This window comes from Sphaerisporangium dianthi (genome assembly GCF_042654065.1).
GTDB classification, from domain to species: domain Bacteria; phylum Actinomycetota; class Actinomycetes; order Streptosporangiales; family Streptosporangiaceae; genus Sphaerisporangium; species Sphaerisporangium dianthi.
The window spans coordinates 1-55,624 of sequence record NZ_JBHSFP010000037.1 but is presented as its reverse complement, the minus strand read 5'-3'; the positions used below and the strand labels follow the sequence as shown (position 1 = coordinate 55,624).

Genomic DNA, 55,624 nt, shown 5'->3' with positions numbered 1-55,624 from the left:
TGGCCCGACGATCAGCCATCCGACGCCGAGGGTCACGGCCACGAGCGCCGCGATGGGGGCCAGGAGCAGGCGGAGCGTCCACGCGGCGGTCTCCGACCACCGGGTGCCGCGGTTCGCCGTCACTCTAGTGTCGGTGACCATGCGCACTTCCCTTCGTTGAGATGTCTTGCATCGCCTCCGGCTCCACGCCTTCCCGGTGGGGTACCGCCGGACGGCGCCCGATGTCCCGGCGCCAGGCCTCGAACGCGGCGGCGGTCGCCGCGACGACGGCGACGCCGAGCACGAGGCCCGCCGCCACGTCGCTGACCCAGTGGACGCCGAGGGCGACTCGCGTGCAGGCGACGCCGAGCACGATGACCGCGCCTGCGATCCAGGCCGTCACCCGCTGCCGGTGCGTGAGGAGCGGCATCACCAGGAGCAGGACGATGCCGACGCCGAGCGTCGCGTTGAGGGTGTGACCGGAGGGGAACGAGGCGCCGGGGGCCAGGTCCACCGGGTTGGGCAGGTGCGGCCGGGCGCGGGCGACGACCACTTTGAGCGCCAGCCCGAGCAGCCCGCCGACCGTGATCGTGGTGACCGCCCAGGCGGCCAGGCGCGGAGCGCGCTTGTACACCAGCCAGACGGCGGCGGCGCCGACGACGATGCGCCAGGTGCCCGGCCCGAAGACGTCGGTCCACAGCCGCAGGAAGCTCACCCAGCCGGGATGCTCCAGCGCGTAGGAGTGCAGCGTGGCGGCCGTGTCCTCGTCCAGCCGGTGGAGCGGGCCGTAGGAGGTCTCCACCAGGACCAGCAGAAGCGCGAACGGGACCAGGACGAGGAACAGCGCGCCGGAGGCGAGCGTCAGGCGCAGCCCGAGTCTCGCGTCCCTCTCCCTCCGCCTGCGGGCCGAGCCGCCTCCCGCGAACCACCTGCGGGCTCGCGTCTCGCGCCCGCTCGTGAAGATGCTCATGAGGTCGGTTCTCCCCCCTGGTCACCTGCCGTACGTCGTCTCGTCCCCGAGGGACCGGGGTCGGGGACGACCGGGTCGCCGACCCCTCCGCGGCACGCTTCGAGCTGGGCCGCGAAGGACAGCCCGAGGAACAGCGCGATGGAGCTGAGCAGTGACCACAACAGCAGCGCCATCACGGCGGTCAGCGGGCCGTAGGTCTCGCCGAACGAGCCGTTGTTCTCGATGTAGAAGGTGAGCCCCCAGGTGAACACCAGCCACAGGGCCAGCGCGACGACGCCTCCGGCGGCGAGCCACGAGTGGCCGGGCTGCTTGCGGCGCGGCGCGGCTTCGAACAGCACCGACGCCGACAGCAGGGCGAGCAGGAAGCCGACCGGCCAGCGCAGCAGCGTCCAGGCCGTGAGGGCCGTGTCGCTCCAGTGGTACACCTCGGCCAGCGCTCGTCCGATGGCCTTGCCGCCCACCATGGTCGCGAACCCGAGGGTCATGGCGGAGCCGGCGGTGACCGCCATCAGCACCGCTTTGGTGTACTTGCGGCGGAACGGGCTGTCGCGCTCGACGCCGTAGATGCGGTTGGCGCCCCGCTCGACCTGCGCCATGGCGGTGGTCAGGCCGACCAGCGCCGTCACCAGGCCGAACCAGAGCGCGATGGCGCCGCCGTCGCCGGCGTGCTTGCGGCTGACCGCGAGCGCGTCCTTGACCACCTCGGCGCCCGAGCCGGGGATGAACTCGTGGATGGTGAGCTGCACGACCCGCCCGAGCCGCTCCTGGTGCAGCACGCTGCTGAGCCCGACGACGGCGATGGCGCCCGGGATCACCGCCAGGCAGATCTGGAAGGCCAGTGCCCGCGAGTTGCTGAAGCCGTCCCCATATCGGAAACGGATGAAGGAGTCGCGCACCAGGTGCCATCTGCCGTAGTGGCGTAACGTCGCCCAGGCGTCGTCCGCGCTGAGCTCGTCGCCGCTCATGGACCTGGTCTGCGGTACGGCGGTCGCCGTTCCCATCGTCAGTCCTCCGTTCCGTGCGGCGTGCGCAGCAGCAGTGCTCCGGCGCGGGTCTCGATGGACATGGTGGTGCCGTAGCCGAGAGGATCGCCGTCGCATTCGTGCAGGACGGGCGGATCCACCGTGATGACGGCGCGGGCGGCCGTGTGCCGCTCGGCGCGCCGGTCGCGGCGCCGGGAGCGGGTCAGGACGCGGGAGGCCACGCGGATCCAGTCCATCGGGGTGCGCGGAGCTAAGACGAGGATGTCGAGCAGCCCGTCGTCCGGCCGGGCGCCGGGCAGCAGCTCGAGCCCGCCCTGCAGCCGGCCGACGTTGCCGACGAGGACCATGATCGCACGCCTGCGCAGCGGCGGCCGGTCGTCGAGGCTGAGCGTGACGTGGAAGGGCCGGTCGGCGAGGTGCTTGACCGCGCCACCGACGTAGGCGAGCCAGCCGATGCGGTTCTTGGCGACCTCGCTCGTGCTGTCTGCCATGGTGGCGTCCAGGCCGATGCCGGCCATGACGACGAAAGGACGGCCGTCGAGGACGCCGAGGTCGATGGCCCGGGTGTCGCCGCCGACTCCCACGTCGACGGCCTCGGGAATCGTGTCCGGCAGGCCGAGGTTGCGGACCAGGAGGTTGCCGGTGCCCCCGGGCAGGACGGCCAGCGGCACGCCCGTGCCCATGAGGCCCTCGGCGCATCCGCGGACGGTTCCGTCGCCGCCGGAGGCGAAGACGAGGTCGACGCCCTCGCCCAGGGCCTTGCCGGTCACGCCGGCGCCCGCGTCCTCGGCGGTGGTCTCGTACCACAACGGCTCGTCCCAGCCGTGCCGCGCCAGTTCGGCGGTCACTTCGGCACGATGGCGGTCCGGGTCGGCGACCCGGAGTGGATTCATGATCACTGCAGCTCGTGGCACGGCACTGCGTGCTACCCCGATCGCGGCGATTTGAACGGATACCTGGCGTCGCCCGCCGCGTCAGGCCCGATCCCAGTGCCTCGGCGCCGTCTCAGGCCTTCACCGCGACGCGTCCGTCCGATCGATGCGCGTCCGGCTCAGGCGCCGGCGCCGACCTCGCAGACGACGCAGCTGATGTTGTCGGGGCCGCCGCCGTCCTTGGCCAGGACGATCAGCCGGTTGGCCGCCTCGCCGAGATCGTCGAACGAGGTCAGCGTCTCGTGCAGCGCCTGCGGGCCCACGACGCCGCTGAGCCCGTCGGAGCAGATCAGGTAGCGGTCGCCCGGGCGCGCCTCGCGCAGGGACAGGTCGGGCTCGACCGAGCCGCTGCCGCCGAGCGCCCGCATGAGCAGCGACCTGCGCGGATGCGCGGCGGCCTGCTCGGCGGTCATCTGGCCGTCGTCCACGAGCGACTGCACGAGGGTGTGGTCGCGGGTGATCTGGTACAGGCACCCTTCGCGCAGCATGTACGCGCGGGAGTCGCCGATGTGGGCGAGGGCGAAGCGCCCGCCGTCCCACAGCATGGCGGTCAGCGTGGTTCCCATGCCGGTGAGCTTGGGGTCGCGCTCGGCCATGTCCTTCAGCCGCCGGACGGCCTCGGTGATGGCGGCCTCCATGCCCCCGAGCAGATCGCCGCTCGGCGGCTCGCCGTCCAGGACGGACAGTGCGGCGATGACGGTCGCGCTGGCGACCTCGCCATGGCTGTGCCCACCCATGCCGTCGGCGACGGCGAGCAGGCGCGGGCCCGCGTACACCGAGTCCTCGTTCTGCTGCCGGCGCAGACCGACGTCGGTGCGAGCCGCGTAACGCAACGTGAACGACGCGTTGTTTGACATGCCCTCAGTAAATCATTGGTTGAAACACTTCACAAGCACATATTCTGTGGATTGGAGCGGCACGGTGGACTAATCTGGCCCTGGGCCGCCAAGGTACCGGTAGGCGAGCAGGGAGAGGCGACGCTCATGAAACACGACGCCACGTTGAACGCGGGCGACATCGCCCGGCTCGCCGACGTCGGACGGGCGGCGGTGAGCAACTGGCGGCGTCGCTACGACGACTTCCCCCAGCCGGTGGGCGGGACGGCCGCGAGCCCCCTGTTCTCCCTTCCCGAAGTCGAAGATTGGCTGCGCCGTAACGGCAGATCGTACGAGATGTCGCTGGGAGACCGCGCCTGGCAGGGATTACGAGCCTCCGGCGACGACCTGCGCCTGGGCGACCTGGTGGCCTGCGCGGGCGCCTTCCTGCTGTACCTGCGGCGCGACCCCGGCAGCTGGAAGACCGTCACCCGCAGCCACGAGCCCGCCAAGCGGCTGCATCAGGCCGCCGCCGCGGCGACGGCCGACCTGCCCGTGCCCGTCGACTGGAGCCTGATCGACATCCGGCTGTACCGCCTGCTCGCCGACCTCGCGGACGAGCAGGGGCCGCCGGAGGCCTTCGAGCTGCTCTGCGAGCGCTACATCGAGGCCCACTCCCGCCGCCTTTCCGTCACGCGGGCCGACTACGCCGAGCTGATGGCGCGGCTCGCCGTCCCCTCCCCCGGCGATGACGGCGCCGCCGCGTCCGCCGGCGATGACGGCGCGCCGGCGGCCGCGGGCCTGGCCGCCGGCGCTCCCACGAGCGTGTTCGACCCGGCATGCGGCGTCGGCGCGCTGCTGCTCCCGTTCGGCGGGGCCCGCGTGCTCGGCCAAGAGAGCGGCGAGAGCGCGGCGCTGCTCGCGGCCGTGCGGCTCCTGCTGCGCGGCGCCCGCGCGCACCTGGTCGCCGGCGACTCGCTGCGGCACGACGGCTTCTCCGGCCTGCGGGCCGACGTCGTGGTCTGCGACCCGCCGTTCAACGAGCGCGCGTGGGGCTATGAGGAGCTCACCGGCGACCCGCGCTGGGAGTACGGCCTGCCGCCGCGCGGCGAGCCCGAGCTGGCCTGGGTGCAGCACTGCCTGGCGCGGGTGCGCCACGGCGGCCTGGTCGCCATCCTCATGCCGGCCGCGGCGGCGAGCCGGCGTCCCGGCAAGCGCATCCGGGGCAACCTGCTGCGCGGCGGGGCGCTGCGCGCGGTGCTGACGCTCGCCGCCGGCGGCCCCGACCTGTGGCTGCTGCGCCGCCCCGAGCCCGGCGAGCGGCCTCCTTCGCAGGTGCTCATGCTGGACGCCGCCGACGGCCTGGCGGGCGCCGAGGACGCCTGGCGCGCCTTCACCGCCGACCCCGAGGGCGTGCCGCCCGCCCCCGGCCTCGCCGTGCGCATCATCGACCTGCTGGACGACGAGGTGGACCTCAGCCCGGCGCGTCACCGCCCGCTTCCGGGCGAGCAGGACGCCGCCGCGGAGTTCGGCCGGGTGCGCGAGCGCCTCACGGCCGCCGCGGCCGGGCTGGCCGGAACGCTCCCGGACGTCGCGCCGCTCGCCGAGACCCGCGAGATGCCGACGACGACGATCGGCGAGCTGGTCAGGGCGGGCATCGTCACGATCCACCAGGGGCCGCCGAAGATGGCGGTCGACGCGGGCGACCTGCCGGTGCTCACCGTCGCCGACCTGGTCGCCGGCGGGCCGCCCACCGGGCGCACCCCGGCGGGCGCCGGGCACGTCACCCTCGAGCCCGGAGATGTCGTCGCGACGGTCGTGACCGGTGACGGCGCCGCCCGCGTGGTCACGGCGCCGGGAGCCGTGCTGGGGCCCCAGCTCCACCTCTACCGCATCGACCACGAGCGGCTCGATCCCGACTTCCTGGCCGGTTACCTGCGCTACGCCGGCGCCTCGGGAGCCACGCGCTCGTATTCCGGCGCGAGCCGGGTCGACGCGCGCCGGGTGCGCGTCCCGCGGCTGTCCCTCGCCGAGCAGCGCGAGTACGGCAAGGCGTTCCGCGAGCTGCTGGCCCTTTCCGACCATCTGCGCGCGACGGCCGCCCTTGGCGACAGGCTCGTCCGGCTAGGCTTTGACGGTCTGATCGGCGGTCATCTGCGACCTGGCCGCTGAAGGTGTATTTTTCCCCGATAGATCATCAGGAGGGGCGAATGGTCATCGGCGACCGGTACGTGCTCGACGACCTGCCTCTCGGCCAGGGCGGCATGGGCGCCGTCTACGGCGGCCACGACAGGCGCCTCGACCGCAAGGTCGCCGTGAAGTTCCTGCGCTTCCCCGGCGGGCACGACGAAGAGCTGGAGCAGCGCTTCATGCGCGAGGCGCGCATCTTGGCCCGGCTGGAGCACGCGGGCGCGCCGATCCTGTACGACTTCGGCGCCTACGAGCGCCGCCTGTTCCAGGTCATGCAGTTCATCGACGGCGTCACCGTCGCCGACCTGGTGAGCGAGCACGGGCCGCTGCCGGTCCCCTGGGCCGCCGCCATCGCCGCCCAGGCGTGCGCCGTGCTGTCGGCCGCCCACGCCCTGTCCATCTGCCATCGCGATCTCAAGCCGACCAACCTGATGCTGTGCCCTGACGGCAGCGTGAAGGTGCTGGACTTCGGCCTGGCGATGCTGCGCGAGGCCGACGTCGCGCAGTTCACCCGCATCGGCCAGCTCCTCGGCACCCCGGCGTACATGTCGCCCGAGCAGATCCAGAGCGGGGTGGCGAGCCCGCGCAGCGACCTGTACTCCCTCGGCTGCGTCCTGCACGAGATGCTCACCGGCCGTCAGCTGTTCGCCGGCCCGACCGAGTACGCCGTGTTCGAGAAGCAGGTGAACGAGCGGCCGCCCGGCGTCCCCGGCGTGCCGGGCGAACTGGACCGGCTGATCGCCGAGCTGCTGGAGAAGCGGCCCGAGGACCGCCCGGCCGACGCCAACGCGCTGTACGACCGCCTGCAGCCCTTCGCGGTGGACCTTCCCATGCTGCCGGGTTTCCTGACCCCGCCGTCGGTCCCGAGCCCGGGGCGCATGTACGCCCGCGTCGTCGGCCGCGTGCTCCCCTGAACGGGCGGCCGGCAGCCCCTCGCCTGGGGCCGGGCAGGACGAGCCGACGCCGGCGGGCCGGATTCCGTCGCCCGGGCAGGACGGGCGGGGATGGGGATGGGGACGGGGACGGGGGCAGGCCGGAGGTCAGATGCCGTCGGTCGCGTTCAGGTTGGTCAGAACGGCCCCGAAGATGTCGTGCAGCTGGCGCGTCTGCTCGGGGGTGAGCAGGTCGAAGAGCACGCGCCGCACCTGCTCGACGTGACCGGGGGCGGCCTCGGCGATGGCGGCGAACCCCTCGTCGGTCAGCGTGGCGATGGTCGTGCGCGCGTCGCCCGGGCGCTTGCGGCGGAACACCCAGCCCTGCGCCTCAAGCTTGGCGACGGCGTGCGAGAGCCGGCTGGCCGACGAGCGCACCAGCCGGGCCAGCTCGGTCATGGTCAGCGAGCGGCCGGGCGCCTCGGAGAGCATGGCGAGGATCACGTAGTAGGCGTGCGGCATGCCGGCCTCGCGCTGCAACTGCCGGTCGAGCGACTCGTTCAGCAGCCGGGAGGCCCAGATGTAGGTGCGCCACGCCTTCTGCTCGTCGTCGTCGAGCCACCGCGTATCGCTCACGCCGCCAGTCTATTTTCCTTGAAACCTCAAATAGATGCGGCGGCCCGCTCACCACGGCACCGCCACCACGGCCCTGCCGCCGGCGACTCCATGGACGGCGTGCTCAGGAGTACACCAGGGTGGGCGCCCCCGGGGTGTACTCGGTGTGGATGTGGTGCGCGGGCACCCCGGTGTGCAGCAGGCGCGCGGCCGTCACCCGCACCATGTCGGGCGAGCCGCAGACGAACACGTCGCCGTCCAGCGAGACGCGGTGGTTGAGCAGGGCGTCCACGGCGTTCTCCCGCCGCCACCCGTCGATCTCGTCGGACACCGCCTGCACCACGCGCAGGCGCCGGTGATGGGTGCGCAGGTCACGAAGGTCTCGCACGTCGTAGGCGTCGCCGTGGTGGCGGACGCCGTGGAACAGGTCGATGCTCGGCCGCTCGGGCAGCCACATCGACTCCTCGATGAGCGCCTTGAGCGGCGCCAGGCCCGTGCCTCCCGCGATGAAGATCAGGTGCGGGGTGCCGGCCCGTTCGAGGAGCAGCGAGCCGCGCGGCGGGCCGAGCAGCAGCGTGTCGCCGACGCGGGTGTGGTGGGCGAGCGCGGTGCTGACCCAGCCGCCCGGCACCACCCGCACGTGGAAGGTCAGCCGGTTGTCCCTGCGCGGGGCGTTGGCGACGGAGTACGGACGCCAGACCTTGGGCCAGTGGGACGTCTGCACGGTGGCGTACTGGCCGGCCTTGAACGCGTACGGCTGCGTGGGCTCGACCGTGATCACGGCGATCTCGCGCGTGCGCATCTCGTGCCCGACGACGACGCCGTTCCACAGCGGCGGGACGTAGGCGGACTCCTGCTCGGCGGCCCTGATCATCACGTCCGCGATGAACTGGTAGGCGTCGATCCACGCCGCGTCGTACTCAGCCCGCCAGGCGCCGCCCGCGTTGGCCCGCATGGCGATGACCAGGCAGCGGCCGACGGCCGGGTAGTGCTCGGGCAGCACCCCGTACTTGCGGTGGTCGCGGGCGAGCTGCCCGAGGTAGTCCACCACCCCGTCGGCGTCCTCCAGGCTCAGCACGACGCGGGTGAGCGCCTGGAGCAGCCGGTCGCGCTGAACGTCCATGGCGGGCGGGAACATCTCGCGGATGTGGGGGTGGTCGGCGAACAGCTTGGCGTAGAAGTGCACGGTGACCCTGTCGGCCACCGGTTCGACCAGAGCCCAGCTCTTGCGGATCAGTCCGATGTCGATGCTCATGGTGTCACTCAGCCGACCGGCCTGCTCCTTCTCGCTCCGTCCCCAGGGACCGCATGCGGGCGACGCCGAAGTAGTCGTCGCCGGCGGGCCTGCGGGACTCGCCGTCGCCCGCCCCGCGGTCGTGCCGGGCGAGCAGGGGGATGTGCTTGGAGCAGTGGATGTAGGCCTCCTCGACGTCGACCACGACCCATCGGTCGGCGCGGCGGCCGGGCGCGGTCTGGTCTTCGCCGACCAGCCCGTGGCGGCGGGCCGCGTCGTAGGCCGTCGTGATGGTGGCCGAGCCGTTGACGTGCAACCCCACCCGGTCTTCGAAGAAGTCGATGAAGAGCATGCTGATGTGGGGGTTCTCCATGATGTTGCCCATGCTCGCGAGCACGCCGTTGCCGCGGAACTCCGGGTAGATCAGCCGCGTCGGCTCGAGCACGCGGACGAACCCGGGCGGCCCGGCGCGGAAGGAGGTGTCGCAGTTGCCTCGCGCGTCGGAGGTGCCGATGAAGGCCATCTCCTGACGGGCCACGAACTCGCGCATGTCAGGGGTCAGATGGTCGACCACCTGCCGGTTGTAGAAGCGGAGCGCTCGCCGGCGGGTGGAGAACAGGCCCTGCAGAACGTGCTCGCCTCTCGACCCGGGGAGATGCTCGTCCCCCAGGCCGTCATACGGCCCGTGTTCGCCCATCAACGCTCCCATCCACCGCCCCGACTACCGACACCTCGCGCTTGCCCTTGACTGAGTCACAGAAACCTCGTGGACAACTCTTGTCACATTAGCGGCCATAACCAGCCATGGCGACGAGCGCCCGAAATATTCTTGACTTTTCCTGTCATATGAGCCGGGCTCGCACCTCGCGTCGCAACCGCCCCTGCCGTGCCCCGTTTGGCCGCCGATCCACGGGTAGGGCTGGATGTGACCTTCGAGAAGACGCGGGGAGGCGATGATGACCACTTTCGGATACTTCCTGTCCAGCGAGGAGCACGGCCCAAGAGACCTCGTGCGCCAGGCCGAGCTGGCCGAACGGGCCGGGTTCGAGAATCTGTGGATCTCCGACCACTACCATCCGTGGCTGGACGAGCAGGGGCAGAGCCCGTTCGTGTGGTCGGTGATCGGTGCCATCGCCCAGGCCACCTCGCTGCCCGTCACCACCGCCGTGACCTGCCCGCTCGTCCGCATCCACCCGGCGGTCATCGCCCAGGCGGCCGCCACCAGCGCGGTGATCGGCCAGGGGCGGTTCCGGCTCGGCGTCGGCACCGGCGAGGCGCTCAACGAGCACATCATCGACACCCGCTGGCCCCCGGCGGCCGAGCGGCTGGAGATGCTCGAAGAGGCGGTCGAGGTGATGCGCAAGCTGTGGACCGGCGAGCTGGTCACCCACCAGGGCAAGCACTACAAGGTCGACACGGCCCGTCTGTACACCCTGCCGGAGCGGCCGCCGCCGGTCTACATCTCCGGATTCGGCGACAAGTCGGTCGAGCTGGCCGGGCGCATCGGCGACGGCTACATCTGCACCGGGCCGAACGCCGAGTTCGTCCAGAAGTTCCACGCCGCCGGCGGCGAGGGCAAGCCCGTCCAGGGCGGCCTGAAGGTCTGCTACGCCGAGGACGCCGCGCAGGCCCGCAAGACCGTGCATCGCCTGTGGCCGACGCAGGGCATCAAGGGCGAGGCGTCCCAGCTCCTGCCGCTGCCCCGCCATTTCGAGCAGCTCGCCGAGATGGTGACCGAGCAGGACGCGACCGCCGCGACCCCTTGCGGCCCCGATCCCGAGGCGCACGTGGAGGCGATCAAGCAGTACGTCGACGCGGGCTTCGACGAGATCTACATCAGCCAGATCGGCCACGACCAGGAGGCGTTCTTCGACTTCTACGCCAAGGAGGTCCTCCCCCGGCTCCGCTGACCGCCTCGCGGCCCGGCCGGCGACCGCCCTCCCGGCGGCCGCCGGCCTCGGCGCATCCGCTCCATCGCGACGAACCCCTGGAAACGCGGGACTTGCGTTTAAACGCCGACAGAGGGGAAGACCGCACCTCACGCACAGGTCAGCGTGAGATGCCCGGGTCCGCCCGGCGAGGAAGGTGACGACGATGACACAGCGCGAGCCGGCCGCCCACGAGGGCGACAACAGCGTCCACGACGACGGCATGACCGCCCTGTGGTCCCGCATCGGCTGGGAGTGACCGGCGGGCGAGCGGGATAGCCGCCCGATCTCGGTGCGCGGCGCTCACCATTGCGTCATCGGTTAACCAGGTTTACTATCTGGACAACCGAGTTGACGTTTTGGCGTCGCCGGGCGCGGACTCTCCGTGCCTTCGGCCGCTCGCGCAGAGAGAAGGCCACCGTTGTCTCCCCAGCTCTTCCCCGACCTCACCCCTGAGACCGCGCCATCCGCGGCCCGCGCCACCATCGAGGGCGTGCACGACAAGTTCGGCCACGTCCCGACCCCCGTCGCGCGCATGGCCGCCTCGCCGGAACTGCTCCAGGGCTTCCTGACCGCGAACACGGTCTTCGAGCGGACCACCCTCCCCCCGCTCGACCGTGAGGTCGTCGTCATGACGATCGCCACCCGGATCGGCTGCCGCGTCACCGTCGCCATGCACACCGCCGTACTGACGCGGCTGGGGGCGTCGCCGGAGCTCGTCCAGGCCCTGCGCGCGCGGGCGACGGTCCTGCCCGACCCGCGCCTCTCGGCCCTGCGGCGCTACACCCTCGCGGTCATGGATCACCGCGGCGCCGTTCCCGAGGACGACACGCGGGCGTTCCTCGACGCCGGCCACACCCCGCGCAACGCCCTGGAGGTCGTCCTCGGCGTCGGCGTCTACACCATCTCGACCTACGCCAACCGGCTGACCGGCGCGCCGGTCGACCCGCCGTTCCAGGCCCACGCCTGGGAAGACGGCGCCGCCTGAGCCGCCGCGCCGCCGCGCCGTAAATGCCACACTTTCGCAGCTGCGACTATTTCCTGATTATGGGTAATATGGCGCGCGGTGGGGGCTTCAACCGGCGGCGATAGCGATGCCGCCACGCATTCCGGACGAGCCGGCCAGAGCCACTTCTGGGAGATCGGCGTACAAGTGCGGGTAATCAGCACTTGCACACTCTGCCAAAGATCGACGATATCCAGCGGTGCGGAGAACGCGGGGCGGAGCAGGCCGTATGCCCGCCCCGCCCGCCGCGGCACGCACCGCGATCGGCATCGCCGCCATGCCCCGGCCCAGGTGGGAGCGGGGCGCGGGGCATCGCGGGCGGCCGCCCTGCGCCCCCCGCCCGGCCTGCGGCGAACGCCGGACCCCACCGCCGGCCGCCTCGGGTAATCCGCGGGCGGCGGCCCCCCCGTGCAACTGAATACGGCGTTCGTTGACGATCGATATGGCTGATGTGCACCATCACGAACACTCACAGATTCGCCCCGATCTGGAGATCCCTGGGGGGGTCGCACATGCCACGTGTCATCGAATACCTCGATCCGGTAGAAGGCTGTCCCGGCTATTTGGTATATGACCGGGAAGATTGTCGTCTGGCCGCCGGCGGGTTCCGCGTCCAGCCGGGACTGAAGGTCCAGACCCTCATCGACCTGGCCGAGCGCATGACGCTCAAGCAGCGCGTGCTCGGCATCAACGTCGACGGCGCCAAGTCCGGTCTCGCCTTCGACCCCATGGCCGCCGGCAGCGAAGAGGTGATCTCCCGCTTCCTGTCGTTCGTGTCCGGCGAGCTGAACACCCGTTACAGCATGGGCTGCGACATGGGCACCCGCTTCGAGGACCTCGAGCGCCTCGCCGCCGGTGTCGGGCTGCGGTCGGTGAAGTACGCGGTCAAGAACGCCCAGGGTTTCTCCGACGAGGAGTACTTCGCCCGGATGCGCCTGCTGGACGCCTCCGTCGGCCGGCGCACCGTGGGGCAGCGGCGCGCGGGGCACGTGGTGGCCCACTCGGCCCTCGCCGCCGCCGACAGCGCCGGCTACCTCGCGACCGGCCTGCACGTCGCCATCCAGGGCTTCGGCAACCTCGGCCGGGCCGCCGCCGAGTCCCTCGTCGCCGAGGGCGCCTCGATCGTCGCGGTCGCCGACGCGTACGGCTGCGCGGTGCACCCTCGCGGCCTGGACATCACCTCCATGCTGGACCACGACCAGTCGCGGCCGGTGTCGGAGCAGACCTCCCGGCTGGCGTGGCTGCCCGGCAAGACGCTGTTCGACCTGCCGGTGGACGTGCTGATCCTCGCCGCCGTCGAGGACGCCATCACCGTCGAACAGGCCGAGGCGCTGCAGGCGCCGGTCGTGGTCGTCGGCGCCAACTGCGGGCTCAGCGAGGCGGCGGAGCAGGTCCTCGACGCGCGCGGCGTGCTCGTGGTGCCCGACTTCATCGGCGGCATCGGCGGGTCGGCCTCCATGGAGACGCTGTTCGGCCCCGCGACGCTCCCCGAGCCGCACGAGGTCCTGGAGAACGTCGCATTCCTCACACGCGAACTGGTGATCGACGTCATCGCCGGCTCACGCACACGCGGCAAGTCCCCGCGTCAGGTCGCGCTCGACATCGCGGCGAACGCCCCCGTCCACCCCGACCAGCCCCCGTACGGACACAGCCCCTACGCCCGCGCGAGCCGGCGTCCGAAGGGCAACCGGGTCGCGACCTCTGCGTCCCACCGCAGCGGCCTCATCGCCTCAGGAGAGAACCTATGAGCACCGAGCAACCGTGTCGCCACGAGCGCAGCCACATCGTCGACTCCGCCTTCTACGGCCACCGCTACAGCACCGCCGCCAGCCGCCGCATCTTCTGCGACCGCTGCCGCTTCCAGCGCTGGCTGGACGTGGAGGCCGCGCTCGCGCTGGAGCAGGCCGCCCTCGGCATCATCCCGGCCGACGCCGCCCGGAAGATCGCGGAGGCGGCGAAGGTCGAGCGGCTCGACCTCGGCGCCGTGCGCGCCGAGATCCGGCGCACCAGCCACTCGCTGGTCGGCCTGCTGCGGGTCTTCCAGGCCTCGGTCCCCGACGGCGCCGGCGAGTTCGTCCACTACGGCGCGACCACCCAGGACATCCAGGACACCGCCCAGTCGCTGGAGATGCGCGACGTCGTGGACGCGATGGAGCACGAGTTGCTCGCGATCGTCACCCGGCTGGCCGACCTGGCCGAGACGCACGCCGAGACGGTGGCGCTCGGCCGCACGCACGCCCAGCCGGCCCTGCCCATCGGCTTCGGCCTGAAGATCGCCGGCTGGATGGACGAGATCCTGCGCAGCGGCGACCGGCTGCGCGCCCTGCGCCCGCGTGTTCTGACCGCCGAGCTGTTCGGCGGGGTCGGCACGATGGCCGGCTTCGGCGACCAGGCGATCGACCTGCTGCGCGGCTTCTCCACCCGCCTCGGGCTCAGCGCCGCGCCACTCGCCTGGCACGTCGCCCGCGACCGCATCGCCGAGTTCGTGTCCACCCTGGCGATCGTCGCCGGGACGATGGGCCGCATCGCCGACGAGGTCCGCCTCCTTGCGCGCCCGGAGTTCGGCGAGGTGGAGGAGGAGTGGCGGCTCGGCCGTGTCGGCAGCAGCACGATGCCGCACAAGCGCAACCCCGAGGCCTGCGAGCAGACCGTGATGCTGGCCCGCCTGTCCGCCGGCACGGTCGGCGTGGCGCTGGCCGCGATGAGCGGCGACCACGAGCGCGACTCCCGGTCGCTGCGCCTCGAGTGGGCGTGCGTGCCGGAGGTGTCGCACTACACGCTCGCGGCCTGTGACATCACCCGTCTCATCGTCGATGGCCTGAAGGTCCACCCCGACCGGCTGCTGGAGAACACCAAGGTCGTCGCCGGGCAGATCGTCACCGAGCGGCTCATGCTCGCGCTCGGCAAGCACATCGGCAAGCAGACCGCCCACGAGCACGTGTACGAGCTCAGCCAGGAGTCGCGCAGCAGCGGCACGCCGCTGGAGGACCTGATCCGCCAGAACGGCGTGGCTCAGCACCTCAGCGAGGAGGAGCTGACCGGCATCTTCGACGTGTCCTCCTACCTCGGCCACTCCGCCGAGCTCACCATGTACACCGTCGCACAGGCTCGCGCGTGGGCGGCGGAGACCAGGCGCCTTTTGGGCAAACCGGTGAAGGAGACCGCTCTTGCCCACCACTGAGGTCCGGGCCACGCTGGCCGACGTCCGCGAGATCACGCTGCCGCGCCCGCTGTTCGCCGGCATCGCCGGGCACGTCGTCCGCAAGCTCACCGGGCACTACATCGACGGAGAGGTGGCCGAGCGCAAGGCGTTCGGCCTCCTGCTCGGCCGCCAGGCGGGGACCACCCTGCACGTGGCGGCCGTGCTGCCGCTCCTGGCCAACATGCGCCGTGACCCCGACATCGCCGACGACATGGACGAACTGGTCGACCAGTACGCCATCCCCTCGGAGACGCCGAACGACCAGCGGGGATGGATCGCCCACCCCCGTGAGCTGATGGACGCCGAGGACTTCTGCGACGAGCACGGTCTCGCGGTGGTCGGCAACTACCACACCCACCGCGTCCCGTGGCCGCAGGACCCCCGCCGCGACACCTGCACCCGCCTGGACCGGCTGCTCGCCGAGGAGTCCGGCCAGTGGGTGTTCATCGTCTCGGCCACCGACCTGCACCAGATCACGGTGCGCGCCTTCTACGAGGGACAGAACGACCGCGAGGCGGACGTCCGGCTGCTGCCGGCCGCCCCCCACGCCATCGCCATCGACAGGAAGAGCCATCGATGACATATATAGAGGACTACGCGCAGGTCACCGCCTTCCACGGCCACAAGTGCCCGGGGTCGGCAGTCGGCCTGCGCATCGCGCACGTGGCCATCTCCCACCTCGGCCGGCACGGCGCCGACAACGAGATAGTCACGGTCGGCGAGACCGACGCGTGCGCCGTCGACTCCGTCCAGGTGCTCACCGGATGCACCGTCGGCAACCGCCACATGATCCTGCAGGACAACGGCAAGGTCGCCTTCACCTTCTGGCGCGTCTCCGACGGCGCGGGGCTGCGGGTCACCGCCAAGCCCGGCAGCGAGGCGTTCCGCGGCGACGAGGCCTGGACGCTGGCCCACAAGGTCGAGGGCGGCACGGCGACCGACGAAGAGCGCGCCCGCTTCGCCCAGGGGCAGGCCGGGCGCGTCCAGAGGATCCTCGCCGCCCCGGTGGACGAGATCCTGCTGATCGAGCCGGTCGCCGACGACGCGCCGACGGCCAAGAAGTCGCAGCCGCACGCTCCGTGCGACGGCTGCGACGAGCCGACCAGCACCGCCCTGCTGCACGACCACAGGGGCCGGATGCTGTGCCCGCCCTGCCACCTCGCCGCGCACGGCGGGGTGCTGCCGCCCGACCACGCGGGCCACGGACACGGGCACGGGCATGGGCACGGCCACGGGCCGAGCCACCAGGACCAGCACGCGCAGAACCACCACGGCCATGGCCACCTCCAGCACAACTGACCCTCGCCGGCGGCCCGCCCCGGCCCGCGGCCCGCGCCGGGCCGCGGGCCCCGCCCGCGTTTTGAGAAAGGGAGTTTCATGTCCGATGACTTCGCCGCCGTCTTCGAGGCGCCCGTAGACCAGGCACCGGACCTCGACGAGCTGGTCGTGGCGACGATGACGTGGCACTTCTCGCCCTCGACCGGCAGCCGGTTCTGGATCGAGCAGGCCGCCTCGTTCGGCTTCGACCCCCTGTCGGACGTCAAGACCTACGACGACCTCCAGCGGCTCTTCGCCGACGTGAAGATCGACTGGAGCACGATCCCCGCGCACACCCTCGTCCCGCGCGGCAGCCTCGGCCGGCCGGGTCGCTTCGGCGTGTACGAGTCGGGCGGCACCACGGGCGCGCCGAAGCGCATCGTCGACGCCACCTCCCGCAGGCGCAACATCGAGTACCAGAGCCTGTTCCTCGACGAGCAGGGCTTCCCGACCGGCGGGCAGCAGGCGGGATGGCTGCACATCGGGCCGACCGGCCCGCACGTCATGGCCAAGAACATCGGCAACCTGACCGAGGTGCGGGGCTTTCTGGCCTACTTCGTCGACCTGGACCCGCGCTGGGTCAAGCGGTGCATCGCCACCGGCCGCGAGGACGAGTCGAACCGCTACATCGACCACATCCTCGACCAGGTCAGGGACGTGCTGCTGTCGCAGGACATCCAGGCCGTCTCCAGCACCCCGCGCATCCTGGAGAGGATCGTCGCCCGGCCCGACGTGTACGAGCCGCTGCGCGAGAAGGTGCGCGGCATCATCTGGGGCGGCACCAGCATCGACGCGGAGACGCTGAGCCTGCTGGAGAACGAGGCGTTCCCCGGGGCGAGGCTCGCCGGCGCGTACGGCAACACCATGATGGGCATGGCCCCGCAGCGCACCCGCGTCGAGGGCGACCCGTCGCCGTGCGTCTTCCGCCCCTTCTACCCGTACACGATCGTGGACGTCGTCGACCCCGTCGACCTCACCACCCGGGTGCCGGTCGACGAGCGCGGCGTCGTCAAGATCACCGCGCTGACCCGCGACCTGTTCATGCCGCCCACCGTCGAGCGCGACATGGTCACGCTGCGCGCGCCGCTGGACGGTCACCTCGGCGTCGAGGTCTCCGACGTGCGTCCGAACGAGACCGCCAAGGAGACCATCATCGAGGGGGTCTACTGATGTCCGTGGCCACGGCGTACAAGGTCCCGCTCATCCGGGCGGGCGTCACGGCCAAGTCGGCCGAGACGGTGCTGCTGCGCGGCGTCGACGGCACGCCCCTGGCCGACGTGGACATGGCGCCGCCGCTGGCCGCCACGCTGACGGTCGCGGAGCTTCGGCGCCGCCCGCTCGGCGAGGCGCCCCCGGCCGAGACCTTCAAGCGCATGGGCGAGCTGTTCGGCACGGCCACGCTCAACGGGCTGACGCCCGCCGACTACTGCGAGATGCAGTCCCGCAGCGCGGGCGTGCCGATCTCCGTGGCGCGGCGTTCGATCGTGGACATGGCCGAGACCTGCGCGAACGCGCCGCTGCGCGTGGCCGCCGAGCGTCCGGCCGGCGCCGCGGTGCACGTCGGGCCCGGGGAGATCAAGGCCGTCTGGCTGCGGCGCGGCGACAACCTGTCGGTGATCGCGCCGAGCAACAACCCCGGCACCCACACCCAGTGGGTGCACGCGCTCGCCTACGGCTACCAGCTGCTCGTGCGCCCCGGCACCAGGGACCCGTTCACCCCGTCGCGGCTGATCGCCGCGGCGCTGGAGGCCGGCATGGAGCCCTCGCGCCTGTCGCTGCTGCCCGGCGGGCACGCCACGGCGGACGCGCTGGTCAAGGCCGCCGACCTCAGCCTGGTGTTCGGCGGCGACGCCGCCATCCGGCGCTACGCCGACAACCCCGGCCTGGTGCCGCGCGGCCCGGGCAGGTCCAAGGTGCTGCACACCGGCGCGATCACCGACGAGGCGCTGGACGTCATCTGCGACTCGGTGGCCTACGACGCCGGGTTGCGGTGCACGAACACCAGCGCGGTGTTCACCGACGCCGACCCGGCGGAGCTCGGCCGGGCGCTGGCCCAGCGGCTCGGCGCGCTGGTCGCGGCCCCGCCGCAGACGGACGAGGCGCAGCTGCCGGTCATGCCGATCGAGCAGGCGCGGGCGATGCGCGCGCACCTGGCGTCCCGGCTGGCCGGCGCGGTGGAGGCCACCGCGCCGCTCTACCAGGACGGCGGGGTCGCCGACCTCGGTGACGGCTCGGCGGCGCTGCGCCCCGCCGTGCTGGTGTGCGACCGGCCCGACCACCCGGGCGGCGGCATCGAGCTGCCGTTCGCGTGCGTGTGGGTGCTTCCGTGGAACCGGCGCGACCCCATCACGCCGCTGAAGGACACGCTGGCCCTGTCCATCGTGAGCGACGACGAGGAGCTCGCCACCCTCGCCCTGCGGGAGCCGTCGATCCGCAAGGTGGTCTTCGGCGGCCTGCCGACCCACGCGGCCGGCCCGACCAGCCCGCACGACGGCTACCTCAGCGGCGACCTCATGGAAGTCCGCGCCTACGGAATCGCCGCCCGCCCCTGACAGCGCGCACCGCCCGGCGAACGACAAGGGCCCGCGGCCTCCACGGCCGCGGGCCCGCGACGCCGGCGGGGCGTCGGCGATACTGTGGGCGTGGAGTACGTGTCCAGAGTGCCGCGACCGCCGCTGGACGGGCTGATCGACGACCTTTACTACCTGGAGGGTGCGCCGCCGTACGCCCGGCTGACGCTGCCGCCGATGCCGGCGGCGTTGCTCATCGTCAACCTCGGGGCGCCGTTCCGCATCCGCGCCGGCACCGACATCGAGACGGCGCAGTACGCCGACGGCTGCGTGGTCACCATGCCCACCCGCGCCTTCGAGTTCGGCTATCCGCCGGGGACCCGGTCGGTCGGCGTGCACTTCAAGCCGTGGGGGCCGGCGCCGTTCCTGCCGATGCCCGCTGCCGAGCTGTGTGACCGGCCGGTGACGGTGGAGCAGGTTTGGGGCCGGCCCGCCGTCGCCGAGCTGCGGGACCGGCTGGCCACGGCGGACGGGCCGCACGAGATGCTGACGCTGCTCGAGGAGGAGCTGATGCGACGGCTGTGCGAGACCGCCGGCCTGGGGCTGGTGCGCCATACGAGCGGCGTCATCGCGGCGGCCGGCGGGGCGGTGGCGATCGGCGGTCTGAGCGTGGCAGCCGGTGTCAGCAGCACTCATCTGGCACAGCGGTTCAAGGAGCTCATCGGCGTCACGCCGAAGCGGCTGGCCCGCACCTATCGCTTCGCCGCCACCGTGTTCGCGATCGACCCCGCCGGACCGATCGACTGGGGCGACCTCGCCGGTGGCGCAGGCTACTTCGACCAGGCCCACTTCGGCCACGAGTTCCGGGCGTTCACCGGCCTCACGCCGACCCGGTACGTCGAGGTCCGGCGGCGGTTCCTGCGCGAGCATCCCGGCCACGTTATGGACGGCTGGCCGCTGCCGGCCGATTGATTTCGTACAAGAGCGACAGCTCACGACACGCTAATTTGGGGCACCCCGAAGCAGAGGAGGGCCCCGTGGGCAAGGTGGTCATGTACAGCTCGGTGTCGGTGGACGGCTTCGTCGCGGACGAGAATGACCGGCCCGGACCGCTGTTCGACTGGTTGTCCAGCGGTGACGTCCCGTTGGACGACAGCGGCGAGCTGAAGGTGTCGCAGACGTCCTACGACTACACCCGGCCGTACTGGGACCAGATCGGAGTCACGATCGTCGGCCGCCACGTCTTCGACCTGACGGACGGCTGGGACGGGAAGCCGCCGGGCGGCATCGACCACGTGGTCGTCGTGACGCACCGGCCGGAACCCGAGGGCTGGGCCCCCGAGGCGCCGTTTCACTTCGTCGACGGCGTCGAGGCGGCCGTGGCCAAGGCGCAGGAGCTTGCGGGTGACCGCATGGTCGAGGTCGCCGCCGGCGACGTCGGCGGCCAGGTGCTCGCCGCGGGCCTGATCGACGAGGTGCGCATGGACGTGGTACCCGTCGTGTTCGGGTCCGGCAAGCGCTACTTCGGGTCGGTCCACGCGCAGCACCTGTTGGAGGATCCCGACGTGGTGATTCAGGGAAAGCGGGTGCTTCACCTGCGCTATCGGGTGCGCCGTTGAAGGCCGGACCGCCCCGGCCGAGCGTCTCGCCATGCGCCTCTCCTCACCGCCGCCCGCCGAACCCCCAGTCGTGGACCTCGACGTCGGCGTACCGGTCCACGGTCAGGACGGCGCGCGCCGCGTCGGGGTCCGGCGCCCTGAGAAGTACCGCCGTGCCCAGCCATGTGGCGCCGTCGTCCGCCAGCAGCGGCCCGTACGCGATCAGTTCGTCCTGGTCCCGCGGCGGGTCAAGGTCGGCGGCCTGCCCGGAGCCGAGGCCCAGCACCAGATAGCGGTCGCCGCCGTCTCGGCCGCCGGGGAAGTCCCACATGGTGCGCCCCAGCACGTTGCGCCATCGGCGCAGCATCACGTCCCGGTACACACCCGCCTGGTAGTTCGGCTCGTCGAAGACGAACGCCCGCGCGGTGGAGGGATCGGGCAGATCGACGATATGCACGCTGCCGGTGGCGGCGTCGCTGTCGCGGTCGAAGGTCGGGCCACGGGCGATCATCTCTGCCGCGTACCGGTCCATGTAGGACCAGTGCTCTTCCAGCAGCTCGTCGCGTAGCGCCGCGGAATCAGGCCGATCACGGTGATAACAGAAGAACTCCATGCCGAGAGTACCTACCACGCACCGCCGCGACAGGTCACCGCCACCGGCCACGGACGACCAACCCCACCCCAGCCGACCCCGGAGCCGAAGCCGTCGCCGGCGGTGCCATCAACAGCGGAGAGCCCCTGGAGTGGCGAGGGCCCTCGAAGCCGGCGGATCGCCCCGGGCGGACGGATTCAGCCGCCGAAGCCGCCGTTCTTGACGCCACCGATAAACGCGGTCCATTCGCCGGGGCTGAAGATGAGCGCCGGTCCATTCGACTTCCTGCTGTCTCTGACCGCGATCACGCGACTCGCAGCTTCACGAGGCGGTCCGCCGGATTCACCGCACCGGTGAAGGACGTGGTCAGGCGCGGAGGTCGGGAGGGGTGTCGGTGCCGCGGACCCAGGGTTTGATGTCGAGGACCGGGGTGCCGTCGACGAGGTCGACGCCGTTGAAGTGGACGACGTTGCCCTCGACGCTCAGCACGCGGACGAGGCTCATCCCGAGGCGGCTCGGCCGGTTCGGGGAGCGGGTGGAGAACACCCCCCGGTGCGTCCCGCCTCTGGCGCCGCCGCGCGGGACGCACTTCAGCGTCCCGGCCTCGTCGTCGTCCTGCGAGTGCAGCCAGGTGAGCAGCCAGACGTGCGTCCACCGCTCCAGGCCGGCCAGGCCGTCGGCGTACTCGTCGTGGACGACCACCCGGCCGGGCTCGCGGTAGTTCTCGGTGGCCTGCGCCGGGGCGTCCTGCGGACGGGCGTAGCCGGTCACCACGTAACCGATCGGGCTGATCTGGACCGGCTGCCGGACGCCGGGATCGGCGGTCTGCTCGGACACCTCATCGACCTCGATTCACTGAGAAGCGCATCCGCGTGGATGCTGGTCGGGTACTCGGGGCGCGAATACTACACAGTCGTCCTCCAGCGACCTGGAGAACGCATTGCGATATGCGGCAGTAAATCCTTTTTGGGAGGTTTTTCGGGTGCCCCTAATGGCGGCGGCGCGCTTGCTCCGGCGCGCGGGACGCCACGACAATGCAGGCTCAGCCATATCCAGGGGCATGGGGGGATTCCTACCGGTGGCCGGCATTCGATCGCGCCCCCCACGCATTTCGCGGCGCCCGTTTTCCTGTGACCGAGGAGGATTCGCGTGACAGAGCGCACAGATGTTCTGGTCGTCGGCGCCGGCGTCATCGGCCTGACCACGGCCGTGCACCTGGCCGAGCAGGGCCTGACGGTACGGCTGCGCGGCGACCAGCCGCCACGCGAGACGACCTCCGCGGTCGCCTTGGCCGTGCTCAGCGGCCCCCTGCTCTCCGACCCGGCCGACACCGCGGGCTGGGAGCCGTACGAGACCACCTCGGCATGGCACCGCGCCGGCCTGGACACCTTCGCCGCGCTGGCCGGGCAGCCCGGCACGGGCGTGCGGGTCACCCCCGGCAGGTGGGCGAGCCGGACCGAGATCGCCGACGCCTCCTGGGTCCGCGGGATGCCGGGCTACCGGCCCTGCACGCCCGACGAGCACCCCGGGTTCGCGATGGCATTCTGGATGTCCGTGCCGATCGTCGACATGCCGGTCTACTTCGACCATCTGACGAGCCGTCTCGCCGCGGCCGGCGGAAGCCTCGAGATCGGCCCGGTGGCCTCCCTCGAGGAGGCCGCCGCCGAGGCGCCCGTCGTCGTCAACTGCACCGGCGCCTACGCCCGGCGCCTGACCGCCGACCCCGAGATCCGCCCGATGCGCGGCCAGCACGTGATCGTCGAGAACCCCGGGATCACCGACTACTTCTACGAGTTCAGCAAGGGCCCCAAGCTGACCGCGTTCATGCCGCACGGCGACCGGCTCGTCTGCGGCGGGACCGCGACCCGCGACGACTGGAGCCGCGAGCCCGACCCCGCGCAGACCGAGGAGATCATCGCCCGCTGCGCCGCCGTCGAGCCGCGCATCGCCGGCGCGCGCGTCCTCGGCGTCGAGGCCGGCCTGCGCGCGGGCCGGCCCCGCGTCCGCCTCGCCGAGGAGTCCGCCGGCGGCGCCCGCGTCATCCACAACTACGGGCACGGGGGCGCCGGGGTCGGCATGTCCTGGGGATGCGCCCACGAGGTCGGCAAGCTGCTCCAGCACACCGGGCGGGCCGTCTAGCGGGTCGTGAGCGCGCCGCCGTTGACGTTCAGCACCTGGCCGGTGATGTGCCGGGCGGCGGGCGAGGCGAGGAAGACGACGGCCCCGGCGATGTCCTCGGGGTAGCCGGCGCGCCCGTTCATCGTCTCGGCCACCCGCGCGTCGTGGAACTGCTGCCCGTTGCGGTCGCGGAAGAACTCGGTGTCGGCGATGTAGCCGGGCGACACCACGTTGGAGGTGATGTCGCGGGCGCCGAGCTGCCGCGCCAGGAAGAGGTTCCAGGAGTTCAGCCCCGCCTTGGCGGCGCCGTAGGAGCCCGCGCCCCGGTCGGCGGCGAAGGAGCCGACGTGGACGACCGCGCCGCCCGGGGCGAGCTGCTTGTCCAGGGCGGCCGTCATCAGCACCGCGCTGACCAGGTTGCCCTCCAGGTTCGCCCGCCAGCCCGCGGCGAGGGCGTGCAGGTTGTCCGGCGTGCGCGGGCCCTGCCCGCTCAGCCCGACGGCGCCGAGCTGCGGCCCGCCGGGGCCGGGGCCGCCGGGGCCGCCGTCCAGGTCGCGGTTGCCGCCCGCGTTGTTGACCAGCACGTCCACCGTCGTCGGCAGCTGGTCGCGCAGCGCCTCGATCTGGTCGGGGTCGGTGGCGTCGCACACGACGGTGCTCACGCCGTCGCCGAGCCGCGAGCGCGCCTCGCTCAGGACGGACTCGCGCCGCCCGGTGATGAAGACGTGGGCGCCCTGGGCGGCGAAGGCCGACGCCACGGCGTAGCCGATGCCGGTTCCGCCTCCGGTGACAACAACCGTCCGTGTCATGTCGGGTATCTCCATTCGTTCGTCTGTCTGGTCGAGCTCGGTGGGGGCGCGCGGACGGCGCCGGCGGGTCAGGCGGGGACGGTGGCGGCGGCGGTGGCGCGGGTGAACCGGGCCCGGGCGAGCGCCCCGACGATCGTGACGGGCAGGGTCACCAGCGCCGCGATGCCGAAGAGCAGGCGGAAGTGGCCGCCGGCCGCGAGCCCGCCGACTGCGGCCGTGCTGAGGGCGGCGCCGGTGAACACCGCGGAGGCGACCACGGCGGCGGCCGTGCCGCGCACGTCGGGCGGCGACGCCTCGATCATCCAGGTCTGGATGGTCGACTGCGCGATGGCGAGGGCCATCCCGGCGAGCAGGCCTGCCACCAGGATCGACGGGATCGTCTGGCTGAACGCCGCGGACAGGAAGCCCGCGAACAGCAGTGTGCAGCCGCCGCCGAACAACCCGGCCGCGGTCACCCGCGAGTCGATCGACCGCACGATCACCCCGCCGATCACGGCGCCGAGACCGTAGGAGCCGGTGACGATGCCGGCGATCGCCGCGTTCCTGCCGTGCACCTGCAGCGAGGAGCTGAAGAAGTTGTAGAACCCCACCATCGACGCGCCCTCGAAGAAGGCGAAGATCGTGAGGAAGCGGAACCATCCGCCGCGGAAGACCTGGCCGAGCCGCTTGAGCGCCTCCCGGTGGCCGGTCTTGGTGACCAGCGTCTCCGGCAGCCTGCCGTACAGCACCGCGAGCACCGCCGCCCCCGCCGCGACGAGCAGCATGGCGGCCCGCCAGTTGATCAGGTCGTTGAGCACGCCGGCGCTGATGGTGCCGGTGGCGGTGCCGATCGCCGCGACCGACATCAGGCCGGCCATCACCCGCTGGCGCCGCTCGGGCGGCACCCGGTCGCCGATGTAGGCGACGGTCACCGGGGCGAGCGCGGCGGCGAACGCTCCTGCCAGGGCGCGGCCCACGATCAGCAGGGTCACGTTGGGCGCGAGCGCCGCGAGCAGGTTGCCCAGGGACACTCCCGCGAGGCCGATGCGCATCACCCGCACCCGCCCGGCGGAGTCGGACAGGAGCCCGTAGAAGGGCTGCATGACGCCGAACAGCAACAGGTAGGCGGTAAGCGCCAGCGTCACCGTGGCGAGGCCGACGTGGAAGTGCGCGGCCACCGGCACCAGCAGCGGGGTGATCATGATCACGTTGGCCTGGACGAGGAACCATCCGGCGTACGGGATCGCCATGCCGGTCTTCTCGTGCGTTCGCTGAGCCATCGCATTCCTCACTCGGGCCGGAGCCCGATCAGGCTTCGACGTGCCATGAACCGGGTCGCCACCACGCGGCGCGTGCCTGTCGTGAGATCGTCGCCTCGAATTCCCGTCACGCGGCCCGGTGCATCGCGGCGAACAATAGTCGGGACGGTTACCAGAGAAAGTCTGGGTATCCGGCGCACCGAGGGCAAGCCACTCGGCGTTAATGGTCGCGAATTCTGGGGTGACCCGCAATGCCCGGCACCCCGGTTACCCGATGCCCGGCCGCCGCGCAACCCCAGAATTCTCTGATTTCCCCCGGTATCGGATCGACCGGCGCACCCGGACGCCCAGCCCGCACGGAACCGGCCGCGACCTGGCACGCGACAGGACAGCAACCGGGAAGATGCGGCGTTCGTCCCGGCGCACGACGATAGGGCTCGATTACCGTTCGCCGATTTCACGCATCCGGTATGCCGCGGATCACCCGCCTATCGCCAGGCGTACGCATGAACACGTGGGAGCCGATGAAACACGGGGAGAGGTGTCTTGATGCCGGCAGCAGACATCACGACGGCACGTGAGGCGAACACGCTCGCCGATTGCCATGCCGCACCGCGGAGGATGCTTCTGTCGCCGGTGCCGAATGACGCCGACGACTACGAGATAATGGCGATCAGCGCATTGTCGCCCGGCGACTCGCCACGCCTTTCCGGCGAGGACGCCGAGCACACCCGCCTGCTCGCGGAGTCCTGCGACGACCTGCCTCCCATCCTGGTGCACCGCGGCACCCTGCGCGTCATCGACGGGATGCACCGGCTGCGCGCCGCCCTTCTGCGCGGCGAAGAGAAGATCAGGGTGCGGCTCTTCGACGGGGACGAGGAGACGGCGTTCGTCATGGCCGTCGAGGCGAACACCGCCCACGGCCTGCCCCTCTCGCTCGCCGACCGCGAGGCGGCCGCCGCCCGCATCGTCGTCTCCTACCCGCAGTGGTCGGACCGGGCGATCGCCTCGGTCACCGGCCTGTCGGCCAAGACCGTCGACGGCATCCGCCGGGCGGCGACGCCGGGCGTGCCCCAGCCGCTCAGCCGCATCGGACGGGACGGCCGCGTCCGGCCGCTCACCAGCGCGGAGGGCAGGCGCCGGGCCTGCGAGCTGTTCACCCTGCGCCCGGACGCGTCGCTGCGCAAGGTGGCCCAGGAGGCCGGCATCTCACTCGGCACCGCCCGCGACGTGCGCAACCGCATGATGCGCGGCGAGGACCCCATCCCGCCGCAGCAGCGCGCGCGGGACGAGCGCCGCGAGCCCGTGGCGGCCGAGCTCCGGCTGCGGCGGGTCGCCGCGGCGGGGCGGGCGGACCGGCCAAAGGACCCGGCGACGATCTTGCACCAGCTCCAGCGTGACCCGTCCGTGCGGTTCACCGACTCCGGGCGCACGCTGCTCCGCTGGCTGAACGACCACACGGCGGGCGTGGGCGAGTGGGAGGATCTCAGCGGCGCCATGCCCTCCCACTGCGCGTACATGATCGCCGACTTGGCGTGCGCGGTCGCCGAGGAGTGGCTGGAGTTCGCCGAGCAGGTCCGCCGGCGCGCCGAGACCACGGCCTGAAGTCCGCCGGCGCGGATCGGCCGCCGCCCGCGGGCCCTCGCCCGGCCATCGCGGCAGTGCATGATGGTCGGCGGACCGGTCCTGTCCGGGTCGGAGAGAATCCGCGGGAAGAAGTTTCGCCGGTCGTGTCGAATCCGCCGTCTCCCGGTCGACGCGTGAGCGTAGACCAACGGACGCGCGGGTGCGGCCTCGCCGGACTCGCGCACGTACAAGGAGCACCACCATGCGCTTCATGCTGCTTCTCAAGACAGAAGAGAACTCCTCGGCGGGCATGCCTCCCAAGGAGCTCATGGACGCCATCTTCCGATACGGGGAGGAGATGACCAAGGCGGGCGTCCTCCTTGACACCGGCGGCCTGGCCCCGACCGTGACGGGCACGCGGATCCGCCTGTCCGCCCCCGGCAAGATCACCGTGACCGACGGGCCCTTCACCGAGTCCAAGGAGATGATCGCCAGCTACGCGATGATCGAGGCGGGCTCCCAGCAGGAGGCCGTGGAGTTCGCGACCAGGTTCATGGACCTGCACAGGGAGCACTGGCAGGGATGGGAGGGCGAGTCGGAGGTCCGCCAGATCTTCGGCCCCGACTCCCCGCCGCCGTTCGCCCAGTGACCGACCGCCCCTGATCGCCCGCCTCCCCGTCTGTTCAGCGGCGGGGAAGCCGGGCGCGGGGGACGGGCAGGTGGGCGAACTCCGGGTGGTGCCAGGGCAGCACCACCGGCTCGGCCGGCACCTCGCCCGCGTACAGGCGCTCCAGCAGGCCGGGCAGCCCCCACGGCTGGACGCGCTCCTCCGTGCCGCGCAGCTCGGCCAGCGTCCACCAGCGGTGCCCGAGCATGTCGCGCCGCTCGTAGTCGGTGAGGCCGGACAGGTCCAGGTCGAGCCTTTCCACCCGCAGGAAGAAGTAGGTCTCGACCGAGAAGTACATGCGGCCGTCCCAGCTGCCGCGCCAGTGACCGGCGCCGGTCGCGACCACCGGCCCGAGCCGCTCGGGCGCGATGCGATGGCCGGTCTCCTCCAGCAGTTCGCGGGCGGCGGCGGCCTCCACGGTCTCGCCGTCGTCGATGCCGCCGCCGGGCGTGATCCACACGGAACCGGCCCACTGGAACAGCAGCAGCCGGTCGTCGCCGTCGGCGAGCAGGATGCGGGCGCTGGGACGAAGGATGGACTCGCGCACGGCTCCGAGCTTAGACATCCGCCCGCCGCCGCCGCGACGCGATTACCCCGGGTGTCGGTGCGGAGTGGTTTCATCGGTGTCGTGGAGGCCTCCGTCGAGCAGCTCGTGTACGTCCGCGAGGACGAGTACACGGTCGCCCGCATGAGCGCCGACGGCGTGCCGGGCTTCGTCGCCGCGGGCCGCGTCCTCGCGGGCGTGCAGCCGGGCGAGACGCTGCGGCTCGACGGCGACTGGGAGGAGCACCCGCGGCACGGCAGGCGCATGGCGGTCACGGCGTGCGAGCGCGTCGTGCCCTCCACGGTCCGCGCCATCCGCATGTATCTCGGCTCGGGCCTGATCCGCGGCATCGGCCCCCGGCTGGCGCACGCCATCGTCAGCCACTTCGGCGAGGCGAGCCTGACGGTCATCGACATCGAGCCCGACCGGCTTAGGGAGGTCGTCAACATCGGCCCGGTGCGCCAGGCGCAGATCGTCGAGGCGTGGGCCGAGCAGAAGGCCATCGCCGCACTGATGGTGGTGCTGCAGGGGTTCGGCGTGAGCCCGCTGCTCGCGGCCAAGGTGTACCAGACGTTCGGCGCCGAGTCGGCCGACATCCTGACCAGCGACCCCTACCGGCTCATCGGCCGTGTGCGGGGCATCGCGTTCGCCACGGCCGACAAGATCGCCCTGCGGTCCGGGGTGCCCGAGCGCAGCCCGCAGCGCGTCAAGGCCGCGATCGTCGACCGGCTGGAGGCCGCGGCCGCCGGGGCCGGGCACTGCTTCCTGCCGCTCACCATCCTGCTCGCCCAGGCGGCCGACCTGCTCGGCCAGGACGACGACCTCGTCCGGCAGATGGTCGACGCCCTCGCGTCCGAGCGCCGCGTGGTGGTCGAGGCGTCCTTCGCCGACGCCCGCCAGACCGTGGTGTACGCCAAGGAGCAGCACGCCCGCGAGCTGCGGCTGACGGCCAACCTCACCCGTCTCCGCCAGGCACGCTCAACGCTGAGGCTGCGCCCCTTCCAGGAGGACCCCGGCCTGAACGACGACCAGCGCGCGGCGGTGACCACGGCGCTGACCAGCACCGTCTCCATCCTCACCGGCGGGCCCGGCTGCGGCAAGAGCCACACCGTCAGGGTGATCGCGGCGACGGTGCGGGCGATGGGCGGCACGGTCACCCTCACCGCGCCCACCGGCAAGGCGGCAAAGCGCCTGTCCGAGCTCACCGGCCTGCCCGCCACGACCATCCACCGGATGCTCGCCCACCAGCCCGATCCCGACCCCGGCGCGCTGTTCGAGCAGACGCCCGCGCAGGCCGACCTCGTCGTGGTCGACGAGGCCTCCATGCTCGACCTGCACCTGGCCACCCGGCTCACCTCGGCCCTCACTCCGGGCGGCCACCTGCTCCTGGTCGGCGATAGCGACCAGCTGCCGAGCATCGGGCCGGGCAGCGTGCTGGCCGACCTGCTGCGCGTCGAGGACATTCCCCGGGTCCGGCTGACCCACGTCTTCCGCCAGGCCGGCGGCAGCGCGATCATCCGCGCCGCCCACCGCGTCAGGGCGGGCGAGATCCCCTCGCTCCCGGGCGGCGGCGGCTTCTGGTTCGAAGAACTGGACGACCCCGAGGAGGTCGCCAAGCGGGTCGTCCACCTCGCGACCGAGGCGATCCCGCGCAAGCAGGGGGTGCCGGCCGACCAGGTGCAGGTGCTGTGCCCGATGCGCAAGGGCGCGGCGGGCACCGCCGCCCTCGGCCGCGTGCTCCAAGAACGGCTCAACCCGGCCGGTGACGGCAAGGCCGAGCATTGGTCGGGCGACACCGTGTTCCGCGTCGGCGACCGGGTGATGCCGATACGCAACAACTACGACAAGGGCGTCTTCAACGGCGAGACCGGCACGGTCACCTCGATCGACGTGGCCGAGCGGCTGGTTGAGGTTCTGATCGACGACGGCGACGAGGTCACCTACGCCTTCGACCAGCTCGACGAGCTGACCCACGCCTACGCCATCAGCGTGCACCGCTCCCAGGGCAGCGAGTACCCCATCGTGGTGGCCCCGCTCGTGTCCGAGTACGGCGGCGTCATGCTGCACCGCAGGCTGCTGTACACGCTGGTCACCCGGGCCCGCGCGTGGGTCGTCCTCGTCGGCTCCCGAGACGCGCTGGAGCTGGCCGTCCACCGCCTCGGCCAGCGCCGCAACACCGGCCTGGCCCCGCGCATCGCCCTCGCCTCGCGCGCCTCCGGCGGGTCCGTCCCGTGATCGCGTCACCACGGGGTCCATCCCCGTTGACCTCGCCGCCGGTGGATCGCGTCATCGCGTGTCCGCCGGCGCTGACCTTGTTCACCGCACGGCGGGCGCGGGCCCGTCGTCCCGAGCCGGGGTGGCGGGCAGGGGTCACCCGGCGTCGAGGGTGACGGCCTGGCCGATGTAGTCGCGCAGCGCGTCCCGGTCCACGGCGTCGGCGCGCTTCAACTTGACGTGCCGCGTGGTCTTGCCCACACCCGAGAGGAGCCCGTGGCCGTCGGTGAACTCGGCGCCCCGGACGAAGGCGAGGGTGAGGTGGGTCTTGCTGGGGCTGACGATCGCGAGCAGTCCCTCGCCCTTCCACGCGGGCGACCCGCGGCTGATCACCTCTGACGCGCCGGGCGCGCCCTCCCGCATCAGCTCGCGCACGATGGCGAAGACTTCCTGCTGCTCGGGCAGCAGGCGCGCGCTCACGAATTCGTTCACCGCATCGCTGGACATGGAGCCTGGCCTTTCCCTGGTGATCGGGGACGCGCCGCCGGTTCGCGCCCGGCGGCGACGCCGGCCGCCTTGTCCGCGCCGGCTCCTTCACAGTGCCCCACGGGCCCTACGGCCGGTTTACGGGTGAGCGAAAGGAAACCGTAAACGCCTCCCCGCACAGTTGACATCACACAACACCGCACGAAACGACCGAGGGAGGCCGGAGATGTCGGACAGCGGACCGCTGAGGCTGGCGATCATCATCGGCAGCACCCGCAACGGCCGGTTCGGGCCCACCGCGGCCGCCTGGTTCGCGGCGCAGGCCCGCAAGCGCCACGACCTGGAGGTCGACCTCATCGACCTGGCCGAGGCCCGGCTGCCTGACACCCTGGCCGACCACGACGAGGAGGCCCCGGAACAGGTGCGGGCCCTCGGGCCCCGGCTGACCGCCGCCGACGCTTTCGCGGTGGTCACACCGGAGTACAACAGGAGCTTCCCCGCTCCGCTCAAGACCGCCATCGACTGGTTCTACGAGGAGTGGCGGGCCAAGCCGGTGACCTTCGTGGCCTACGGCCGCGAGTCCGGCGGCCTGCACGCCACCGCCCATCTGCGCGAGGTGTTCGCCGAGCTGCACGCCGTGGCCATCCGCGCCGCGGTCAGCCTCCCCTGCTACTGGGAGCTGTACGCCTCCGACGGCAGCTGGCCCAGGCCGACGGCGAACTGCAACACCGCGGTCAAGGTCGTGCTGGACGAGCTGACCTGGTGGGGGCACGCGCTGCGCGACGCGCGGGCCAAGCGCCCCTACACCCATTGACGCACCCGCCCCCTTCGGCAGGCCCCCCGGTCCGGCCGCCGGCACGCGAGCCCACCGACCAACATCGAGGAGGACCCCATGCGAAATGTCGTCGTCTCGACATTCGTCACGCTGGACGCCATCCAGGACAACCCGCACGAGTGGTCGATGGAGTACTGGACCGACGAGTACGCGGGCCGTGCCCGTGACCAGCTGTTCGCCGCGGACGCCCTGCTGATGGGCCGCGTCACCTACGAGGGATTCGCCGCCGCCTGGCCGTCCAGGAACGACGAGGGGACCGCGCAGGAGGGCTTCGCCGACCGCATCAACACCATGCCGAAGTACGTCGTCTCCACCACGCTGGACACCGTCGGCTGGACCGGCTCCACGCTGGTCAAGGGCGACCTCGCCGAGGCGGTGCGCGAGCTCAAGGCGCAGCCCGGGCAGGACATCCTGATGTACGGGTGCGGCGAGGTGGCCCGCGCCCTGGCCGCGCAGGGCCTGGTCGACGAGTTCCGGTTCTGGATCCACCCCGTCGTCGCCGGCCGCGGCGAGCCGGTGTTCGCCGGCTGGCCGCAGTCTCCGATGCGGCTCCTCGGCGTCACGACCTTGGAGTCCGGCGTCGTCATCGTCTCCCACGCGCCGGTCCGCTGACCGGCCGCGCCACGACCACCGTGACCTCATCTCACCACCATCGGGAAGGAACACCCATGAAAGACGTCCAGCAGCAGGTCCAGGACGCCATCGACGAGCTGATCGGCTCCGGCGCGGAGCGCGGGCTGCAGGTCGCCGTGTACCGGCGCGGGGAGCTCGTCGTCGACGCCGTCGCGGGGACCGCCGACCCGGCGACCGGCCGGCCGGTGACGCCCGGCACGCCGTTCCACGTCACCTCGACGGGGAAGGGAGTGACCTCGACCGTCGTGCACGTGCTGGCGGAGCGCGGCGTGCTGTCCTACGACACCCCGATCGCGGATCTGTGGCCGGAGTTCGCCGCGCACGGCAAGCAGGGCGCGACCCTGCGGCACGCCCTGACGCATTCCACCGGCGTCCCCGGCCTGCCGGTGGACACCACGCCGGAGGACCTGACCGACTGGGACAAGATGTGCGCCACGATCGCGGGCGCCGCGCCGTGGTGGGAGCCGGGCGCCAAGACCGGCTATCACCCGCAGTCCTTCGGCCACATCATCGGGGAGATCGTCCGCCGCGCCACCGGCAGGCCGATCTCGCAGGTGCTGCTGGAGGCGGTGGCGACCCCGCTGGGCGTCGCCGGCGAGCTGTACTTCGGCGTTCCGGCGGCGGAGCTCGGCCGGCTCGCCGTACTTTCGGAGCCCGAGGGCGCCATGGAGCCGACCCCGGAGATGATGGCGGCGATGGCCGAGCAGATGCCGTTCTTCAGGGTCGTGGACGGCTGGACCGCGGCGCCTCCCGCGGCGATGCCGACGGCGGCCTACTGCAACCGCCCCGACGTGCTCACCGCCGACATCCCGGCCGGCGGCGTCATGAGCGCCCGCGCCGTGGCGCGCATGTACGCCGCACTCATGGACGAGGTGGACGGCGTGCGCCTGGTCTCCCCCGACCGGCTTCGGGAGATCACCGCCGTGGCGGTCTCCGGCATGGACGAGGTGATCGGCCTGCCGGTCACCCGCGGTCTCGGCTACAACGTCGGCTTCGCCGGGCCGCTCGACGGCTCCACCCTGTTCGGCATGGCCGGCAGCGGTGGCACCGCCGCCTACGCCGACACCGCGAGCGGCGTCGCGATCGCCGTGGCGAAGACCACCGTCACCGCCGGCGACTACACCGCCTTCCACGAGATCAGCGCCCTGGTCTCCAAGGCCCTCACCGCCGGCTGACATCCGTCCTGTGAAGATCGGCCCTTGATGGACGGCCTCCCGTCACCGCCCCGCGCGGCGGCGGGAGGCCGAAGCCTTCACCTCCGGGCCGAGAGGGCCGAGCCCTCATCCCGGCGGCGGGAGGCCGAGGTCCTCACCGCCGCCGGTCCCCGGCGTCCGGCCCGGAGATCACCGCCCGGAGAGCCCGGCGCCGGCGCCCTCGCGCCGTTCTCCCGGCGGCGGGGCGGCGGGAGGCGGGCCGGCGAAGGCGGCGCCCGGAGCCCGGGGGGCGTTATCGTGGCGGGCATGCGTTTCGGGGTCCTCGGACCGGTGACGGTGTGGACCGGCGACGGCGCCCTCGTCACGGTGCCCGGCCTGAAGGTGCGCGCCCTGCTGGCGGCCCTGCTGGTGGACGAGGGACGGCCGGTGTCCGCCGACCGCCTGGTCGAGCACCTGTGGGGAGACCGGCCGCCGGGCAACCCGTCCGGCACGCTGTCGGCCAAGGTCTCCCAGCTGCGCCGCGCGCTGGAGGACGCCGAACCCGGCGGCCGCGATCTGGTGGTGTCGCCGCCGCCCGGCTACCTGCTGCGGGCCGGCGCGGGCGAGGTCGACGCGCACCGGTTCGCGTCGCTGACGGCCGAGGCGCGCGAAGCGCCCGACGCGCGGGCCAGGGCCACCCTGTTGTCCGGCGCCCTGGCGCTGTGGCGGGGGCCGGCGTTCGCCGGCTTCGCCGACGAGCCGTTCGCGCGCGCCACCGTCGCGCGGCTGGAGGAACAACGGCTCACCGCGCTGGAGGACCTCGCCGAGGCGCGGCTGGCGCTCGGCATGCACGCCGTGGTCGCCGGCGACCTCGGCGACCACGTGGCCCGGCACCCGCTGCGCGAGCGGCCGCGGGCCCTGCACATGCTCGCCCTGTACCGCGATGGACGGCAGGCAGAGGCGCTGGACAGCTATGACGAGCTGCGCGTCCACCTCGCCGAGGAGCTGGGCCTGGACCCGGGCCCGGAGGTCGTCGCCCTTCACCGGTCGATCCTGGCGCAGAACCCCGCGCTGGGCGGCCCCGTCCAGGCCGAGGAGGAGGAGCAGGCAGGGGAGGCCGGCGCGTCCGGCGCGCCCGCGCGGCCGAGGACGAACCTGCCCACGGCGATCGCCGGGATCATCGGCCGCGAGGACGCGGTCGCCGAGGTGCGCGCCTCTCTGGAGCACGGCAGGCTGGTCACGCTGACCGGCTCCGGCGGGGTGGGCAAGACCCGGCTGGCGATGGAGGTCGCCGCCCCCCTGGCCGAGGCCTACCCCGACGGGGTGTGGCTGGCCGAGCTGGGCGCGCTGGACCGTCCCGGGGCCTCCAACGTGCTCGAGTCGCTCACCGACCTGCTGATGGCCGTGCTGGACGTCCGGGACGTCGCCGGCCCGCGCGAGCCGGCCGCGCCGATCGAGCGGCTCGTCCGGGCGCTGCGCACCCGGCGCATGCTGCTGGTGCTCGACAACTGCGAGCACGTGATCGACGAGGTCGCCGAGCTGGCGGCCGCGCTGCTGCGCGCCGCGCCGGGTCTGCGCGTGCTGGCCACCAGCCGCGAGCCGCTCGGCCTGGCCGGCGAGGTGGTGTGGCCGGTGCCGCCGCTGGACGTGCCCCACCCCGGGCAGGCCGATCCTGCGACGCTGGAACGCTTCGGCGCGGTGAAGCTGTTCGTCGACCGCGCCGGCGCCGCGGCGCGCGGGTTCACCCTCACCTCCGAGAACGCCGACGCCGTCGCGTTGCTGTGCCGGCGGCTGGACGGCATCCCGCTGGCCCTGGAGCTGGCGGCCACGCGGGTGCGCGCGCTCGGAATCCGCGGCCTGGTCGCCGGGCTGGACGACCGGTTCCGGCTGCTGGCGACCGGGCACCGCGGCGCGCCGCCGCGCCAGCAGACGCTCATGGCGATGATCGACTGGAGCTGGCAACTGCTCACCCCGGCGGAGCGCACCGTCCTGCGCCGGCTGGCCGTGCACGCGGACGGCTGCACCCTGGAGGCCGCCCAAGCCGTCTGCGCCGGGAATCACGCCACCCACCGAACCGTGCGGACGCCCAGCGGAGATCACGCCACCCACCGAACCGTGCGGACGCCCAGCGGAGATCACGCCACCCACCGAACCGTACGGACGGCCGACGGGGATCACACCACCCGCGAAACGGCGCGGGCGGCCGGCGGCGGGGACGGCGTGCCGGTCGAGGAGGTACCCGAGCTGCTGGCACGCCTGGTGGACCGCTCCCTCGTCGTCATGACCGACCGCGGGGACGAGGCCCCTCGCTACCGGCTGCTCGAGTCGGTGGCGGCCTACTGCGCCGACCGCATGGACGAGGCGGGCGAGCTGCGGCAGGTGTCCGAGTGGCACCGCGTGTACTACACCGCCCTGGCCGAGAGCGCCGAGCCACACCTGTACGGTCCCGGCCAGGGAACGTGGTTGCGGCGTCTGGACGCCGAGGCCGCCAACCTGCGGGCCGCGCTCGACAGCGCGCTGCGCGACGGCGACGCCGGCCTCGCGCTGCGCCTGGTCAACGCGCTGACCTGGTACTGGTTCCTGCGCGGCCGGCTGGACGAGGCCCGCCGCTCACTCCAGGCGGCGCTGGACACGGCGGCCGGCGGACCTCCGCCCCTGGCGGCGGGCACAGCGGCCGGCGGACCTTCTCCCGTGACGGCGGGCACAGCGGCCGGCGGACCTCCGCCCCTGGCGGCGGGCACAGCGGCCGGCGGATCTTCTCCCGTGGCGCCGGACCCGGGCGGCGCGCCTTTCCCGGCCGCCCGGGCGCGGGCCGTGACCTGGCACACCGGCGTCTCGTTCCTGCTCGGCGACATCGACGGCTGGCCGGCCCGCCACGAGGCGGCGCTGCGCGCCTACGACGGCGCGGACGATCCCCTGGGGCGGGCCAGAGCCGAGTGGTTCCTCGCGTTCGCCGAGATCGACCTCGGTGACGTGGCGGCCACCGGCGAGTCGATCGGCCGTTCCCTGGCCGCCTTCGAGGCCGCCGGCGACGAGTGGGGGGTGGCCGCGGCGCTGAGCCTGCGTGCCAAGCACGCGCACGTGCGGGGCGACGCCGCCGCGCTCGAACGGGACGGCGCCCGCAGCGCGGCGCTGTTCCGCGAGCTCGGGGACAGGTGGGGGCTGCTGCAGGCCACCGAGTGGCTGGGAGCGCACGCGGGGATGACCGGCGATCACGAGCGGGCCAACCGCCTGCACCTGGAAGGGCTGCGCATCGCCGCGGACCTCGGGCTCTGGACCGACGTCTCGGGCCGCCTGTCGTGGCTCGGCTGGATCGCCATGCAGTGCGGCGACCATCGGGCGGCGCGCGTCTACTGCGAGGAAGGGCTGGAGCTGGCCACGGAGCAGGCCTCTCCTCTCGGCGCCGTGTTCGCCGAGATGGGGCTCGCGTTCGCGGCCCGCCGGCAGGGCGACCTCGACGTCGCCGAGGCACACCTGCGCAACCTCGCCGAGGCGGTCGACCGGCAGGACACCGGGCCGGGCCGGCCGCTGTACGCGCCGAGCGTCCTGGCCGAGCTGGGGTATGTGGCCGAGCTGCGCGGCGACGCGGCGACGGCCCTGGCCAGGCACTCGGAGGCGTTCGCCGTCGCGCTGGACCTGGACACCTCCGGAGACGTCGCGCTGGCGCTGTCCGGTCTGGCCGGGGCCTGCGCGCTCGCCGGACGGCACGGCGACGCCGCCAGGTTGCTCGGCGCGGCCGCGGCCGTCCGGGAGGCGGCGGGCATCGTCCTCACTCCGGCGGAGGAGGGCGACACGCACCGCACGATCGGGGCGGCCAGGGCCGCGCTCGGCGAGGACGCCTTCGCGCGGCTGTTCGCCCACGGCCGCGCCCTGCGGCCCGAGCAGGCCCGCTCGCTCCTCGACGGCGCGGGCGTCCCCTGACCGCGTCCCGACCGGACGGCCCCTGACCGCGTCCCGACCGGGCGGCCCCTGACCGCGTCCTCACCGGCGTCCCCTGACCGCGTCCCGACCGGGCGGGCCCTGACCGCGTCCCCATCGGACGGCCCCGATCGGCGGCTCCGGCGTCCCCGATCGGCGGCGCGCGGGCCGTTCGCCCGCCGCGACGCGGGCGTCCCGTCCTGCGGCGGGTCCGCCGTTTCTCGTCACGGCGGACCCGCGCGGCGCGGCGCGCGGAGGGCGCGCCGCTACGCGGACGCGGCGGCGCGTTGCTTGATGACCTCCTCGGCCAGCATCTCCAGCGCCTGCACGACCCAGTTCGACAGCTCGCAGTTCTGCAGGCGCGCCGCGAGCTCCCAGCGCTCCAGCTGCTCGTCGCTCGGGGACAGCCGGAAGCCGGCGCCGACGGGGACGGCCTCGGCCTGCACGACGTCCCGGCCCGCGCCCCGTTTGAGGGCCGCCGCGCCCTTGAGCTCCTTGCGCAGACGGTTCCTCGACCAGCCGAACTGCTCGGCGCGCTGGAGCCACAGGTCCTGCTCGGGCTCGCCCAGAGCCGCCACCTCGGCGTGGTGGGCGAAGCTGAGCCGGTCCCTGCGCCTGGCGAGGCTGAAGCGGCGGGTCACCCAGGCGTAGTTGCGCAGCGTCTGGTAGTCCAGGGCCGTCCTCTCGATGGCCATGCGGTAGCGCTCGTTGTAGTGGCTCTCCCCGTAGACGAGCCAGTCGCCGAGCCACCAGGCCGAGGAATCGGCGATCAGCGACAGCTGCCGCCCGATCCGCTCCCAGCTGGCCAGCGGGATGGGGGCCGGGAACTGCAGGCCGGTCCTTCTCGGTATGACCGCCGGGTCCAGCCCGAGTCGTTGCTGATCTCCGTGCGCGGGTTTGGGCACGGGCGCCAGGCCGCGCGCTTGGTGGTTCCCGTTCTCACCGACATGATCGATCATGCTTCTTCCCCTGCCACATCGCCCTTCCCCAGTGACCTGGCCGCGCCGTTCCGCGCCGTCATCGGCCGGTGAAGGCCGGTGACCAGGCGGGACACCGCTCGCCGTGCCGCCGGGAGACCGCCGGCCCGCCACGCGAAGGGCTGGTCCAACGGCCGCAGATAGAGGATCAGGCTGGCCGACATCGCCAGCGCGAAGCTGCCCAGGCCCATCAAGATCGCGATGGACGCGTGCAGCGCGAGGCCCGACACCAGCAGGTACGGGCGGGCCGCCCGTCGTGCCACCAGGCCGAGGAACAGGGCGAACTCGACCGCGACCGTGCCCCAGGTGAGCAGCGTCACCCCGACCGGCGACGCCAGCACCGGTTGGAGCACCCCGGACGCCCATCCCGGGATGCCGAACTGCGGGTCGCCGAACCAGTAGTACAGCGCCGTCCCGTCCGCCCACTCCTCCTTGCCGAGCTTGGCCATCGAGGCCTGCAGATAGATGCCGGCCACCTGCACCCGGATCACCAGCGACGCCGACCACGCCACCAGCGAGATCACCGGGTTCACCTGGCCGGCGGGCCGCTGCCAGTGCCAGGTCCGCCCGTCGCTCAGCGCGATGGGCAGGATCAGCAGGCTCAGCACCGCGGCCACCTGGTCCCCGCCGTCGGGGATCGTGGCAGAGGCCTGGAAGCTCACCGCCACCCACCAGTGCGGGAGCGCGGTGTACCGGGGCCGCCAGCCGGACGCGGCCACGAGCAGGATGACGATCGCCAGCGCGTGCGCCGTCTCCAGCGGGACGACGCAGAACAAGCTGTACGGCGCGCCGTCGCAATACGGATAGCCCGGAATGCCCTGGGCCGGCCGGAACAGGGTCGAGGTCTCGCTGGCGAGCAGCGTGGTGAGCGTGCAGCAGGCGAGCACGGTCCTGGCCAGGCCGTAGACGTTCGTCCACGGGGCGGCCTCGGCGACCCCCCTGAGCCTCGCGCCTAGTCTCGCGAGCACGTCACCTCCACCCGTACGACCGTGGCGGGCATGCGCGTCCGGTCGGCGGCCCCGGCCCACGCCCACGGCAGGGGCTTCTGCCGGGACAGGCCGAGCGTCCCGCAAAGGACGGGGCCGGGTGAGGGGTTTCGGACGTGGACGGCCGTGGCCGACCGGGACAGGCACCCGTCCACCGCCCCGTCGGGGCAGTCCCGCCAGTGGTGGCCCGAAACGGCCTCCAGCACCAGGCCCGTCTCGACGCCCTCCGCCCGGGAGATGCGGTCGAGCCCCCACAGGTTGCGCGGCTCGGCGTGCGGCCCGAGCGAGGTGGGCCGCCACGTGCCGTCCGCGTCGGGCCGCCACCAGGTGTGCCGCTCGTCGCGGGCCGTCTTGGTGAAGAACGCCCAGCCCTGGGGTGCCACCAGCCGCGCCACCTCGCTCACCCCCCGCTGACCGGGCAGTTGGAGCGCGGCGCCGGGCAGCTGGCCGACGACGACGTAGACGACGATGACGCCCCAGATCAGGCCGAGCGCCACCGCCGCCTTGCCGAGGGTCACGTCCTTGGTCACCGGGCCAGTGCCTGGGCCACGTCGTTGACCCAGCGGTCGCGTGCCAGCGTGCCCCTGACCGGCGCGCCGGTCCAGACGCGGTTCTTGTTCATGACGATGTGCGTCTCCTTGATCAAGTTGCGGTCGACGGCCACGAACGAGCCGTAGTCGTCGGACGGGCCGGCGGCCGTGATGAGCCCGGCGGCCAGCTCGTCGGCGGCCACGGCCGCCCTCTCGATGCGGATGCGGTCGCCGCTGGTGATGGCGGCGGCAAAGGAGGCGAAGAACGCCGGCCTGTGCTGCCGCATCCGCTGGATGAGGTGGTCGGCCCGCTGGGCCTGCCATCGTCCCGACGTCGGGACGATCAGGTCAGGGTGCTTTCCCGCCACTGGACCGGCCCCCAGGAACAGGCCTTTGAACAGGGTCTCCCCGTCGTAATTCTGAAGCTCTGCGGCGCCGTGAGCACTGCCTCCGGTCAGGAGGCCGATGGCAAGCAGGAATACCGCGGCCGACTGAGTGCGTCGCATAGTCACCCCACGCTCGGTCCGAGTCATTAGGGTCCAATTAATGGCATAAATTCTAGAACAACGCCATAGGACTGCTAAGTTGGCTTCCATGTACCGGCGTTCCACCAGGCCTGCCACTGGAGCATCGGCAGGGCCCCGTCTATGCGCCTGAGCATCGACCTCAGCTCCACGGTGCCTCTGTTCGACCAGATCGCGGAGGGACTCAGGCGCGAGCTCACGCGAGGGGCTCTCCAGCCAGGCGACCACCTGCCGCCGGCCCGCGATCTGGCGATCAGCCTGCGGGTGAACCTCCACACGGTGCTGCGCGCCTACGCGCTGCTGCGCGACGAGGGACTGGTCGAGGTACGCCGCGGCCGGGGCACGGTGGTGCTCAGCCCGGTGACGCAGAGTGGCGACCCCCGCCTGAACAAGGCGATCATCAACGTCGTGTCAGAGGCCAGGCGCGTCGGCATCTCCGGAGAAGAACTGGGGAACCTCGTGGTGAACGCCTTCCGCAACGGCATCGGCTATGACACTATTTCGGATTATTGACGGGGTACCAAAGTTCCTACGGGGATTAATGTGCACTTACGGGCACAGAGAGTAAGGTCCACGCGCCTGGGGCTAATCGTCGTCGTCGGGTTGCCCATCGCGATGTTCGCCATCACCGCCGTGACGCCCTTCGCTCTCTTCGAGCGGCTTCCCGATCCGGTCGCGGTCCATTTCACCGACGGCGAGCCGGACGCTTCGGCGCCGCTCCAGCCGACCGTGCTGGAGATGCTCCTTCTCGGGGCGATCGCCTGGCTTGTCATGGCCGCCATCGCCTGGCTGCGCCCGGCGGGGTCCATCGGCTACCGGCTGGCGGCGGGCGCGGCGGTAGGGGTGACGGTGACGATCTGCCTCACCGTCCTGCTCGGCCTGGTGGCCGCCAACCTGGACGCGGTCACCTGGCGGCAGGCCTCGACGACCACGGCCGCGCAGGCCGTCACACTGCTGAGCGGAGCGGCGGGCTTCCTGCTCGCGGCGGTCGTCGTGCATCCGCGCCGGCGTCCCCGGCAGGACCCGCAGGCGCCGCCGGACTGGATGCGCGCCGACCCGCCTCCGGCCTCCGACGAGCGCACGGTCTGGATGGGAAGGTCGCGGAACGTCCCGCTGGTCCGCAAGACGTGGGGGGCCAGCATCCTGATGATCGGGCTCTCCGTGCTCGGCATGGAGTGGATGCTGATCCCCGCTCTCGTGTCGTTCGCCACGCTCCATCTGTGGGGCGGGGTCATCGCCGTCTTCGACGGGACGCAACTCGTCGTGCGGGGATATCTGCCCCTCAGTCCTCTGCGCCGCCTGCCGCTCGGCCGCATCGAGACCGCCGAGGCGATGCGCGTGGATCCCCGCAACTGGGGCGGCTGGGGCTGGCGCCTGCGCAGCGTGCGGAGCCACGCCATCGTGGTCAGGGAGGGCGAGGCGCTGCTGGTGGCGCTGCGGGACGGCGGAGAGCTCATCGTCACCGTCAACGACGCGGCCACCGGCGCGGAGGAGATCAGGAAGGCGCTGCGCGGCGAGACTCATCAGCTCGTCCCTCCGTCAGGAGGCTGACCACCTCGGCGGGAGCGGGCGACGTCGCCATGAGCTCCGCCAGCGACGCCGCCGCCGAACCGTGGCCGACGACGTGCAGCAGTGCCTCGCACGCCTTGGCCACCGCGTCGGGCGCGGCCTCGCCGGGCATCAGCGCGATGCCCGCGCCCGATTTCGCCACCATCTCGGCGTTGTCGAACTGGTCGTCCACATGGGGCAGCGCCAACTGGGGACAGCCGGCGAGCATGGCCGTCAGCGCCGTGCCCTGCCCGCCGTGGTGGATCACCGCGTCGCACGCCGACAGCACCTCGCCCAGCGGGAGCCTGCCCACGTGCGTCACATGGCCGGGCAGCGGCGGCCAGCCCGCCGCCACGTCCTCGTCCACGGCGACCACCACCTCGACGCCCAGGGGCCCGAGGCTCTCGATCATCGCGGTGACCAGGTCAGGCGCCGCGTGCCCGAACCGGGGCAGCACCGTGCCCAGCGTCAGGCAGACGCGCGGCCGTTCGCGCGGCAGGAACACCCACGGCGGCACGGGCACGTCCCCGTTGTGCGGAACGTGCCTGATGCCGTGGTGGCCGGCCGCGTGCGGCAGCCTCAGGTGGGCGGGCCAGGGGTCCAGCACGGCCACGGGGGCGGGCAGGCCGGCCATCTCGGGCCCGAGCGCCTCGGCCGCGGCCCGCGCGAGCTCGCGCAGGTCGGAGACCGACCAGTGGTACTGCACCCAGGGGATGTCGTGCTCCGCGGCCGCCAGCGGCCCGGCGAACTCGGCCCGCTCGCTGACGACCAGGTCGGGCCGCCAGCGGCGCACCACGTCGCGGACGCCGTCCCGGCCGGCCGCCGCCAGAGCGCCGAACGCCCTCCCGTGCGCCCTGCGCTGCTGCTCCGGCGTGCCGGACATGACCTCCGCCAGCTGATCGCGGAAGCGCTCGTCCGACGCGCAGGGCACGGCGGGCAGGCCGGTCCTCAGCACGGTGGGCAGGAACGACCCGGTCGTGGCCACCAGGACCTCGTGCCCGGCGGCGCGGAAGGCCCAGGCGAGCGGCACCAGAGGAAGGAAGTGACCGGCCAGGGGAACCGAGGTGAACAGCACGCGCATGTCAGCTCCCGCCGTCGTCGGTCACGCCGCGGGTCACGCCGTCGGCGGTCGTGCCGCACGTCACGCCGTCGGCGGTCGTGCCGCACGTCACGCCATCGACGGTCACGGCGTCCACCCGCCCCGCGCCAGCAGCGGCCCTGCGTCGCGTTCGACCACCTCCGGCCGCGGCAGGCCCACCACGGCCAGGTGGGCCACGTAGCCCTCGCCGCCGCGCAGCGCCCGCATGCCCGTGCGGCCGACCACGCCCGGGTGGCCGGGCCAGGCGATCAGGGCCGCCGGCGCCGAGGGCGGCGACACGGTGATCGCCGACAGCGGCGTGCGCAAACCCTCTCCCGTCGCCTTGACCAGAGCCTCCTTGCGCGTCCAGTACGTCTTCAAGGCCGGCCGCCGGTCATGGTGCGGCAGGCGCGTCCAATCGTCCAGTTCGGCCTCCGAGAGGATGCGGCGGGCGAGGGTTCCAGGGTCCTTGCTCATCGTCAAAATTTCAACGTCCACGCCGACTTCGGCATGCCGGGCGACGGCGAGCACGACCCGCTCGCCGCTGTGCGACAGGGACGTCCGCAGCTCCGGAGCCGCCGGCAGCCGCGGCCTGCCGTGCTGCAGCCCGCAACGATCGCAGGAGCGGTCCACCTCGACCGCGCGCGGCGATCCGCCCAGGTAGCCCGCGACCACCAGGCGGATCAGCGCGGCGCCCACCGTGAAGCGGTCGCGGTCGGACCGCCTCCGCGTTCCCCGCAGCCGCTCTGCCTCGGCGGCGCTCATGAGGGCGCCCGGCCACCGGGAAGGGCCGGTGGCGGGCGCCCACCACACGTGCACCTCTCGGCCCTCGGGTGCGCGGATCGTGCGCCCGCGCGGCGGAGGCGTCAGTTCCCGCTCCCGTCCTCGCCCGGCCGCCCGCCGGCCTCGAGCTCGTCGTGGCGCATCTTGTACCCGTAGGACGCCAGGCGGGCGTGCAGCACCGAGTCGAAGCCGAGCTTGTCGACGATGGCCGACAGGTGCGCCCGGATCGTCCGCTCGCTCACGTAGAGCAGGTCCGCCATCCGCCGGTAGGGCCAGCCGTCGGCCAGCAGCAGGAAGACCTCGTGTTCGCGGGGCGTGAGCCGTTCGACCTGGTCGAGGGACAACCTCCAGCATCCATATCCGATCACGTCCGCCGTCGCGTGCGCGTGGGCGACTTCGACCACGTGGTTCTCCTTCGACATCCCCGTGTTGGAAAGTGGTTCACCGGTCGCTGATCGAGGCGTGGCCCGGCAGGCCGGCGCCCTCGCCGCGCAGCCGGCCCGCGACGTGTTCGTCGACGAGCGCGGCCGCCCGTCGCACCTCGGCGGCCAGGGGGCGGTCGGCGCCGAGGGGCGGGGAGACCCGTGACAGCTCCGCCCACAGTCCCGCTTCGCCGTCCGCGCGCCCGGTGAGTGCGGCGAGCTGGGTGACGCCGACGGCCAGCGAGCCGACGACGTGCCATGCCAGCTCCACCGCCTCGGAGACCGCGTTGGCCCCGTTGAGCGCCATCGGCACGTGGTCCTGGTTGCCCCCGTTAGTGGGGAGGGCGGTCAGCGACGACGGGTAGACCAGCTGGCGGATGCGGGAGACGAACGACGTCGCGCTGATCTGCACGCCGGCCAGCCCGCTGCCCGCCCCGGGCCGGGGCGTCAGCATCGGCGGCAGGCCGCCGTTGGTCGGCGGCGCGCACACCAGGGCGAGCTGCCGCTCCGCCAGGAAGGCGACCTGCTGCAGGCACAGCCCGATCTGGTCGGAGCTCAGCCCGACGGGCATGGCGTGGAAGTTGCCGCCGTGCAGCAGCTCCCCCTCGTAGCAGATCGGGTTGTCGGTGCATCCGGTGGCCTCGCGCAGCAGGACCGCCTCGGCCGCGTCGAGCTGGTCGAGCACGGCGCCGGCGATCTGGGGGACGCAGCGCACGCTGTAGGGCTCCTGGAGGGGCCGGTCGGGGTCGCGGACGGCTCCCTCTGGCAGGTCCTGCCTGATCCACTCGGCGACGCGCAGCTGCCCGAGCTGCCCGCGCACGACGCCGATGCCGGCGGCATAGGCCTCGTGCGTGGCGCCCAGCAGGTCCACGATGCGCGCCGTGAGCATGGCCACGGCCCGGTTGAGCCGCACCACGTGCTGGTGGTTGCGAATCGCGACGGCCAGCCCGACGCTGCCGCCGTTGACGAAGGCCAGCGCCTCACGGGCGGGCCACTCGATCGCCTTCCCGCCCGCGGCGCGCAGCGCGGTGGCCGCCGGCACCAGCTCCCACCGGCCGTCCGCCGTGCGCGACCACGCCTCGCCGGTTCCCGCGTGGCACAGCGCGGCGTGGGCGAGGGGCTGCAGGTCGCCGCTGGCGCTCACCGTGCCGTCCCGCGGGATGGCCGGGGTGAAGCCGCGGTTCCACAGATCGGCCAGGACCTGCCAGAACTCGGGCGAGACGGCGGAGTATCCCTGCCGCATGCTCATCAGCCTGAGCCACACGACCAGCCGGCAGACGTCGGGGTCCAGCGGCCGTCCCTGCCCGGAGGCCAGGTGCGAGATGAGGCCCTTTCCCTGGGCGAACTCCGACTCGTCGGCCTCGTACACGACGAAGGGGCCGAACCCCCGCGTCACCCCGTAGACGGGCGCCTCCGCGGCGAGCGCCTTGGCGAGCGTGGCGGCCCCCTCGCGCATGCGCGCGGCGTCGCCCGCGTCGCACGGCGGGAGCACGGCGTCAAAGGCGGCGGCGTCGAGCACGGCGGCCAGGGAGTCCGGCGGCGCCAGGCGGGCGCTGTCGAGGGCGGTCATCGGGCCGCCCCCGCGCCGATCGACGGGGCCTGCCGTTTCCGGAGCAGCTTGCCCGACTCCGACCGGTCGATCTGGTCGACGACGTGGACGCGGTAAGGACGCACGCCCAGCGACGTGATCGCCGTGCGGACGGAGTCCTCGGTCAGCGCGAGGCCGGGCTTGGACACCACGAGCATCTCCACGTGCTCCCCGGACATCTCATGGGCCACGGGGAGGAACGCCATGTCCTGGCAGTCGAGCAGGGAGCGGGCCCGCAGTTCCAGCTCGTCGAGGTTGACCCTGCGGCCGTTGAGGTTGACCAGCCTGCCGCGCCTGCCGGAGAAGACGAACCCTCGCTCGCCGGAGCGGACCACGTAGTCGTCCATCTCCCAGGACTCCAGTTGCCTGCCGTCCGGACCGAAGGCCAGCCGCGGGCCGCTCACCGTCAGCGGGTGCTCGTCCGGCGACGAATGCCGCGCGGGGTCCCACGCGAAGCGCACGTCGGGGAACAGCTCCCATCGCGGGTCGCCCGGCTGCCACCGGCGGTAGGCCACTCCCCCGGTCTCGGTCGAGCCGAACACCTCGACGAGGCTCACGCGCTGCGGCCCCGCCTCGCCGATGAGCCTCTCGGCGGTCTCGGGCAGCATCGCCGTGCTGTGCAGGACCGACAGCCGCTCGGCGGAGGCCACCCAGTCCGCGTTGCGCCGCAGGATCGAGAAGGTCCAGGGCACGGCCACGACCGCCCAGCGGCGCGGCCCGGTGGGCGGCATCGCGCCGAAGTACTGCGGCCGGTACCACATGGGGACCCGCAGCCGGGCGGCGAGCATCACGGTCGCCAGAGCGCCGTACAGGTGGCGGGGCGGCGCGAACGACAGCACCGCCTGCGGGCGCTCGGGGGCCAGCAGGTCGGCGAGCATGCCCGCCTCGTTCCACATCTGCTCCCTGGTGCGGCGCCAGACGCGGCTCTCACCGGTGCTGCCCGACGTGGGGAAGCCGGCCGTGACCGGCAGCAGGTTCAGCATGAGCCGCGAGATGTCGGTCCCGGCCATGACCGGGGCCCCGGCCTCGTCCCAGCGGACCGTCCACGGACGCTCGGTGATCTTCGGGTGGTCCAGCCCCATTTCGAGCAGCTCAGCAGGCGTGAGTTCGGTGAACGACACGTGGCCCTCCAGCCTCAGAAAAGATCAAGGAGGTCCATGACGGTCTTCACGTCCGCCAGCGACTCCTCGGGGACAGCGATATTCAGCCGTTCTTCCAGCACGTACATAACCTCGACGAGAGCCAGCGAATCAAGCCCGAGGTCCTCGACGAGAAGACTTTCCCGCCTAATGGCGGCCGTCGGCACACCGGCCACCTCATGAACCGTACGCGCCAAAATCTCGAAGCTTTTCTGATCGGTCTCGGGCACCGGCCCCACCCTTTCTGCCGCGGCGTGTCCACGCCATTCGAAACGACTACGGCCTCGCTCGCCCATTTGTCAACGATCAGCCGCGCCTGCCCACGAGCACGGCATTGTGCCCGCCAAAACCGAATGAATTGCTGATTGCGAGGTCCACCCGCCGTTCCTGTGCGCGGTGGGCGACGAAGTCCATCGCGGGGTCCTCGGGGTCGTCGCAGTTGGCCGTCGGCGGCAGCATGCCGGTGCGGACGGCCTCCAGCATCGCCATGGCCTCCACCGCGCCGGCCGCGGCGAGCATGTGGCCCGTCACGCTCTTGGTCGAGCTCACGGGAAGGGCGGCGGCCCGTTCCCCGAACACGCCGCGGACGACCGCGAGCTCGGTGGCGTCGTTCTGCCGGGTGCTGGTGCCGTGCGCGTTGACGTAGCCCACATCCCGCGCGTCCGCCCGCGCGTCGGCGAGCGCGGCGCGCACGGCGCGCTGTGCCATGACGCCTTCGGGATGCGGCGCGGTCAGATGGTGCGCGTCGGTCGTGGCGCCGTATCCGGCCAGCTCACCGAAGACCTCGGCGCCGCGGGCGGCGGCGTGCTCAGCGCTCTCCAGCACGACGATGCCCGCACCGGCGCTCATCACGAAGCCGTCCCGCCCTCTGTCGAACGGCCTGCTGGCCGCCTCAGGCCGGTCGTTGCGCCGGGACAGCGCCCTTGCGCGGGCGGCCACCGCCAGGTCGAAGGCCGTGAGCGTGTCGTCGGCCCCGCCGGCCAGCACGACGTCGGCGGCGCCCTCCCTGATCAGCCTCATGCCCTCGCCGATGCAGGTGGCGCCGGTCGCGCAGGCCGTCGCCACCGTGCTCACCGGCCCCTGGGCGCCGGCGTACAGCGCCACCTCGGCGGCGAGGCCGACGATGCCGGTGGCCGCGAAGGTGTACGGGCTCAGGCCGCTGACGCCCTTGCGCGCGAACGCGCTCTGCGCGGCGGCGATCCCCCGGCCGTGCCCTCCGACCGAGCCGACGACCACCGCCGCGCGCGGGCCGAGCCCCGCCTGCGGCAGCCCGGCCTCCCGGAGGGCGGCGGCGGCCGCCGCCAGGGCCAGATGCACGGTCCTGTCCGTGCGGCGGACCAGCGGCGCGGGGAGGTGTTCTTCGGCGTCGAATCCGTCGATCTGCCCGCCGATCCGCACGGGAAGCCCGGTCAACTCGATTCCGGAAAGCTCACGAATGCCGCTGCGGCCGGCCAGCATGCCGTTCCACGTCTCCGCCCAGCTCAGGCCGACCGGCGATATGGCGCCGCGCCCCGTGACCACTACTTTCCGCATTGAACCCGCCCCTCCTTGAATGACGTCTCCGTCCCGCCGGCGGGACATCCGCACCGGATATCGAAAAGCGGGCGGGTTGTCATCGCCGATTATCGACATTACCCTCCATCGCGAACCTGAAAGGGGGTGAAAAATGCGTAATATCGCTCTTCAGCAGAACTCCTGGGACCTCGACGAGAACGAGTCCCACGCCGCGCGTCTCGATTCCTCCGACGCCGTCGAAGCCGCCGAGATCAGCTACGGCTACGCCCGGATCTGACACAGAGCCGCGTTCGATCCGAGCGTGCGAAGGAGGTGACAAGATGCGAGACCTGACCATCAGCGGCAGCTCATGGACGGTCGACGAGTCCGGCAACGCGATCGACGCCGGCCGTCGTGAGTCGTCCGACGCCGTGGAAGCCGCCACCATCGACTACGGCTACGCGCGGATCTAGTTCTCGGGGTGCACGGGGATCCGTCGCCCTCATCGGACGGCCGCCGTGCACCCCTCCCCATGCTCGTGACCAGCCCGCGGGGGAGACACCATGCGCACCACCGTTCTGCCCGACGGCCTCGAAGTCGGCTCCATCGGACTCGGGTGCATGTCCATGTCGCACGCCTACACACCGCTCGAGCGCGACGACGCCGAGTCCGCCCGGGTGCTCAACCGCGCGGCCGACCTCGGAGTGACCCTGTTCGACACCGCCGACGTCTACGGGCCCCGCACGAACGAGGAGCTGATCGGCCGGGCGCTGCGCGCGCGGCGCGACGAGGTCGTCCTCGCCACCAAGTGCGGCCTGGTCTCCGGCCCCGGTGGCGTCCTGAGCAGGAACGGCCGGCCGGAGTACGTCCGCGCCGCCTGCGAGGCCTCGCTCGCCCGGCTGGACACCGACCGCGTCGACCTCCTCCAGCTCCACCGCGTGGACCCGGCCGTCCCCCTGGAGGAGACCTGGGGGGCGATGGCCAAGCTGGTCACCGACGGCAAGGCCCTGCGGCTCGGCATCTCGCACGCGAGCGTCGAGGAGCTCGACCGGGCCCACGCCGTCCACCCCGTCGCCGCCGTCCAGTACGAACTGTCGATCTGGGCGGACTACACGCTGCACGACGTGCTGCCCTGGTGCCGGGCGCACGGGGTGGCCTTCCTCGCCTTCTCGCCGATCGGCAGGGGCTACCTGAGCGGCAGGCTCGCCGCGACCGCGTTCGGCGCCGACGACTCCCGTTCACGCGACCCGCGCTTCACGGTCGAGGCGATGGCCGCGAACGCCGATATCGCCCGGGCCGTGCGCGCCGTCGCCGACCGGCGCGGCGCCACCCCGGCCCAGGTGGCCATCGCCTGGGTGCTGGCGCAGGGGCCCGAGGTGATCCCGATCCCCGGGACGAAGAAGATGCGCTGGCTGGAGGAGAACGCGGCGGCGGCCGAGGTCGAGCTCGACGCCGAGGACCTGCGGGAACTGGCGGCGGTCCCCGCCCCGGTCGGCCACCGCCGCTGGAGCTGACGTCCCGCCGGCGAGACACTCCGGCTCGCGCCCGGCCCCCGCCCGCGCGGGCCGGGCGTTCTCACGCCAGGTGCTCGGCGGCGAGCCGCACCACCTCGGCGGCCACCGCGCGCGGGGTGGGCATCGACAGCATCTCGTCGCGCAGCCCCGCCGCCCCTTCCCGGAACGACGCCTCGCCGAGCAGCCGCGTCACCCGCTCACGCACCGCCGCCGCGTCCGCCCGCTCCGGCGGGAGACACAGCCCGGCCCCCTGGGCGGCGAGCAGCCGTCCCCGCACGGGCGCGTCGAACTGCTGGGCCAGCGTCAGCTGCGGGACCCCGTGCAGCGCGGTGGTGTTCATGGTGCCCCAGCCCCCGTGGTGGACGACCGCCGCCGCAGAGCCGGCGAGCGCGTACAGCGGGGCGCGCGGCACGACCGTGGCGTTGGCCGGCACCGCCCCGAGCCGGTCGCGCTCGGCGTCCGGCACCGTGGCCACGACCTCCACCTCGAGGTCGGCCAGCGCGTCCAGCGCCTCCCGCACCGAGATCGGCGAGCCGCCGAGGCGTTCGGCGTTCATGGTGCCCAGCGTCACGCAGACGCGCGGCCGCGCGGGAGGCTCCCACAGCCAGCGCGGCACCACGGCGACGCCGTTGTAGGGCGTGTACCGCATCGGCACGTACCGCAGATCCGTGCGCACGCGCATGGAGGCGGGCAGCTGCTCGACCGTGAAGTGGCCGGTGACCATCTCCTCGCCGAACGGGACACCCACCTTGGCGGCGCGGGCGCCCAGCCACTCGGCCAGCGGGTCGCTCCGCTCGGCGGGCGGCCGGAGGCCGGAGAGCCGCAGGAACTGCTCGCGGGCCGCGCCGTACAGGTCCAGGCTGCAGGTGACGCGGGCGTGAGCGGCCCCGACCGCCGCCGCGGCGAGCGCGCCCGCGAACGTGGCCGCCTCCCAGATCACCAGCTGCGGCCGCCAGGCCCTGGCGAAGGCGACGAGCCCGTCCACCATGGGGTCGTTCGTCAGCCGCCACCACCACCGCACCACCTGTTCGTACCCGGAGCGGAACGCGGCGTAGGTGCGTTCCTCCTCGGGCAGGTCCAGCAGGCCGAACGGCGGGAAAACCTGCGAGCGCGCCATTTCCTCGGCCTGCGGATACAACCGCAGAACGCGCCACAGATTGTTTTCACCCCCCACCGGCACCGCGGTGAGGCCGGCGCCTGAAATAGCGTCCTTCAATGACGCCTGGCCGGCCACGCGGACGTCGTGACCGGCGGCGGCCAGCGCCCAGGCGAGTGGCACCATGCTGTAGAAATGCGTGCGCTCCGCATAACTGGCGAACAATATCCGCACAACGCCTCCCGAAGTTTCCCGGTCATTGAGAGGGAGCCGGCACACACGTACGATAAGGCATATCCAATTCAGGTCGATCGACTGGCGGCGCCGTGAAGGGAATTATTCTGGCCGGGGGCAGCGGAACCCGTTTGCACCCACTCACGCTGGCCACGTCCAAGCAGCTTCTACCGATATACGACAAGCCGATGATCTACTATCCGCTGGCCACGCTGATGCTGGCCGGCGTCCGCGACATCCTGATCATCTCCACCCCCGAGTCGCTTCCCGACATCCAGCGGCTGTTCGGCGACGGCTCGCGGCTCGGCCTGTCGCTCAGCTACCGGGTGCAGACCGAGCCCCGCGGCATCGCGGACGCCTACATCCTCGGCGCCTCCCACGTGGCAGGACAGCGGTCGGCGCTCATCTTGGGCGACAACTTCTTCCACGGCTCGGGGTTTCGCAGGCTGCTGCGGGCCGGCTGGGAGATCCTGGACGGCTGCACGCTGTTCAGCTATCCCGTCACCGACCCCGAGCGGTACGCCGTCGGCGATCTGGACGAGCGCGGAAACCTCGTATCCATCGAGGAGAAACCGGCGCGCCCGGTCTCCAACAACGCGATAACCGGCCTCTACCTTTACGACGCCGACGTCGTGGAAATCGCCAGGGACCTGCAGCCGTCCGCGCGCGGCGAGCTGGAGATAACCGACGTCAACCAGGTGTACCTGAAAGAGGGCAGGGCCAAGGTCATCGAGCTGGGCCGCGGTTTCACGTGGCTGGACGCCGGGACGCACCAGGCGCTTCTCGACGCCGGTGAATACGTCCGCATGCTGGAAAGCAGGCAGGGCGTCAGAGTGGCGTGCGTCGAAGAGATAGCGCTGCGCATGAATCTCATCGACGCGGAGTCCTGCCACCGGCTGGGGGCCGAGATGAACAATTCCGAATACGGCAGGTACGTCATGAGCATCGCCGGCTCGTTCGTGTGAGGAAAAAGGTGGCGGCATGCGCATTCTGATCACCGGCGGCGCCGGGTTCATCGGGTCCAACTTCGTCCGCCGGCTGCTGCTCGGCGCCTACCCCTGGTTCGGCCGGTTCGAGGTCGTCGTCCTCGACAAGCTGACCTACGCCGGCAACCTGGCCAACCTGGCGCCGGTCATCGACGATCCCCGGCTCGACTTCGTGCGGGGCGACCTGTGCGACACCGGGCTGGTGGACAAGGTGATGCGGGGGGTGAACACGGTCGTCCACTTCGCGGCCGAGTCGCACGTGGACCGCTCGATCGACGGCGGCCTCGCGTTCGTCACCACCAACATCGTCGGCGGTTACGTCCTGTTCGACGCCGCGCGCCGCCACGGGGCGGACGCGTGCGTGGCCGTCTCCACCGACGAGGTCTACGGCTCGATCGACTCGGGCTCCTGGCCGGAGGACCACCCCCTCGATCCCACCTCGCCGTACTCGGCCTCCAAGGCGTCGAGCGATCTGCTCGCCCTCTCTCTGCACCGCACCCACGGCGCTCCGGTGACCATCGTGAGGTCCTCGAACAACTACGGCCCCTACCAGTACCCCGAGAAGGTCATCCCGCTGTTCGTCACCAACCTGCTGGACGGCAGGAAGGTGCCGCTGTACGGGGACGGCGGCAACGTCAGAGAGTGGACGCACGTCGACGACCACTGCAGGGGCATCGCGCTGGCCGCGCACAAGGGGCGGGCCGGCGAGGTCTACAACATCGGCAGCGGCCACACCCTGAGCAACCTGGAGCTGACCGACGCCCTGCTGCGGCTCACGGGCAACGACCGGTCGATGGTGGAACCGGTAGCGGACCGCAAGGGCCACGACCGGCGCTACTCGGTCGACTTCGGCAAGATCACGGCCGAACTGGGATACCGGCCGGAGATCCCCTTCGCCGACGGGCTGGCCGGCACCGTCCAGTGGTACGCGGAGAACCGGGCATGGTGGGAGCCGCTGCGGCGGGCGACCGTGTGATCACAGCTCCGCAAGCCGGGCGGCCACCTCGGCGGGGGACGGCATGGCGAGCATCTCCTCGCGCAGTCCCGCCGCCCCCTCGCGGAAGGAGGGATCGGCCAGCAGCCGTCCGACCGCCCGGCGCAGCACGTCGCCGTCGAGTTCGCCCGGGTCCAGCACGAGCCCGGCGCCCTGGGCGGCGACGCCGCGCGCCAGCAGCGGCCCGTCGAACTCCCGCTGCGCGATCGCGAGCTGCGGCACCCCGCTGTGTGCCGTGGTGCACACCGTGCCCCATCCGGCGTGGTGGACGACCGCGTCGCTGGCGGTGGCCAGGGCGTGCAGCGGCACATATCCCGTGACGCGCACGTTGTCCGGCAGCGGCCGCCGCGAAGCGTCCCGGCCGGCCCCGGGCAGCGTCGCGACGATCTCGGCGTCGAGGTCCGCGAGCGCCGACAGCAGCTCGCTTATGGGCAACAATGAGCCGCCGTACAGCTCGCCGTCGGTGACGCCCAGCGTGAGGCACACGCGCGGGCGCTCGGGCCGGTCCCACAGCCAGCGCGGGACGACGGCCGTGCCGTTGTAGGGGACGTACCGCATCGGCAGGCTGTCAGGCCCGCCGGCGAGGCGCATCGAGGGCGGCAGCTGGTCGATGGTGACCCGGCCGGAGAGCATCTCCTCACCGAAGGCGCCGCCGTACCGCCGGGCCCACCGGTCCAGCAGCTCGGCGAGCGCGTCCCTGCGGTCCCCCGCCGGGCGCGCGTCCCTCAACCGGACGAAGCGGTCGCGCAGGTGGCCGAACAGGTCGACGCTCCACAGCAGCCGCGCGTGTGCGGCCCCCACGACCGACGCGGCCACCGGCGCCGCGAGCGTGATGGGCTCCCAGACCACCAGGTCGGGCCGCCACGCCCGGCAGAAGTCCACCAGCTCGGCGAGCATCGGCTCGTTGACCAGCCGGAACAGCCAGGGCACGGCGAAACCCTCGTACCCGGCCGTCAGCGCCTCCCAGGTGACGGCCTCCGTGGGGCCCTGGGCGAGGTCGAACGGCGGCATGCCCATGGTCCTGAGCCGGCCGGCGATCTCGGGGCGGAACTCCAGCATGCGGGAGACGGCGTGGTCGCGGCCGACGGGCACGGCGGTCAGCCCGGTGCCGGTGATGGCCCCGGCGAGCGCCGGCTGGCTCGCCACCCGCACCTGGTGCCCGGCCGCCACCAGCGCCTGCCCGAGCGGCACCATCGCCGTGAAATGCGACCGCGCCGCATAGGCGGCCAGCAGCACCCGCATGACCTCAGCTCCGATGCTCGACGGCCGGCACTACCCGCATGGCGTCTGCCACGGTGACCGGCGGGAACGGCAAGGGATCGGCTCCGGTGACCGGCGGGCATGGCACGGGATCGGCTTCGTACCTGGCGGGGTTCGCATGACCTCAGCTCCGATGCTCGGCGGCCAGTTGCTCGAGAGCGGGGACCACCTCGGCCGGGGCCGGCATCGCCAGCATCCGCTCACGCAACCGCGCCGCACCCCGCCCGAACCCCGGATCCTCCAGCAACCGCACCACCCCCTCGGCCACACCCACCCCGCTCACCCGCCCCTCCTCCAACGCCAAAGCCCCACCCTGCGCCACCAGCCGCCGCGCCAACGGCGGACCATCGAACTGCTCCGCCAACACCAACTGCGGCACCCCGTTCACCCCCGACGTACACGCCGACCCCCACCCACCGTGATGCACCACCACCGCACACGTCCCCGCCAGCACATGCAACGGCACGAAATCCACCACCCGCACATTCCCCGGCACCCGCCACCCACCCGACCCCGCACCCGGCACCGCCGCCACCACCTCCACATCCAGACCCGACAGCGCCGTCACCAGTTCCTCGATGTCGAGCCGGTAGCCGCCGAACACCTGCGTGGCGCTGGTGCCGAGGGTCAGGCAGACACGGGGGCGGCCGGGCGGTTCCCGCAGCCAGCGCGGGACGACGGCGGCGCCGTTGTAGGGCACGTACCGCATCGGCAGGCAGCGCAGCTCCGTGGGCAGCCGCACCTCGGCGGGCAGCTGGTCGATCGTCACATGCCCGCACGTCATCACCTCGTCGAACGCCACCCCGTACCGCCCCGCCCACCGCCCCAGCCACTCGGCCAGCAGGTCACGCCGCTTCCCCTCCGCACGCTCGTCCCGCAACCGCACGAAGTGCTCGCGCATGGCGCCGAACAGGTCCATGCTCCACGGCAGCCGGGCGTGGGCGGCGCCGACGACCGTCGCCGCCAGCGGCGCGGCGAAGGTCGTCGGCTCCCAGAGCACAAGGTCGGGCCGCCACGCCCGGCAGAACTCCACCAGCTCGTCGATCATCGATTCGCTCGCCACCCTGAACCACCAGGGGACGACCTTGGCGTATCCCGACGACACCGCCTCCCAGGTGACCTCCTCCAGCGGCCGGTCCACCAGGTCGAACGGCGGCAGGTTCGCCGCTCCGGCCAGGACGGCCAGTTCGGGCCGGGCCCGCAGGATCCGCGCGGCGTCGTGGTCGCGGCCGACGGTCACGGCGGTCAGCCCGGTGCCGGTGATGGCCCCGGCGAGCGCCGGCTGGCTCGCCACCCGCACCTCGTGCCCGGCCGCCACCAGCGCCTGCCCGAGCGGCACCATCGCCCGGAAGTGCGACCGTTCCGCGTAGGTGGCCAGCAGCACCCGCATGACCTCAGCTCCGATGCTCGGCGTACGTGGCCGGAAGTACCCGCATGTCTTCAGCTCCGATGCTCGGCGGCCAGTTGCTCGAGAGCGGGGACCACCTCGGCCGGGGCCGGCATCGCCAGCATCCGCTCACGCAACCGCGCCGCACCCCGCCCGAACCCCGGATCCTCCAGCAACCGC

The 55,624-nt window shown here is 72.5% G+C and carries 56 protein-coding genes (1 of these 56 cut by a window edge); 27 read left to right on the top strand and 29 right to left on the bottom strand.

Annotation, left to right across the window (positions count from 1 at the left end; translation table 11 throughout):
* The 5 genes from ACFO60_RS34755 to ACFO60_RS34735 all read right to left on the bottom strand — a co-directional run.
* Positions 1–141 carry the 5' end (the start) of a phosphatase PAP2 family protein gene (locus ACFO60_RS34755; RefSeq protein ID WP_380849516.1) on the bottom strand. The gene continues 597 nt to the left of window position 1, outside the view, so 141 of the gene's 738 nt are visible here — the first part of the coding sequence; the start codon lies at positions 139–141; its stop codon lies beyond the left edge, outside the window.
* A complete protein-coding gene (locus tag ACFO60_RS34750) occupies positions 125–949 on the bottom strand; it encodes a phosphatase PAP2 family protein (RefSeq protein ID WP_380849513.1) in 825 nt (274 codons plus the stop codon). The genes ACFO60_RS34755 and ACFO60_RS34750 overlap by 17 nt, the downstream gene beginning before the upstream one ends.
* Complete coding sequence (locus ACFO60_RS34745; protein ID WP_380849510.1) at positions 946–1,950, bottom strand: YihY/virulence factor BrkB family protein; 1,005 nt, start codon at positions 1,948–1,950, stop codon at positions 946–948. The genes ACFO60_RS34750 and ACFO60_RS34745 overlap by 4 nt, the downstream gene beginning before the upstream one ends.
* A gap of 2 nt (positions 1,951–1,952) precedes the next feature.
* A complete protein-coding gene (locus ACFO60_RS34740) occupies positions 1,953–2,825 on the bottom strand; it encodes a diacylglycerol/lipid kinase family protein (RefSeq protein WP_380849508.1) in 873 nt (290 codons plus the stop codon).
* Positions 2,826–2,983: 158 nt separating this feature from the next.
* Complete coding sequence (locus ACFO60_RS34735; RefSeq protein WP_380849505.1) at positions 2,984–3,721, bottom strand: PP2C family protein-serine/threonine phosphatase; 738 nt, start codon at positions 3,719–3,721, stop codon at positions 2,984–2,986.
* 126 nt (positions 3,722–3,847) lie between these two features.
* Here ACFO60_RS34735 and ACFO60_RS34730 point away from each other — a divergent pair, with 126 nt between their 5' ends.
* A complete protein-coding gene (locus tag ACFO60_RS34730; RefSeq protein ID WP_380849502.1) occupies positions 3,848–5,851 on the top strand; it encodes an N-6 DNA methylase in 2,004 nt (667 codons plus the stop codon).
* 38 nt (positions 5,852–5,889) lie between these two features.
* On the top strand, positions 5,890–6,783 hold the full coding sequence (locus ACFO60_RS34725; protein WP_380849499.1) for a serine/threonine-protein kinase: 894 nt from the start codon (positions 5,890–5,892) through the stop codon (positions 6,781–6,783).
* Between the two features lie 126 nt (positions 6,784–6,909).
* Here ACFO60_RS34725 and ACFO60_RS34720 read toward each other — a convergent pair whose 3' ends face one another.
* The 3 genes from ACFO60_RS34720 to ACFO60_RS34710 form a co-directional block, all read right to left on the bottom strand.
* On the bottom strand, positions 6,910–7,377 hold the full coding sequence (locus ACFO60_RS34720) for a MarR family winged helix-turn-helix transcriptional regulator (RefSeq protein WP_380849496.1): 468 nt from the start codon (positions 7,375–7,377) through the stop codon (positions 6,910–6,912).
* A 103-nt stretch (positions 7,378–7,480) separates the two neighbouring features.
* Positions 7,481–8,611 (bottom strand): globin domain-containing protein, encoded by a 1,131-nt coding sequence (locus ACFO60_RS34715; protein ID WP_380849493.1) that lies wholly within the window; start codon positions 8,609–8,611, stop codon positions 7,481–7,483.
* A gap of 4 nt (positions 8,612–8,615) precedes the next feature.
* Entirely contained in the window at positions 8,616–9,287 is a 672-nt protein-coding gene (locus tag ACFO60_RS34710; protein ID WP_380849490.1) for a pyridoxamine 5'-phosphate oxidase family protein, read from the bottom strand.
* Positions 9,288–9,546: 259 nt separating this feature from the next.
* Between ACFO60_RS34710 and ACFO60_RS34705 the strand changes: the two genes are divergently transcribed.
* The 10 genes from ACFO60_RS34705 to ACFO60_RS34660 all read left to right on the top strand — a co-directional run bounded on the left by ACFO60_RS34705 (position 9,547) and on the right by ACFO60_RS34660 (position 20,172).
* Complete coding sequence (locus ACFO60_RS34705; protein ID WP_380849488.1) at positions 9,547–10,500, top strand: LLM class F420-dependent oxidoreductase; 954 nt, start codon at positions 9,547–9,549, stop codon at positions 10,498–10,500.
* 439 nt (positions 10,501–10,939) lie between these two features.
* Positions 10,940–11,506, top strand: a complete 567-nt coding sequence (locus ACFO60_RS34700; protein WP_380849485.1) for a carboxymuconolactone decarboxylase family protein — start codon at positions 10,940–10,942, stop codon at positions 11,504–11,506.
* A 530-nt stretch (positions 11,507–12,036) separates the two neighbouring features.
* Positions 12,037–13,272 (top strand): Glu/Leu/Phe/Val dehydrogenase dimerization domain-containing protein, encoded by a 1,236-nt coding sequence (locus ACFO60_RS34695; RefSeq protein ID WP_380849482.1) that lies wholly within the window; start codon positions 12,037–12,039, stop codon positions 13,270–13,272.
* Complete coding sequence (locus ACFO60_RS34690; protein ID WP_380849480.1) at positions 13,269–14,705, top strand: class-II fumarase/aspartase family protein; 1,437 nt, start codon at positions 13,269–13,271, stop codon at positions 14,703–14,705. Before ACFO60_RS34695 ends, ACFO60_RS34690 begins: the two co-directional genes overlap by 4 nt.
* The gene (locus ACFO60_RS34685; protein ID WP_380849477.1) at positions 14,692–15,306 is read left to right on the top strand and encodes an MPN domain-containing protein; all 615 of its coding nucleotides are present in this window, start codon (positions 14,692–14,694) and stop codon (positions 15,304–15,306) included. Before ACFO60_RS34690 ends, ACFO60_RS34685 begins: the two co-directional genes overlap by 14 nt.
* Positions 15,303–16,025 (top strand): FmdE family protein, encoded by a 723-nt coding sequence (locus tag ACFO60_RS34680; RefSeq protein ID WP_380849475.1) that lies wholly within the window; start codon positions 15,303–15,305, stop codon positions 16,023–16,025. Before ACFO60_RS34685 ends, ACFO60_RS34680 begins: the two co-directional genes overlap by 4 nt.
* 78 nt (positions 16,026–16,103) lie before the next feature.
* Positions 16,104–17,213: a phenazine biosynthesis protein gene (locus ACFO60_RS34675; protein WP_380849472.1), complete on the top strand. Its 1,110-nt coding sequence runs from the start codon at positions 16,104–16,106 to the stop codon at positions 17,211–17,213.
* Entirely contained in the window at positions 17,213–18,595 is a 1,383-nt protein-coding gene (locus tag ACFO60_RS34670) for an aldehyde dehydrogenase family protein (RefSeq protein WP_380849469.1), read from the top strand. The genes ACFO60_RS34675 and ACFO60_RS34670 overlap by 1 nt, the downstream gene beginning before the upstream one ends.
* A gap of 90 nt (positions 18,596–18,685) precedes the next feature.
* Positions 18,686–19,525, top strand: a complete 840-nt coding sequence (locus tag ACFO60_RS34665) for a helix-turn-helix domain-containing protein (RefSeq protein ID WP_380849466.1) — start codon at positions 18,686–18,688, stop codon at positions 19,523–19,525.
* Positions 19,526–19,590: 65 nt separating this feature from the next.
* Positions 19,591–20,172, top strand: a complete 582-nt coding sequence (locus ACFO60_RS34660; RefSeq protein WP_380849463.1) for a dihydrofolate reductase family protein — start codon at positions 19,591–19,593, stop codon at positions 20,170–20,172.
* Positions 20,173–20,215: 43 nt separating this feature from the next.
* On the opposite strand, the gene ACFO60_RS34655 is transcribed toward ACFO60_RS34660, so the two are convergent.
* The 3 genes from ACFO60_RS34655 to tsaA all read right to left on the bottom strand — a co-directional run bounded on the left by ACFO60_RS34655 (position 20,216) and on the right by tsaA (position 21,580).
* Positions 20,216–20,764 (bottom strand): YciI family protein, encoded by a 549-nt coding sequence (locus ACFO60_RS34655; RefSeq protein ID WP_380849460.1) that lies wholly within the window; start codon positions 20,762–20,764, stop codon positions 20,216–20,218.
* A gap of 176 nt (positions 20,765–20,940) precedes the next feature.
* The gene (locus ACFO60_RS34650) at positions 20,941–21,051 is read right to left on the bottom strand and encodes a DUF397 domain-containing protein (protein WP_380849459.1); all 111 of its coding nucleotides are present in this window, start codon (positions 21,049–21,051) and stop codon (positions 20,941–20,943) included.
* A 58-nt stretch (positions 21,052–21,109) separates the two neighbouring features.
* The gene (tsaA, locus tag ACFO60_RS34645) at positions 21,110–21,580 is read right to left on the bottom strand and encodes a tRNA (N6-threonylcarbamoyladenosine(37)-N6)-methyltransferase TrmO (RefSeq protein ID WP_380849457.1); all 471 of its coding nucleotides are present in this window, start codon (positions 21,578–21,580) and stop codon (positions 21,110–21,112) included.
* Between the two features lie 312 nt (positions 21,581–21,892).
* Here tsaA and ACFO60_RS34640 point away from each other — a divergent pair, with 312 nt between their 5' ends.
* On the top strand, positions 21,893–22,882 hold the full coding sequence (locus tag ACFO60_RS34640) for an FAD-dependent oxidoreductase (RefSeq protein WP_380849454.1): 990 nt from the start codon (positions 21,893–21,895) through the stop codon (positions 22,880–22,882).
* Here ACFO60_RS34640 and ACFO60_RS34635 read toward each other — a convergent pair.
* Positions 22,879–23,670 carry an SDR family NAD(P)-dependent oxidoreductase gene (locus tag ACFO60_RS34635; protein WP_380849451.1) on the bottom strand — a complete coding sequence of 264 codons (792 nt, stop codon included), beginning with the start codon at positions 23,668–23,670 and terminating at the stop codon, positions 22,879–22,881. The genes ACFO60_RS34640 and ACFO60_RS34635 overlap by 4 nt on opposite strands.
* Before the next feature lie 68 nt (positions 23,671–23,738).
* On the bottom strand, positions 23,739–24,929 hold the full coding sequence (locus ACFO60_RS34630) for an MFS transporter (protein ID WP_380849449.1): 1,191 nt from the start codon (positions 24,927–24,929) through the stop codon (positions 23,739–23,741).
* A gap of 615 nt (positions 24,930–25,544) precedes the next feature.
* On the opposite strand from ACFO60_RS34630, the gene ACFO60_RS34625 reads away from it, so the two are divergent.
* Positions 25,545–26,513: a ParB/RepB/Spo0J family partition protein gene (locus ACFO60_RS34625; protein ID WP_380849446.1), complete on the top strand. Its 969-nt coding sequence runs from the start codon at positions 25,545–25,547 to the stop codon at positions 26,511–26,513.
* Between the two features lie 223 nt (positions 26,514–26,736).
* Positions 26,737–27,123 (top strand): YciI family protein, encoded by a 387-nt coding sequence (locus ACFO60_RS34620; RefSeq protein WP_380849444.1) that lies wholly within the window; start codon positions 26,737–26,739, stop codon positions 27,121–27,123.
* Between the two features lie 34 nt (positions 27,124–27,157).
* Here the strand turns inward: ACFO60_RS34620 and ACFO60_RS34615 are convergent, their stop codons facing one another.
* The gene (locus ACFO60_RS34615) at positions 27,158–27,688 is read right to left on the bottom strand and encodes an NUDIX hydrolase (protein ID WP_380849441.1); all 531 of its coding nucleotides are present in this window, start codon (positions 27,686–27,688) and stop codon (positions 27,158–27,160) included.
* Positions 27,689–27,769: 81 nt separating this feature from the next.
* Between ACFO60_RS34615 and recD2 the strand changes: the two genes are divergently transcribed.
* Complete coding sequence (recD2, locus tag ACFO60_RS34610; RefSeq protein WP_380849438.1) at positions 27,770–29,920, top strand: SF1B family DNA helicase RecD2; 2,151 nt, start codon at positions 27,770–27,772, stop codon at positions 29,918–29,920.
* A gap of 135 nt (positions 29,921–30,055) precedes the next feature.
* Here the strand turns inward: recD2 and ACFO60_RS34605 are convergent, their stop codons facing one another.
* Positions 30,056–30,391: a DUF1801 domain-containing protein gene (locus tag ACFO60_RS34605; RefSeq protein WP_380849435.1), complete on the bottom strand. Its 336-nt coding sequence runs from the start codon at positions 30,389–30,391 to the stop codon at positions 30,056–30,058.
* 220 nt (positions 30,392–30,611) lie between these two features.
* Between ACFO60_RS34605 and ACFO60_RS34600 the strand changes: the two genes are divergently transcribed.
* The 4 genes from ACFO60_RS34600 to ACFO60_RS34585 all read left to right on the top strand — a co-directional run bounded on the left by ACFO60_RS34600 (position 30,612) and on the right by ACFO60_RS34585 (position 36,907).
* Complete coding sequence (locus ACFO60_RS34600; protein WP_380849433.1) at positions 30,612–31,199, top strand: NADPH-dependent FMN reductase; 588 nt, start codon at positions 30,612–30,614, stop codon at positions 31,197–31,199.
* 78 nt (positions 31,200–31,277) lie between these two features.
* Positions 31,278–31,832, top strand: a complete 555-nt coding sequence (locus tag ACFO60_RS34595) for a dihydrofolate reductase family protein (protein WP_380849431.1) — start codon at positions 31,278–31,280, stop codon at positions 31,830–31,832.
* 56 nt (positions 31,833–31,888) lie between these two features.
* Positions 31,889–33,028: a serine hydrolase domain-containing protein gene (locus ACFO60_RS34590; RefSeq protein WP_380849429.1), complete on the top strand. Its 1,140-nt coding sequence runs from the start codon at positions 31,889–31,891 to the stop codon at positions 33,026–33,028.
* A gap of 285 nt (positions 33,029–33,313) precedes the next feature.
* Positions 33,314–36,907, top strand: coding sequence for an AfsR/SARP family transcriptional regulator (locus tag ACFO60_RS34585; RefSeq protein WP_380849426.1), 3,594 nt, complete (start codon positions 33,314–33,316; stop codon positions 36,905–36,907).
* Positions 36,908–37,170: 263 nt separating this feature from the next.
* Here the strand turns inward: ACFO60_RS34585 and ACFO60_RS34580 are convergent, their stop codons facing one another.
* From ACFO60_RS34580 to ACFO60_RS34565, 4 genes are read right to left on the bottom strand one after another with little or no spacing between them, the layout of a single operon-like run.
* Positions 37,171–37,863, bottom strand: coding sequence for an LmbU family transcriptional regulator (locus ACFO60_RS34580; protein WP_380849423.1), 693 nt, complete (start codon positions 37,861–37,863; stop codon positions 37,171–37,173).
* A complete protein-coding gene (locus tag ACFO60_RS34575; RefSeq protein ID WP_380849420.1) occupies positions 37,860–38,849 on the bottom strand; it encodes a sporulation-delaying protein SdpB family protein in 990 nt (329 codons plus the stop codon). The genes ACFO60_RS34580 and ACFO60_RS34575 overlap by 4 nt, the downstream gene beginning before the upstream one ends.
* The gene (locus ACFO60_RS34570; RefSeq protein ID WP_380849417.1) at positions 38,834–39,397 is read right to left on the bottom strand and encodes an SdpA family antimicrobial peptide system protein; all 564 of its coding nucleotides are present in this window, start codon (positions 39,395–39,397) and stop codon (positions 38,834–38,836) included. Before ACFO60_RS34570 ends, ACFO60_RS34575 begins: the two co-directional genes overlap by 16 nt.
* Positions 39,394–39,903: a sporulation delaying protein family toxin gene (locus ACFO60_RS34565; protein WP_380849414.1), complete on the bottom strand. Its 510-nt coding sequence runs from the start codon at positions 39,901–39,903 to the stop codon at positions 39,394–39,396. Before ACFO60_RS34565 ends, ACFO60_RS34570 begins: the two co-directional genes overlap by 4 nt.
* A gap of 141 nt (positions 39,904–40,044) precedes the next feature.
* Between ACFO60_RS34565 and ACFO60_RS34560 the strand changes: the two genes are divergently transcribed.
* Positions 40,045–40,434 carry a GntR family transcriptional regulator gene (locus ACFO60_RS34560; protein WP_380849411.1) on the top strand — a complete coding sequence of 130 codons (390 nt, stop codon included), beginning with the start codon at positions 40,045–40,047 and terminating at the stop codon, positions 40,432–40,434.
* 90 nt (positions 40,435–40,524) lie between these two features.
* The gene (locus ACFO60_RS34555; RefSeq protein ID WP_380849408.1) at positions 40,525–41,472 is read left to right on the top strand and encodes a hypothetical protein; all 948 of its coding nucleotides are present in this window, start codon (positions 40,525–40,527) and stop codon (positions 41,470–41,472) included.
* Here ACFO60_RS34555 and ACFO60_RS34550 read toward each other — a convergent pair.
* The 7 genes from ACFO60_RS34550 to ACFO60_RS34520 all read right to left on the bottom strand — a co-directional run bounded on the left by ACFO60_RS34550 (position 41,417) and on the right by ACFO60_RS34520 (position 48,012).
* Complete coding sequence (locus tag ACFO60_RS34550; RefSeq protein ID WP_380849406.1) at positions 41,417–42,550, bottom strand: nucleotide disphospho-sugar-binding domain-containing protein; 1,134 nt, start codon at positions 42,548–42,550, stop codon at positions 41,417–41,419. The genes ACFO60_RS34555 and ACFO60_RS34550 overlap by 56 nt on opposite strands.
* Positions 42,551–42,652: 102 nt before the next feature.
* Entirely contained in the window at positions 42,653–43,312 is a 660-nt protein-coding gene (locus ACFO60_RS34545; RefSeq protein ID WP_380849403.1) for a 4'-phosphopantetheinyl transferase family protein, read from the bottom strand.
* A 101-nt stretch (positions 43,313–43,413) separates the two neighbouring features.
* Positions 43,414–43,734, bottom strand: a complete 321-nt coding sequence (locus ACFO60_RS34540) for a helix-turn-helix domain-containing protein (protein ID WP_380849400.1) — start codon at positions 43,732–43,734, stop codon at positions 43,414–43,416.
* A 37-nt stretch (positions 43,735–43,771) separates the two neighbouring features.
* Entirely contained in the window at positions 43,772–45,322 is a 1,551-nt protein-coding gene (locus ACFO60_RS34535) for an aromatic amino acid lyase (protein WP_380849397.1), read from the bottom strand.
* Positions 45,319–46,461, bottom strand: coding sequence for a class I adenylate-forming enzyme family protein (locus tag ACFO60_RS34530; RefSeq protein ID WP_380849394.1), 1,143 nt, complete (start codon positions 46,459–46,461; stop codon positions 45,319–45,321). Before ACFO60_RS34530 ends, ACFO60_RS34535 begins: the two co-directional genes overlap by 4 nt.
* A 14-nt stretch (positions 46,462–46,475) precedes the next feature.
* A complete protein-coding gene (locus tag ACFO60_RS34525; RefSeq protein WP_380849391.1) occupies positions 46,476–46,709 on the bottom strand; it encodes an acyl carrier protein in 234 nt (77 codons plus the stop codon).
* A gap of 76 nt (positions 46,710–46,785) precedes the next feature.
* The gene (locus ACFO60_RS34520; protein ID WP_380849388.1) at positions 46,786–48,012 is read right to left on the bottom strand and encodes a beta-ketoacyl-[acyl-carrier-protein] synthase family protein; all 1,227 of its coding nucleotides are present in this window, start codon (positions 48,010–48,012) and stop codon (positions 46,786–46,788) included.
* A gap of 133 nt (positions 48,013–48,145) precedes the next feature.
* Between ACFO60_RS34520 and ACFO60_RS34515 the strand changes: the two genes are divergently transcribed.
* From ACFO60_RS34515 to ACFO60_RS34505, 3 genes are all read left to right on the top strand, one after another.
* Positions 48,146–48,271: a hypothetical protein gene (locus ACFO60_RS34515; RefSeq protein WP_380849385.1), complete on the top strand. Its 126-nt coding sequence runs from the start codon at positions 48,146–48,148 to the stop codon at positions 48,269–48,271.
* A 43-nt stretch (positions 48,272–48,314) separates the two neighbouring features.
* A complete protein-coding gene (locus ACFO60_RS34510) occupies positions 48,315–48,446 on the top strand; it encodes a hypothetical protein (RefSeq protein ID WP_380849382.1) in 132 nt (43 codons plus the stop codon).
* A gap of 90 nt (positions 48,447–48,536) precedes the next feature.
* Complete coding sequence (locus ACFO60_RS34505; RefSeq protein ID WP_380849379.1) at positions 48,537–49,487, top strand: aldo/keto reductase; 951 nt, start codon at positions 48,537–48,539, stop codon at positions 49,485–49,487.
* 61 nt (positions 49,488–49,548) lie between these two features.
* On the opposite strand, the gene ACFO60_RS34500 is transcribed toward ACFO60_RS34505, so the two are convergent.
* Positions 49,549–50,817 (bottom strand): activator-dependent family glycosyltransferase, encoded by a 1,269-nt coding sequence (locus ACFO60_RS34500; RefSeq protein ID WP_380849376.1) that lies wholly within the window; start codon positions 50,815–50,817, stop codon positions 49,549–49,551.
* Between the two features lie 92 nt (positions 50,818–50,909).
* On the opposite strand from ACFO60_RS34500, the gene rfbA reads away from it, so the two are divergent.
* Together rfbA and rfbB are read left to right on the top strand one after the other, a co-directional pair.
* Positions 50,910–51,782, top strand: a complete 873-nt coding sequence (rfbA, locus tag ACFO60_RS34495; RefSeq protein ID WP_380849373.1) for a glucose-1-phosphate thymidylyltransferase RfbA — start codon at positions 50,910–50,912, stop codon at positions 51,780–51,782.
* A 16-nt stretch (positions 51,783–51,798) separates the two neighbouring features.
* Positions 51,799–52,779, top strand: coding sequence for a dTDP-glucose 4,6-dehydratase (gene rfbB, locus ACFO60_RS34490; RefSeq protein ID WP_380849370.1), 981 nt, complete (start codon positions 51,799–51,801; stop codon positions 52,777–52,779).
* Here rfbB and ACFO60_RS34485 read toward each other — a convergent pair whose 3' ends face one another.
* The gene (locus ACFO60_RS34485) at positions 52,780–54,039 is read right to left on the bottom strand and encodes an activator-dependent family glycosyltransferase (RefSeq protein WP_380849367.1); all 1,260 of its coding nucleotides are present in this window, start codon (positions 54,037–54,039) and stop codon (positions 52,780–52,782) included.
* A gap of 142 nt (positions 54,040–54,181) precedes the next feature.
* A complete protein-coding gene (locus ACFO60_RS34480) occupies positions 54,182–55,447 on the bottom strand; it encodes an activator-dependent family glycosyltransferase (protein ID WP_380849364.1) in 1,266 nt (421 codons plus the stop codon).
* Between the last annotated feature and the right edge of the window lie 177 nt (positions 55,448–55,624).

What these genes read in the sequence shown, in the direction of transcription:
- ACFO60_RS34750 (WP_380849513.1), bottom strand. Translation starts at nt 949, where the DNA reads ATGAGCATCTTCACGAGCGGGCGCGAGACGCGAGCCCGCAGGTGGTTC.
- ACFO60_RS34745 (WP_380849510.1), bottom strand. Translation starts at nt 1,950, where the DNA reads ATGGGAACGGCGACCGCCGTACCGCAGACCAGGTCCATGAGCGGCGAC.
- ACFO60_RS34740 (WP_380849508.1), bottom strand. Translation starts at nt 2,825, where the DNA reads ATGAATCCACTCCGGGTCGCCGACCCGGACCGCCATCGTGCCGAAGTG.
- ACFO60_RS34735 (WP_380849505.1), bottom strand. Translation starts at nt 3,721, where the DNA reads ATGTCAAACAACGCGTCGTTCACGTTGCGTTACGCGGCTCGCACCGAC.
- ACFO60_RS34730 (WP_380849502.1), top strand. Translation starts at nt 3,848, where the DNA reads ATGAAACACGACGCCACGTTGAACGCGGGCGACATCGCCCGGCTCGCC.
- ACFO60_RS34725 (WP_380849499.1), top strand. Translation starts at nt 5,890, where the DNA reads ATGGTCATCGGCGACCGGTACGTGCTCGACGACCTGCCTCTCGGCCAG.
- ACFO60_RS34715 (WP_380849493.1), bottom strand. Translation starts at nt 8,611, where the DNA reads ATGAGCATCGACATCGGACTGATCCGCAAGAGCTGGGCTCTGGTCGAA.
- ACFO60_RS34710 (WP_380849490.1), bottom strand. Translation starts at nt 9,287, where the DNA reads ATGGGCGAACACGGGCCGTATGACGGCCTGGGGGACGAGCATCTCCCC.
- ACFO60_RS34705 (WP_380849488.1), top strand. Translation starts at nt 9,547, where the DNA reads ATGACCACTTTCGGATACTTCCTGTCCAGCGAGGAGCACGGCCCAAGA.
- ACFO60_RS34695 (WP_380849482.1), top strand. Translation starts at nt 12,037, where the DNA reads ATGCCACGTGTCATCGAATACCTCGATCCGGTAGAAGGCTGTCCCGGC.
- ACFO60_RS34690 (WP_380849480.1), top strand. Translation starts at nt 13,269, where the DNA reads ATGAGCACCGAGCAACCGTGTCGCCACGAGCGCAGCCACATCGTCGAC.
- ACFO60_RS34680 (WP_380849475.1), top strand. Translation starts at nt 15,303, where the DNA reads ATGACATATATAGAGGACTACGCGCAGGTCACCGCCTTCCACGGCCAC.
- ACFO60_RS34675 (WP_380849472.1), top strand. Translation starts at nt 16,104, where the DNA reads ATGTCCGATGACTTCGCCGCCGTCTTCGAGGCGCCCGTAGACCAGGCA.
- ACFO60_RS34670 (WP_380849469.1), top strand. Translation starts at nt 17,213, where the DNA reads ATGTCCGTGGCCACGGCGTACAAGGTCCCGCTCATCCGGGCGGGCGTC.
- ACFO60_RS34655 (WP_380849460.1), bottom strand. Translation starts at nt 20,764, where the DNA reads ATGGAGTTCTTCTGTTATCACCGTGATCGGCCTGATTCCGCGGCGCTA.
- ACFO60_RS34635 (WP_380849451.1), bottom strand. Translation starts at nt 23,670, where the DNA reads ATGACACGGACGGTTGTTGTCACCGGAGGCGGAACCGGCATCGGCTAC.
- ACFO60_RS34630 (WP_380849449.1), bottom strand. Translation starts at nt 24,929, where the DNA reads ATGGCTCAGCGAACGCACGAGAAGACCGGCATGGCGATCCCGTACGCC.
- ACFO60_RS34620 (WP_380849444.1), top strand. Translation starts at nt 26,737, where the DNA reads ATGCGCTTCATGCTGCTTCTCAAGACAGAAGAGAACTCCTCGGCGGGC.
- ACFO60_RS34600 (WP_380849433.1), top strand. Translation starts at nt 30,612, where the DNA reads ATGTCGGACAGCGGACCGCTGAGGCTGGCGATCATCATCGGCAGCACC.
- ACFO60_RS34595 (WP_380849431.1), top strand. Translation starts at nt 31,278, where the DNA reads ATGCGAAATGTCGTCGTCTCGACATTCGTCACGCTGGACGCCATCCAG.
- ACFO60_RS34590 (WP_380849429.1), top strand. Translation starts at nt 31,889, where the DNA reads ATGAAAGACGTCCAGCAGCAGGTCCAGGACGCCATCGACGAGCTGATC.
- ACFO60_RS34585 (WP_380849426.1), top strand. Translation starts at nt 33,314, where the DNA reads ATGCGTTTCGGGGTCCTCGGACCGGTGACGGTGTGGACCGGCGACGGC.
- ACFO60_RS34580 (WP_380849423.1), bottom strand. Translation starts at nt 37,863, where the DNA reads ATGATCGATCATGTCGGTGAGAACGGGAACCACCAAGCGCGCGGCCTG.
- ACFO60_RS34565 (WP_380849414.1), bottom strand. Translation starts at nt 39,903, where the DNA reads ATGCGACGCACTCAGTCGGCCGCGGTATTCCTGCTTGCCATCGGCCTC.
- ACFO60_RS34560 (WP_380849411.1), top strand. Translation starts at nt 40,045, where the DNA reads ATGCGCCTGAGCATCGACCTCAGCTCCACGGTGCCTCTGTTCGACCAG.
- ACFO60_RS34550 (WP_380849406.1), bottom strand. Translation starts at nt 42,550, where the DNA reads ATGCGCGTGCTGTTCACCTCGGTTCCCCTGGCCGGTCACTTCCTTCCT.
- ACFO60_RS34545 (WP_380849403.1), bottom strand. Translation starts at nt 43,312, where the DNA reads ATGAGCGCCGCCGAGGCAGAGCGGCTGCGGGGAACGCGGAGGCGGTCC.
- ACFO60_RS34535 (WP_380849397.1), bottom strand. Translation starts at nt 45,322, where the DNA reads ATGACCGCCCTCGACAGCGCCCGCCTGGCGCCGCCGGACTCCCTGGCC.
- ACFO60_RS34520 (WP_380849388.1), bottom strand. Translation starts at nt 48,012, where the DNA reads ATGCGGAAAGTAGTGGTCACGGGGCGCGGCGCCATATCGCCGGTCGGC.
- ACFO60_RS34515 (WP_380849385.1), top strand. Translation starts at nt 48,146, where the DNA reads ATGCGTAATATCGCTCTTCAGCAGAACTCCTGGGACCTCGACGAGAAC.
- ACFO60_RS34510 (WP_380849382.1), top strand. Translation starts at nt 48,315, where the DNA reads ATGCGAGACCTGACCATCAGCGGCAGCTCATGGACGGTCGACGAGTCC.
- ACFO60_RS34505 (WP_380849379.1), top strand. Translation starts at nt 48,537, where the DNA reads ATGCGCACCACCGTTCTGCCCGACGGCCTCGAAGTCGGCTCCATCGGA.
- rfbB (WP_380849370.1), top strand. Translation starts at nt 51,799, where the DNA reads ATGCGCATTCTGATCACCGGCGGCGCCGGGTTCATCGGGTCCAACTTC.
- ACFO60_RS34485 (WP_380849367.1), bottom strand. Translation starts at nt 54,039, where the DNA reads ATGCGGGTGCTGCTGGCCGCCTATGCGGCGCGGTCGCATTTCACGGCG.
- ACFO60_RS34480 (WP_380849364.1), bottom strand. Translation starts at nt 55,447, where the DNA reads ATGCGGGTGCTGCTGGCCACCTACGCGGAACGGTCGCACTTCCGGGCG.